This is a genomic window from Vagococcus vulneris (genome assembly GCF_003950515.1).
Lineage (GTDB): Bacteria > Bacillota > Bacilli > Lactobacillales > Vagococcaceae > Vagococcus > Vagococcus vulneris.
This window is the reverse complement of the sequence record NZ_NGJS01000002.1, coordinates 230502-288172: the sequence shown is the minus strand read 5'-3', so window position 1 is coordinate 288172 and position 57671 is coordinate 230502. Positions and strand designations below refer to the sequence as shown.

Genomic DNA, 57671 nt, shown 5'->3' with positions numbered 1-57671 from the left:
ATATCATTAATTATTTCGGAAAGTCCTGGAATATATCCTCCTGGAAAAATATATTTATTAATCCAGGCGTTGTATGCACCGCCTTGTTGACGTGTAATACCGTGAATTAAAGCTGTTCCAGAGGGTGTTAATAGTTTCTTTATGACATTAAAGTATTCTGCTAAATGTTCTTCACCAACATGTTCAAACATACCTACACTTGTAATATGATCAAATTGTTGATTTTCTAATTCACGATAATCCATTAAAAGGACATGACACCTATCCTCTAAATGTTCTTCGATGATTTTATTGGTAATAAAATCATACTGTTCTTCGCTAAGGGTAATACCAGTTACTTTAACGTCATATTCTTTTGCTGCTGTAAACATCAGAGTACCCCAACCACATCCAATATCGAGTAAAGTGTCGTCAGTTTTTAAAAATAACTTGTTTAAAATATGGTGTACTTTATTTATTTGAGCTTGTTCTAAAGAATTTTCAGAAGTTTTAAAGTAACCACAAGAGTATGTCATAGTCGGGTCTAACCATAGCTTAAAAAAATCATTTCCTAAATCATAATGTGAGTGAATATCTGTTTTATTTTGTTTTTTTGAATGTCTTTTTAAGGAAGGCAACCATTGAATATAATCGGTATTATGAAAAAAACTGTCTGCCTGCTTATAGGTATCATTTATTAATTCTTCAATATCGCCATCAATTTCAATTGTATGATCCATATATGCTTCGCCGAGTGTGAGTGAAGCATTCTTAGCTATTTGTTTAATCGGAATTTTATTATTAATGGTGATAATAATCTCTGGTTTGTCAGCCTCTTGACCATATCTTTTACTTGAACCGTCCCAATAATTAACTTCTACTGGTAAAGAGAATGAGCGTGAAAATAATTGATTATAAAATGATTTGTCGATCATTGGTAATCCTCCTTGTTTAATACAGTGTAAAAAAAACTGTCTATCGGTTAAATGATATAACTAGTGTCATGAAATGTCAAAAACATTTATGTAAATTCCTATTATAATTTACATAAATATGGAAAAATTTAAATATAACTTTGCTTTTTTTATATGTTATCGGTTACAATAAAATCGACTTAAGACGATTAAAGGAAATGAGAATAATGACAAAAATAACAATAAGAGATGTTGCAAGAGAGTCTGGCGTTTCAATCTCGACAGTATCTCAGATTTTAAATGGAAGAACCAAACATTTTAACAAAGATACAATTAAAAGGGTTTTGCAAGTGAAAGATGATTTGAATTATGAGGCTGACTATTTTGCGAAGAGAATGATTGATAAAAAGAGCCGTACAGTTGGTGTTTTGGTACCAAGTATCAGTAATCCGTTTTTTTCAAAACTTTTAGAGGGAATTGAGAGTATCTTGTTTACCCATCGTTATGTTCCAATTTTTAGTGTTGTTAATCGAGAAAATCAAAAGGAGATTAATACGCTCGATGAATTAATTCATCGAGGAGTTGACGGATTTATTATCGCCAGTGATGCAATTACAGATAATATAATTACCGATAAACTTTTAAATCAGTACCCGTTTATTGTTTTAGATCAAAAACAATCACTAAATTCTTTGGACACAATTTTGACAAATGACTTTACTGGAGGGCAATTAGCTGCAGAGCATTTAAATCAACTAGGTCACCGAACAGCAGCAATCGTGGCACCTAAACATACTACGGGGAACATAGAACAAAGAATAGCTGGATTTAAGTCAGTTTTTTCTGGAGAAACAATCTTGTTTAATGCGTATTTAACTAAAGAATCTGGTATAACCATTGTTCCCGATATCGTTAGTGTTAAAGCAATCACAAGTATTTTTACAGTTAGCGATGAGATTGCTTTTGGCATATACTTTGGTTTAAAAAATCTACATAAAAGTATTCCAAAAGATTATAGTCTCATCGGATATGATAACACTGATATGTGTGAGTATGTTACTCCAAAATTGACAACGATTAATCAGCCAGCTTTTTTAATCGGTGAAACCGCTGCAAATTTGTTATTAAATAGAATTGTAAGTAAGCAAGCAACAAGGAAAAATGCAGAAATATCAGTTGAATTAATTGTTCGAGAATCAACAGCACACTTGAAATAGAACATCAAATGTGCTATATTTTTCTTGTCTTATTAAAACGTTTTAATAAAAATATTTTATACAAAATTACTATGAGGTGAATTAAGATGAATCGAGTAACAGTTATTGGCAGCATTAATTTAGACACAACATTAAGAGTACCACATATGCCTAAACCAGGTGAAACAATCCATGCGAAAGAACATTTTACTGCTGGTGGGGGTAAGGGAGCTAATCAAGCTGTTGCTGCCAAACGCTCAGATGCAGACACATATTTTATTGGGGCAGTTGGAAATGATGCAGCGGGTGAAATGATGATTGATTTGTTAAGTCAAGAGGAAATTAATGTTAACGCTGTAGCACGATTGGACCGTAAATCAACTGGTCAAGCTTTTATCACGGTTGATGATGAGGGTGAAAATATTATAACAATCTTTGCAGGTGCTAATATGGATATTACACCTAAACATGTAGGCGATTACAAAGAAATTATTAAAAAAAGTGATTTTGTTATTGCACAATTTGAAAGTGCTATCAAAAGTACAATTGAAGCATTTAAAATTGCGAAGGCAGCTGGTGTTAGGACGATTTTAAACCCTGCTCCCGCTTTAAAAGATGTTCCTGAAGAATTATTAGAAGTGACTGATATGATTGCTCCAAATGAAACAGAAACAGAAATTTTAACAGGTATCAAAGTAACAGATGAAGCAAGTTTGATTGAAGCTGCAGAATATTTTCATAACATTGGCATTGAAGCAGTTTTGATTACTCTAGGCAGTAAAGGTGCATTTTATCACGTTAATGGACAAACTGGCATTGTTCCAGCTTTCCGTGTAAAAGCGGTTGATACAACAGCTGCTGGTGATACATTTATTGGTGCTTTAAGTTCTGTCTTGAAAACTGACTTTAGTAATTTAGAAGATGCTATACGTTATGGAAATCGAGCTTCATCATTGACGGTCCAACGTTTTGGCGCACAACCATCTATTCCGTTTAAACAAGAATTAATTTAAAAAAGAAAGAAGTCCTTATTAATGAAAAAAACAAACGTCATCAACTCAGATATTTCTCGTATTATTGCTCAATTAGGTCATTTTGACACGTTAAGCATCGGCGATGCCGGTATGCCAGTTCCAGAAGAGACTGAAAAAGTCGATTTGGCTGTAACAAACGGTGTCCCAAGTTTTATGGATGTTTTAAATAATGTCTTAGAAGAATTAGAGGTTCAAAGAATATTTCTAGCTGAAGAAATAAAAACACATAATCCCGAAGTGTTGACAGAAATTAAAGAAAAATTACCGAACACACCGATTTCTTTTATCCCGCATAGTCAAATGAAGCAAGATTTATCGAATTGTCATGCTTTTATTCGTACTGGAGAAATGACCCCTTATGCTAATATTATTTTAGAAAGTGGAGTTGTTTTTTAACAAAACTTAGGCTAATATGTTATAGGTATTATTTAGGAGGAAAATTTGATGAATATTGTGGCAATTTTAATTGGTTTAGGTCCATTGCTTGGTTGGGGATTATATCCAACTATCGCTTCTAAAATAGGCGGTCGGCCGGTAAACCAAATACTTGGATCAACTATTGGTACGTTAATCTTTGCATTTATTTTATTTATGGTGAAAGACCTGCCCTTCCCAAATGGCAGTAAGTTACTCTTAGCTATTTTATCTGGTGTAGGTTGGGCTGTAGCGCAGATTATAACATTTCAATCATTTAAAATGGTTGGTTCCTCTCGAGCAATGCCTGTAACAACAGCTTTTCAGTTGTTAGGTGCTTCACTGTGGGGAATGATCCATTTAGGCGATTGGCCGACACTAACAGACAAAATAATAGGAATTATTGCTTTAGTTTTGATTATTATTGGTGCAAAGATGACTGTTTGGTCTGAACATAAAAATGAAGAAGATTCAAAAATGATGAAAAAGGCAATTATCTATTTAGCAATCGGAGAAATTGGTTACTGGGCTTATTCGGCTGCTCCTCAAGAAGCTAAATTAGGTGGTATGGAAGCTTTTCTTCCACAAGCAATTGGTATGCTTTTAGTTTCAGTTGCCTATGCATTGTTTTTATCTTTTAAAGAAAAATCTGCATTTACAGAATCTGTTTCCTATAAACATATATTTTCAGGTTTCTTCTTTGCTTTTGCTGCTCTAACTTATTTAATTTCAGCTCAACCAAATATGAATGGTTTAGCAACAGGTTTTATTTTATCCCAAACTTCTGTTGTTCTAGCAACATTAACAGGTATTTGGTTCTTGGGACAAAAGAAATCAAAAAAAGAAATGACGATTACAATCGTTGGGCTTATTTTAATTATTTTAGCGGCAACAGTCACTGTTATTGTTTAATTAAAACACAAAAAAGGCGGCTAGTTGCCGTCTTTTTTGTGTTTATAAATATTTTGAATTCTCATTGATTAAGAAATTAGCTTGTAATAGAATAATGAATGAAGAGTATAGAAGTGTGTTTAATTAACTTTTTATGTTTAAAAAAAAGACATATTTTTTTGTTATAGTAAAAAATATTACTTTATTCAAGGAGGGGATTTAGGTGGTAACAATTTTAAATAGCCGAAATGATCAAGAAATAGCTTCCGCCAATCATAATTCTACTAAGTTGCTATTACTGTATGGAAAATTGATGCTTGAAAGTCATTATGAAATTGCTGAAGTGAGGGAAGAAATGGATCAGCTGATGAAAGCAATGAATGTTGATCACTTTTACTCCTATATTACGCAAACAGGATTAATGTTGATTGATCAGAAAACAAATGATGTTAAAATGATCAGCATTAAAAATTATTCGTATAATTTTGAGAAGATGGGACATATCAAAGAATCAGTAAACGCCTTTTTGAAAAATGAAATTTCTGAAGAAGAATTGTATGACAAATTTAAGAAAATTGAATCTAAAACGTATGCATTCTCATATCCTATTCAGGTGCTAAGCGCTGGTGTAATATGTGGAGCTATGTACGTGTTGATTAACAGTTTAACTGTTACTGCATTATTATCTTTTGTCATTGGTATTGTTGCGTACTCTGTCTACTTAATTCTTGAAAAATATATTAGTATAAAAACGTTCTCTGTTTTTTTATATTCGTCTTTTATCTCAATTATTGCTGTTGTATTGTTCAAAAATAATGTGACGTCGGATTCCTTTTCGTTAGTGTTAAGTTGTATTATGCCCCTTTTACCCGGGGCAACGTTAGTTAACTCAATTCGTGCAAGTATTAACGGAGATTATTTAACCGGTCTATCAATGGCAGCTGATGCAATTAATGTTTCTCTGATGTTAGGCATCCCAGTTGCTTTTATTTTAACAAACTTAATGTAGGTGGTGTAATCAATGGGTTTACAACTGTTTTTTAGTTTTTTAGTAAGTGCGAGTACTGCTATCTTAAATAATGTTGAGAGACGTTTCATTATTTTATGCGGAATATCTGGCGTAATTACTGCAGGGGTCTATGACTATTTAAATATTTATAATAGTGCGGCTATCTCATCTTTAATCTCATGTATTGCTTTATCATTATTCAGTCAATTACTATACCATCTAACTAAAATGCCTAGTATTATTTTTACAATTTCGGGAATTATGCCGATTGTGCCAGGAAGTCTTTTATTTAAAACTTTTAATTCGTTAGCTGAAAATAATTATACACATGCTATAAATTATGGATCACAAGCTATTTTAGTAGGTTTTTCGATTGCGGTCGGATTGATCTTAAATGAGACGTTCACTTCAATTTTAGTTAATTTAAAACGAAAATTTTTACCAAGAAAAAAGAAAGATTATTAAAATTTTTTAATCTTATCTTTGATTTTTTTATGAAAATTATGTTTATTCATTGAATATTTAACCCCCTTTATTTACAATGTAGTGTAGGGAACGTATAGTAAGATTTATAAAAAGTGAAAGTTTAGGTGATCTTATGTGTACAGGAATTAGAATGACTGCAAAAAATGGGGATGTTTTTTGGGGGAGAACAATGGATTTGAATATTCCAATGTTTGATGAAGATCCGGGGTTTGAAGTACCGAGCTGTATTGTGACGATACCATCAAATACAATAATTTCAAGCCAGTTAACTGATTGGAAGAGTAAATATGCAGTATTAGGTGTTGGTTTAGAAGAATCTACCTTACTTTATGACGGTATTAACGAACACGGGTTAGCTGGAGATGGGCAAGTTCTTAAGGAGTGCACATGGCGTAAGAGAGAGGATGCTGGTGAAAAAGAATTAGTTCAAGTATTAGGTGAAGAATTCGTATCATATATTTTAACCAACTATAAAAATACGGCTGAAATACGACAAGATTATAGAAAGTTTTGTTTAATTGATCAAGTGTATGATGTCAATGGAACAACTCTGCAATTTCCAATGCACTTTTCTTTTATTAATCCTGACGGAACAGGGATTGTATTAGAACCGGTAGATGACGGTCAATTTAAAATTTATGATTTTATTGGGGTGATGGCGAATAGTCCAGAATATAACTATCATACAACTAATATTCGTAATTATATCGGTTTGGATAGTTTGGGTAGAAAAGAGGCAAAACAGATTGGTCAAGACGTGTTGTTAAAACCAATTGAAGGCGGAACTGGATATGGACTATTCGGCTTGCCAGGGGACTACACTTCTCCATCCCGTTTTATTCGCAGCTTTTTTATAAAAAATTACATGGATGAATTTGAGAGTCATGATGGTATTTCACAACTTTATGCTGCCTTTCGTCCCGTTATTATTCCGCGAGGATTAGAACATAGCCATGCAGGGGACACCGTCACAGACTATACTCGATACTGGTCAGGTTATGATTTAACCAATAGAACCCTCTATGTTCAATCTTGCCGTGGCTTGTCAGTTACTAAAAAGAGTCTCGATACAACAAACAGTGAGCTGACTTTCAATCGAATTGATAGGAGCAATCACTTTCATACTATATAATTTCAGAAAACATATGGTACACTGAATTTAGTGAAAATTCGGTGTACTTTTTATATATGATGTTGTTCTACTATCATTGTTACTTTAAGGAGAGTTTAAGATGGATGTTGTAAAAAATTTTTGTGATAAATATTATGTAAATCGTAGAGAAACAAATTCAGTAAAATGGGATGGATTGAATGAGAAGTTTGGTGAAACAGACTTGATGCCCTTATGGGTTGCTGATATGGATTTTAAAGTCCCAGAAGTCGTACAAGAAGCACTGATGAAAAGAGTCGACCATGGTGTGTTTGGGTATACATTTGTCCCAAGAAGTTATTATAAGGCATTTAATCATTGGCATGCCAGTCGTCATAATTACACAATTAAAACAAGTTGGTTAAGATTCTGTACTGGTGTTGTTAATGCGTTTAATTACGTCATCCAGGCAACAACTGGGATTAATGATAGTGTGCTAGTTCTATCTCCTGTCTATTATCCTTTTTATGATGCCGTCTTAAACAATCAACGTAACCTAGTAACATGTGATTTAATAAATACGCAGGGGGAGTATTCATTAGATTATGAAAATTTTGAAGAATTAATTAAGAAAAACAAGGTAAAAGTATTTTTACACTGTTCACCTCAAAATCCAGTTGGAAAAATATGGCAAACGGAGGAATTAAATAAGTTGTTTGATATTTGTCATCGATACGGCGTGAAAGTCATTTCGGATGAAATTCATCAAGACTTTGTTGTTGGAGATGAAACATTTATTAGTGCGCTAACGTTGAGTAAGAAGTATCATGAATTGTTGTACGTACTTAATGCACCATCTAAAACATTTAATTTAGCTTCGCTATTACATGCGCATGTGATTATACCTAATGAAAAAAATCGAGAGCAATATGATAGTTATATTAAAAAAATTGTTAATAATCCTGTCAGTGTAATGGGAATGATTGCTACTGAAGCCTGCTATAATCAAGGAGAAGTTTGGCTAGATGATTTGTTAGAGGTGATCAATTACAATGAACAATTGATGATTGATATGCTAAGTAAAGAATTGCCAAAGGTTATAATCAGTCCACGACAAGCAACATATTTAGCTTGGGTAGATTTAAGTGCATATGTTGCAGCGCCTGACTTGATTGATGTCGTACAGAAACAAGCCAAACTTGCAGTTGATTATGGTGATTGGTTTGGTGACAACGGAAAGGGCTTTATTCGAATTAACTTAGCTACCTCACCAAATAATATTGAACAGGCAATCAGTCGATTAATAAAAGCGATTAAATAGTGTATAAAAATGGGAAATTTTTTCTTAAAGACATAGCGAATTTTCTGATTTCAAATAATTAATATGCGTAAGGAGACAACATATGACGACAAAAAGATCTGATTATCAAAAATCTAAAAATAAACAGAAATCACCTCTAAAGAAGGGATTACTTATACTGTTGATTATTCTAGGAATTATGCTGATGTCGGTGGGTGCTTTTTTAGCAAAAAGTTATTTTGATGTAAAAGGTGTTGCTGATAAAATTAGCAGACCTGCCGGTGGTAAAAGGGAATATCCTGTAGGCAAGGCTAGTAAAAGTAATGTTGAAGATGGGCGTCCGTTTTCGGTTTTGCTATTAGGATTAGATACTGGTGATTTTGGACGTAAAGATTTAGGAAGATCTGATACACTTATGGTCGCTGCAGTTAATCCGAAAAAAGAACAGACAACACTTTTAAGTATTCCCCGGGATACTCGGACAGAAATTGTCGGGTACGGTTCCGTAGATAAAATAAATCATGCCTATGCTTTTGGCCAAGAAGCAATGGCAATGAATACCACCGAAAAATTATTAGATATTCCATTAGATCATTATATTTGGCTTAATATGGAAGGATTTGAAGAGTTAGTCAACGCAGTTGATGGTGTTGAAATTAATAATAACTTTGAGTTTAAACAAGATGGTTACACATTTAAAAAAGGTAAAAATAGACTTAATGGGAAGCAAGCATTAGCCTATACACGTATGCGCTATGATGATCCTCGTGGTGACTATGGGCGGCAAGATCGCCAACGTGAAGTCGTATCAGCAGTTGCAGATAAAGGATTGAGCTTAACGGGAGTTAAACAGTATCGAGATATTTTAAAGGCAATTGAAAATAATATGCAGACTGATTTAAGTTGGGATGAGATGATTAAAATCGCCATGAATTATCGGGATTCATTTAAGAAAATAAATGAAGAAACATTACAAGGTGAAGGTGTCATGATTGATGACGTTTCTTATCAGGAAATACCCGAGGATGAATTATTGCGTGTCCAAAACTTATTGAAGGAACAATTAAAATAGTTAAAAAGTCCTCAATTATAATTAATAATTATCCTAAAAATTTGAGTAAATATAAAGGCATTCTTATTGACCACATCTATAGTGAGTTCAATAGGAATGTCTTTTTGGTTTAGTCCCTCTTTTGGGGAAATCAAGGTGTTTATAAATTTAATTCTGAATAATGCTACCATTGCCCAAGGAATCATGAGAAAAAGATTCTCATATGTCTCTGTTGACTTGGATAAATAAATGGTCAAGTAAAACTGATGCTGAATGAAAATTAAAAAAAGCGATTACTCGTTGTTTCCGATAAATTATCGAAGACGAGTAACCGCAAAGATGTGTTATTATTTTGCTAAAGCACCCATTGGATCCCAAGGACTTAATACAGTGACATCATCAGCTTCAACAATTTTCCTCAATTCTTCAGATAAGAAACGTTTGTTGACAACGATTTGGTAGGTATATTCGTCTAACCAGTCATCACTCATAACAAAGTAGCCTTTTGTTCCAACTTTATCGCCCCAGCTGTTTTCGACTTTCCATTTAGTTGGTTTGTCATCAACCAAATTCACACCGGTTAAAACCATAGCATGAGTCATCAGACTTTCACCAAAATCTAACCGTTCAGCCTTGGTCATGTCAAAGTTAATACCCAATGTATCATTAACATTGTAAGTGTTTAAAGCCATGATACCAGTGTCGCGTGTTGATGATTGACCGACATCACAGCCATACCAGACAGCTTCTCCGGTCTTTAATTGAGAAATAGCTAAATCTTTAAATGTTTTAATATCAACGTTTAAGTGTCTTACTTCTTTACCGCCAACAACTGAACCCAACATGTCTACAGTATACATTTGATTGTAAGGTTTATCTGCTGTTGGAGCATTGATAATGCTGACGTAATCAGATAAATCTTGTCCAATAAATTTATCGTAGAAAGAATGCGGTGTTAAATCATGGAAACTATGGAATTCTTTATTGTCATCACGATAAGAAAAGTCAAATGTTTTTGGTGGAGTGCCTAGTGTACTGCATAAAAGACTGTAGATGCTGTTAAGCATATCATTTTTTGCTGCAGCAATATCATTTTCGCTAGTACCTTCAGAGACCATCTTACGTAAAGAAACAGCATCTTTACGTAGTTTCTTATTTAAATATGTGTTTAATTCACGACTCGTTGAACTGTTAAAAGATTCAGGCATAATTTCTTTTGGTACGATACCGTATTTTTGGATAATAGCAACCATCATGTCCCATTGACCACCGTCTTGTTGCGGTGTTTGAAGTAAGAAAGCTACTTTACGACTTGTCAAAGGTTCAGAAGCAGTATTTAAAATATTTTCATAGAAATAGTTGGCTTTCTCAAACTTATCCCAAAAGAATGTGTAATTTTGAGACAACTCGAAAAACTTCATATGGCGATCTTTTTCAATCGGATGACGGAATGTATTTAAAGCAGCAAACATCCAGCAACGTCCGCTTTGTTTTTGGTTAGCAACCTTACCTGTATCTAAATCAATAGAAAAAACTGGAGTATTATCTATTTGCGCTTGTATATCGGCAGATGCCGCAAGAATTCCGTTTTTCATGATAGCTCGTTGTCCATTACGACGGCAGCGTTTTGCTTGAAAGTTTTTATCATAGGTTTGAATCTGATCTAATGTAATTTCTTTACTCATGTAAACACCCTTTCTTAGTTCTTAATTCTATTCTACTCTTTTTACAGAAAAAATATAGGTGTAAAATAAAAAAATAAGGTAAAATCAGAAGCATCTGTCGTGGCGAAAATATGTTCGCTATGGTAAAATGTTAGAGTGTGAGAAAACAGGAAAAGAGGTAACTAGATGATAACAAAAGAGATTAATCATCCGTTTGAATTGGTTTCGAAATATGCTCCGGCTGGGGACCAGCCAAAGGCAATTGATACTTTAGTTACAAACATAGATAATGATGAAAAAGCACAAATTCTGCTTGGAGTAACGGGTTCGGGTAAGACATTTACAGTGTCGAATGTCATCAAAGAAGTGACAAAGCCAACATTAGTTATCGCACATAACAAAACGTTAGCGGGGCAATTGTATAGCGAATTTAAAGAATTCTTTCCAAATAATGCCGTTGAATATTTTGTTAGTTACTATGACTATTACCAACCAGAGGCTTACGTTCCATCTAGTGATACGTACATTGAAAAAGATGCCAGTATCAATGATGAGATTGATCAACTGCGTCACTCCGCGACTAGTGCCTTGCTGGAAAGAAACGATGTGATTGTTGTTGCATCAGTTTCATGTATATATGGTTTGGGTGATCCTAATGAATATCAAAATCAAGTGGTTTCATTGAGGGTTGGATCTGAACTTAGCAGAGATCAGCTTTTAAGAAATTTAGTGGATATACAATTCGATAGGAATGACATTGACTTCCAACGTGGACGCTTTCGTGTTCGAGGTGATGTTGTTGAGATTTTCCCGGCCTCTAGAGATGATCACGCATTGCGAATTGAGTTTTTCGGTGATGAAATTGACCGAATCCGAGAGGTTGATGCGTTGACAGGCGAAGTAATTGCGGACCGGGAACATGTTGCTATATTTCCAGCAACTCACTTTGTTACAAATGAGGAGCATTTAGAGGTAGCAATTAAAAATATTCAGGCGGAATTAGAGGCAAGATTAAAAGAATTGCGAGAAGATAATAAATTGCTAGAAGCACAGCGTCTAGAACAGCGGACTAATTATGATATTGAAATGATGCGGGAAATGGGATATTGCTCTGGCATTGAGAATTATTCGCGTCATATGGATGGACGCAAACCAGGCGAAGCACCTTATACACTGCTTGATTTTTTCCCGGATGATTTTATGATTGTTGTTGATGAATCACACGTAACTATGCCGCAGATTCGCGGAATGTATAACGGCGACCGTGCGAGAAAACAGATGTTGGTTGACTATGGTTTCAGGCTGCCGAGTGCTTTAGATAATCGTCCATTAAAACTTGAAGAATTTGAGGAACATGTCAATCAAATTGTCTACGTGTCGGCAACACCGGGTCCATATGAATTGGAACAAACCGATAAAGTTGTCGAGCAAATAATCAGACCGACTGGTTTACTTGATCCGACGATAGAAGTTCGGCCGATTATGGGGCAGATAGACGATTTAGTGGGAGAAATAAACTTACGAGTTGATCGTGACGAACGAGTTTTTGTGACCACGTTGACGAAAAAAATGTCCGAAGATTTAACGGATTATTTGAAGGAACTAGGTATGAAAGTTAAATATCTGCATAGTGATATTAAAACATTGCAACGAACAGAAATTATTCGCGAATTAAGACTAGGCAAGTTTGATGTATTAATTGGTATTAACTTATTACGTGAAGGATTGGATGTACCGGAAGTCTCTTTAGTTGCGATATTAGATGCTGATAAAGAAGGTTTTCTTCGTAGTGAACGTTCACTTGTCCAAACGATTGGACGTGCTGCAAGAAACTCTGAAGGTAAGGTTATTATGTATGCCAATAACATGACTGATTCGATGAATCGTGCTATTAGTGAAACAGAGAGAAGACGTGCTATTCAAGAATCATATAATAAAGCACATGGCATTGAGCCTAAAACAATTATTAAAGAGGTGCGTGATTTAATCAGTTCAGTTAAAGTGGCTGAAGAAGATGAAACGTATGATTTGAGTAAAACATATCAGGAAATGTCGCGTGAAGAAAAAGAAGCTACGATTTTAACAATGGAGCAGGAAATGAAACAGGCTGCAAAAGAATTAGATTTTGAAAAAGCTGCGACATTGCGGGACACAATACTTGAGTTGAAATCAGGAAAGTAGGTAGTTGAATGGCAAATGATAAAATAATTATTAAAGGCGCACGCGAGAACAATTTAAAAGATATTGATGTGACTATTCCTCGTGATAAATTAGTTGTTGTAACAGGACTATCCGGATCGGGTAAGAGTTCGTTAGCATTTGATACGCTCTATGCTGAAGGTCAAAGAAGATATGTTGAAAGTTTGTCGGCATATGCAAGGCAATTTTTAGGCCAAATGGATAAGCCTGATGTCGATAGTATTGAAGGATTAAGTCCCGCAATCTCCATTGATCAAAAAACAACGAGTAAAAATCCACGTTCAACAGTAGGAACGGTCACGGAAATCAATGATTATTTACGTTTGCTGTTTGCGCGCGTTGGTCACCCGATTTGTCCTAACGATGGGACACCGATTCAAAGCCAATCTCCAGAGCAGATGGTTAATCGTGTATTAGAATTACCCGAAAGAACAAAAATTCAAATTCTTGCGCCTGTTGTCACTGCAAAAAAAGGTCAGCATAAAAAAGTGTTTGATATGATAAAAAAAGAAGGGTTCGTAAGAGTTAGGGTAGATGGCGACATGTATGATATATCCGAATTACCAGAACTTGAGAAAAATAAAAAACATGACATTGCCATTGTCATCGACCGGATAGTTGTCAAAGAGGGCATTCGTTCTCGACTGTTCGATTCTTTTGAAGTTGCGTTGCATTTAGCTGATGGTTACGCTGTTGTTGATGTGGTTGACGGAGATGAAATACTGTTTAGCGAGCATTACGCTTGTCCGTATTGTGGATTTACGGTAGGTGAAATTGAACCGAGATTATTCTCATTTAATACGCCTTTTGGTGCTTGTCCAGATTGTGATGGTTTAAGTATAAAGTTGGAAGTTGATGTTGATTTGGTGATTCCGGATGCGAGTATTACTTTACGCGAAGGCGCACTCATTCCGTGGAATCCAATCAGTTCTAATTATTATCCACAAATGCTGGAACAAGCATGCGGCGCATTCGGGATTGATTTTGATACTCCTTTTGAGCAGTTACCTAAAGAACAGCAAAATTTAGTTTTGTATGGTTCTAAGGGAGAGCTCTTTCATTTCCATTATCAGAATGAATTTGGTGGTGTGCGCGATGTAGACATTCCTTTTGAAGGAGTTGTGACTAATATCAAGCGACGCTATCATGAAACTAATAGTGACTATACACGTGATCAAATGCGTTTGTATATGACTGAATTGACATGTGAAACATGTCATGGTTATCGATTAAATCGGCAGGCACTATCGGTAAAAGTAGATCATCATCATATTGGTGAATTGAGTAATCTGTCTATTAAAGATTCAGTTGCTTATTTTGAAAAGCTGCATTTATCCGAACAGGAGATGACGATTGCAAAGCCAATTCTTAAGGAAATAAACGATCGACTCAGTTTTTTAAATAATGTCGGATTAAGTTATTTGACGTTAAGTCGTTCCTCAGGTACTTTGTCAGGAGGAGAAGCACAAAGAATTCGTTTAGCGACACAAATTGGGTCGAATCTATCTGGAGTTCTTTACATTCTAGATGAACCATCTATTGGTTTGCATCAACGAGATAATAACCGCTTAATTGAATCATTAAAAAAAATGCGTGATTTGGGTAACACGTTGGTTGTCGTAGAGCATGATGAAGATACGATGAAGGCAGCAGATTATCTTATAGACATAGGTCCAGGGGCTGGAGATCACGGCGGTAAAATAATGGCTTGTGGGACACCAAGAGAAGTTGAAGAAAACCCTGATTCTTTGACGGGGCAATATCTTTCTGGTAAGAAATCGATTCCAGTGCCGAAAGAAAGACGTAAAGGAAACGGGGAATCAATTAAGATTAAAGGTGCTAATGAGAATAATCTGAAAAATATTGATGTCGCATTTCCACTAGGAGAATTTATTGCAGTTACTGGTGTCTCTGGTTCTGGAAAAAGTACATTAGTTAATTCAATATTAAAAAGAGCTCTCGCACAAAAAATTAACAAAAATTCACAAAAGCCTGGGAAGTTTAAATCAATTAAAGGTTATGAATCAATTGAAAAAATTATTGATATTGATCAAAGTCCGATTGGACGTACACCTCGCAGTAACCCTGCAACCTATACGAGTGTTTTCGATGATATGCGTGATTTATTCGCTCAGACTAATGAAGCTAAAATTCGTGGGTATAAAAAAGGCCGATTTAGTTTTAACGTAAAAGGCGGACGCTGCGAATCATGTAAGGGTGACGGAATTATTAAAATTGAAATGCACTTCTTGCCGGATGTTTACGTTCCATGTGAAGTTTGTCATGGTAAAAGATATAATTCGGAAACGTTAGAAGTGAAATATAAAGGTAAAAACATCGCTGATATTTTAGAAATGCGAGTAGAAGAAGCGGTTCCTTTTTTTCAAGCTATTCCTAAAATAAATCGAAAATTGCAGACAATTGTTGATGTGGGATTGGGCTATGTTAAGTTAGGACAATCTGCGACAACTTTATCTGGTGGTGAAGCACAACGGATGAAATTAGCTAGCGAATTGCATAAGCGTTCGACCGGGAAAAATTTTTACATACTTGATGAACCAACTACAGGTTTGCATGCGGATGACATTAGTCGGTTACTGCAAGTGTTAAATCGTCTAGTTGATGCCGGTAATACAGTTTTAGTGATTGAGCATAATTTAGATGTGATTAAAACTGCTGATCATATCATTGATCTTGGTCCGGAAGGCGGTGACGGCGGAGGTACAATTGTTACAATTGGTACTCCTGAAGAAGTCTGTCAAGTTCAGGAAAGTTTTACCGGGCAGTATTTAAAAGATGTAATGAAATAAAATCAAAAGGCATAAGCTTAAAACGCTTATGCTTTTTTACTTTAGAAAAAAGATACATGTATTCATGACACGCCGGGTATGTTATAATAATTAAGTTAATGTAGAAGGAGTGATGACAGTGTCAGAAAAAAAAATAGATAGTCTGCAGCTTGTAATTATCACTGGAATGAGCGGTGCTGGAAAAACAGTAGCGATTCAAAGCTTTGAAGATATGGGATTTTTCTGTATTGATAACTTGCCTCCAAGTTTAATACCTAAATTTTGGGAACTTATTAAAGAATCTGGAAAAATCACAAAAATCGCTTTAGTGATTGACTTGCGCTCACGTGCTTTTTTTGAAGAAATTCAGAGCATGCTGATTGAATTAGAAAATACCAAATTAGTTGATACGACGATTATGTTTTTAGATGCTTCAGATAAGGAACTTGTTTCAAGATATAAGGAGACTCGTCGTTCACATCCTCTAGCAATGGATGGATTAGTCACGGAGGGTATTCAAAAAGAACGTGAATTATTAAAAGAATTAAAAGCAGAGTCCCAGCTAGTGATTGATACGACTAATTTAGCACCGAGACAATTGCGTGAAAAAATAATGACAAGTTTTACAGCGACGGTTGAATCGACTTTCCGTGTCCAAATGGTGTCTTTTGGATTTAAATATGGGTTGCCGATAGATGCAGATATTGTTATGGACGTTCGATTTTTACCAAATCCACATTATGTACCTGAATTACGTCCATTAACAGGAAAAGATAAACCAGTATATGATTACGTGATGGCTTCAGATATGACAGAAGATTTTTATCAGAAATATGAAGAGCTTATTTTAAGTATTTTGCCAGGATATATTAATGAAGGAAAAATGAGTTTAACAATTGCGATAGGGTGTACCGGTGGCCAACATCGTTCGGTTGCGTTGACCGAGCGATTAGGTAAACGAATTTCTCAAGATTATGTCACCAATATAACCCATCGAGATATTGGTAAGCGGAAAGAAACGGTCAATCGCTCATGAAGACATATCGAATTCGAAAACCAAAGATTGTTGTTATCGGTGGTGGAACAGGGTTGCCGGTTATCCTTAAAGCACTACGTAATCAAAGTGCTGATATTACAGCAATTGTTACAGTAGCAGATGATGGTGGCAGCAGCGGTCAATTGTTAGAAAGTGTTAAGATGAGTCCGCCAGGTGATCTAAGAAATGTTTTAGTGTCGTTGTCTGATATGCCACAACTTGTGGAAGATATTTTTCAATACCGATTTAAAAAAGAAGATGATTTTCTTGCTAATCATACTATCGGTAATTTAATTATTGCTGCGCTTTCAGAAATGAGAAATAGTACATACGAAGCAATTCAACTTTTAGCAAAATTTATGCATGTGTCCGGTCACATTTATCCGGCCGCAGAACAATCGTTGACGTTGCATGCTAAATTTGATGATGGTACAACAATGTCAGGAGAATCATCGATAGCGAAAGCACGTAAAAATATTGATTATGTTTATGTGACTAATTCTGCAAATAATGAACCAGTTGAACCTTCTCGAAAAGTTGTTTCGGCTATTGAAAATGCAGATATGATAGTACTTGGTCCTGGCAGCTTGTATACGAGCATTCTACCAAATCTGATGATACCTAAACTAGGAGAGGCTATTATTAATAGTCCAGCAGAAGTTGTGTATATATGTAATATAATGACTCAAAAAGGTGAGACCGAACAATTTTCTGATGCTGACCATATCAAAGTTCTTCATCGTCAACTTAAAACAAAATTTGTTGATACTGTTTTAGTCAATACTGAACCGATTCCTGATGGATATATGGATTTTGATATATATGATGAATATCTCGTACAAGTCAGCCATGATTTTCAAGGATTGAGAGAAGAAGGCTGTCGCGTTATTTCTGCGGACTTCTTAGAGTTACGTGATGGCGGAGTTTTTCATGATGGTGATAAAGTTGTTGATGAAATTTTTCGTTTAGTTTTTGGAGCAAAATATTAAAGTAAGGGAGCGAGTCAGTGATGTCTTTTGCATCCGATGTAAAAAAAGAACTGACCACACTTGAAGTTCATAAAGAGCATGCCAAGGCTGAATTAGCCGCCTTAATTCGTATGAATGGTGCAGTGACGCTGGTAAACCGTCAGTTTGTTTTAAATATCCAAACTGAAAATGCCGCAATAGCGAGACGGATTTATACATTGTTGAAAGATCATTATCAAGTAAACAGTGAGCTGTTAGTTCGTCGTAAAATGAAATTAAAAAAGAATAATGTTTATATTGTCCGCTTAAAACAAGAAACGCAGTATGTGTTAACTGATTTGGAGATTATGGATCATTTAATGTTTAATACACGTGTAAGCCCCTCAATTATGGGAAATGAGCAGAAGATGCGTTCTTATTTACGTGGTGCATTTTTAGCAGGCGGTTCAGTCAATAATCCAGAAACAAGTCGTTATCATCTTGAAATTTATTCAATGTATGAAGACCAGTGCCTTGATCTATGCGACATGTTGAAATTCTATGGATTAAACGGTCGGATTTCAGAGAGGCGTAATGGGTTTATCACTTACTTAAAAGGTGCAGAGGAAATTGCTGATTTTTTAGTTTTAATTGGCGCAACCAATGCGATGCTGAAATTTGAAGATGTAAGAATTGTTCGAGACTTAAGGAATTCAGTGAATCGTTTAATGAATTGTGAAAATGCTAATATGAATAAAACAGCAGATGCAGCCAAACGTCAAATAGAAAATATTGAATTAATTGAAAAAACTGCCGGTTTGGATGCTTTACCAGATAAATTAAGAGAAGTTGCCGTGCTGCGTGTGGAACATCCTGAAATTAGTTTGAAAGAGTTAGGTGAAATGCTTCCTTCAGGACCGATTTCAAAATCTGGAATAAATCATCGAATGCGTAAAATTAATGAATTTGCTGAAAATTTAAATGTTTAAAATACTTGAGTAATCTCTCTACTATAAAAAAGTAGAGAGATTATTTAGTTTATTTAAAAACCTGATATAATGAAATTAATAGAAATGGGGGGCTATTATGAGAGTAACAAAGGATACATGGTTAAACTATGTAAATTATAATCAATTAGATAAAATTGATATATCTTTTCAAGTTGCAGATTCATGGAAGTATTGCTTAAATAATAATGTAAACCCGTACGCAGAGGAAGGTATTGAACGAATTTCATTAAATCGTCTTAATAATGTAAGACATGATTTAGCTCATATTATTGAGTTGGTCAAATATGAAGTAAATCGATATCAGGATTATTTTAGAGTGGCAAAACCAATTTTTATTTTAACTGATCAAAATGGTGTTATTGTATGGCGTGACGGTCATCATGAAACGAAAACGTTGGCAAATAATATTCGGTTTTATAATGGCAGTGTTTGGACTGAAAAAGCTGTTGGGACAAATGCTATAGGTATTAGCTTACGGACAGGAGAGTCATCGATTGTTACAGAGTATGAACATTTTTCGCGCGCATCTCATCCGTTTACTTGTCAAGCAGTACCGATTATTGATGAAAAAAATGATATAATTGCATGCTTGAATGTATCTACGCCAGAAAATCAAGAGGATAGTTCACTAACTTTGCTGGCACTAGAAATGACTGCCAAAAATATTCACGACAAATTATTAATAAAGGAACAAAAGAATCAAGAGAGTAAGTTAAAAGATTGTTTAAAAACTGAATATATCAGTGGGATGATTTGTAATGAAAAAAGAGAAATTATCTCAATATCTGATGATTGGGATCAAAAAATCAGCGAGTGGTACATGAAAAAGAGCTCAAGTTTCGAACAAAAGATGAAATTAGTAGGCGACTATTCTGTGACACCTTTAAAAAACGAAGATACTATTGTTGGTTATTTCTATCAGATATTGTTGACAAATCATTTAGCAGCAAAAGAGTATGTATCTTTTGGTATACATTCAAAAAATGTGAAATACCAAAAATATCTTAGTCAATTGTTAAAATCAGCAGAATCAAAATTACCGATTCATATTTATGGCGAAACTGGGAGTGGAAAAGAGGTATCGGCAAAAACGATACATTACAATAGTCTTGTAAAAAATGCCCCACTAATAACCTTAAATTGTGGTGCATTCAATGATTCGCTTCTAGAAAGCGAACTTTTCGGTTATGCTTCCGGGGCATTTACGGGTGCCAGTAAAGCAGGGTATCAAGGTAAAATTAGACAAGCAGATGGTGGCACATTATTTCTTGATGAAATAGACAGTATGTCATCAAGAATGCAAGTAGCTTTACTTCGTGTATTGGAAGAAAAAATAGTGCATCCGGTTGGCTCAACCGATTTTTATACAGTGAATTTTCGACTTGTGACAGCAAGTAATAAAAATCTAAAAGAATTAGTAGCAGCTGGAAAGTTTCGAGAAGATTTATTTTATAGAATTTATGTATTGCCTTTAACACTGCCAGCATTAAGGGAGCGCCCCGAAGATATTGAAGTATTAATAGAGCATTTTTGTAAAAAAAATAAGTGGACGCCTAAGTGGAAATCACTTTTACTTGAAGAAGCCTTAAATTACCATTGGCCGGGCAATATTCGGGAATTCATGAACTTTTTAGAACGTGTGCATTTGTTTTATCCGATAACCGAGCCAAGCAAATTTCAAATACAGCAGCTTATGCTGCAAGGTGCTGTAAGAGAACTCCAAAACGAACAGCTTTTAGATATCGATCGGGCGATAGTTTCTGAGAAAAGCCAAATCGAGTTTGTACTAAAAGAAAATAATTATCATATTACTAAGACTGCTAAACAATTAAATATGGCAAGAAGCACATTGTATCGAAAAATTGATAAATACCATATTGTTTTTTAAACATATCTAAATTTATAAAAACACACTTAACATATTTCTTTACGAATACTATGTTAAGTGTGTTTTTTTTGTGAAAAACCCAAAAATAACTGTTGCAACAAAAATGTCCTAAATTGTCTCGTTTATTATTATCAATAATTTGAAAACCCTTTCATTAAGAGAATTTTTAATTCTGGCATGATAGTTGCTTATAAGAAAGTGACAGAATAAAAAGGAAGGTGAAAAGATGTCATATGATTTAATAATTATCGGTGCAGGTCCTGGCGGTTATGTGGCAGCTGTAGAGGCGGCCAAGCTTGGTAAACATGTTGCAGTTATTGAAAAAAACTTAATCGGTGGGACATGTCTAAATGTTGGATGTATTCCTTCAAAAGCTTATTTAAAACATGCTAGTTGGATAGAGCAGTTTGCAGAAGCTGATTTATTTGGTATCAATTCAACAGTATCATCAATTGATTTTTCTAAACTTGTTTCACGAAAAAATGCAGTTGTCAGTCAATTGCAGCAAGGGATTAATTATTTGTTCAAACAAAATAAAATAGATTTTATTGAAGGAGAGGCTGAGATTATCAGTCCAAAACAAATTAAAGTTAACCAACAGATATATGAAACAGAATTTGTATTATTGGCAACAGGCAGCAGTCCTTTTGTTCCACCAATTGACGGATTGTCAGAACAACATTTTCTCACAACAGATACTTTCTTTTCCTTAGAGTCTTTACCGAAAAAATTGACAATAATCGGTGGGGGAGTAATAGGTATAGAGTTAGCATTTGCAATGGCACCATTAGGAGTGAGTGTAACTATAATTGAAGCAGCCTCAGATATTTTAGCGACAGAGGATCCTAGTGCTAGAGAACTGATTAAACAAAAGCTGACAAAAAAACAAGTAAATGTAATTGAAGCAGCTGTAATAAAAAAAGTTCAAAAGAGCAGTATTGTACTAGCTGATCAGACTATTTCACATGATGAACTTCTTGTAGTGACAGGACGACATGCTGATTTGACTTTACCTAAAGCTTTATCACTTGAACTGACCGAGAATCAACGGTTTGTTGATGTTAACCGTTTTTATCAAACATCAATAGCAACAATTTATGCAGTAGGCGATATTATTGATAGTTATATGTTGGCACATGCAGCTAGTAAAGAAGGAGTTAAGGCAGTACGCCACATGTTTGGCAAAAAAGAAGATTCATTAAAAAATAAAGATATACCAAGATGTGTTTATACTCATCCTGAAATAGCAAGTTTTGGTCTATCAGAAGAAGAAGCAAAGTTACAAGGATATGATGTACTTGTTTCGCAAATTCCTTATTCATCAAACGGACGAGCTATTTCAGGAAATGCAACAGAAGGTTTTATTAAAATTATTTCTGAGCATAAATATCATGAAATACTTGGTGCTGTTATTGTGGGAGAAAATGCGACAGAGTTAATTCATACACTGCTAGCAGTGAAGAACTCAGAGGGCTGCTTAGAAGAAATAGAAAAAATGACGTTTGCACATCCTACATTGTCGGAAATGATGGGTGAGTTAGCTAACGGTATGTTATAAAAATTAAGGAGGAATTACCATGGAAAAGATGACAAAACAAAAAGCAGAGTGGATTTATCAGACAATGCATGACATTCGTAATTTTGAGGATGAGGTACATCGTATTTTTACTCGAGGTGAAATTCCAGGATTTGTTCATTTATATGCAGGAGAAGAAGCTGTTGCAACAGGTGTTTGTGCTCATTTAACAGATAAAGACTATATTACTTCAACGCATAGAGGTCATGGGCATTGCATCGCAAAAGGTTGCGATTTAAATGGTATGATGGCAGAAATTTTTGGTAAAGCAACTGGTTTAAATAAAGGTAAGGGGGGTTCTATGCATATTGCAGATGTTGGCAAAGGAATGTTAGGGGCTAATGGTATGGTTGGTGGCGGCTTTCCGATTGCAGTTGGTGCGGGTTTAAGAAATAAATATTTAAAAACGGATGATGTTGCGATTTGTTTCTTTGGTGACGGTGCTGCGAATGAGGGGACTTTCCATGAAGGTATAAATATGGCAGCTATATGGGATTTACCAGTTGTCTTTGTTTGTGAGAATAACCATTTTGCAGAAGCTACACCTCAATGGTATTCATCAGGATCAAAAACAATTGCGGAACGCAGTGCAGCATACGGAATTCCAGGAGAACGTGTTGATGGTAAAGATTTAGTAGCAGTGTATGAAGCAGCGGGCAAAGCAATTGATCGTGCTCGTAACGGTGAAGGACCAACATTGATTGAATGTGTAACGTATCGTAATTATGGACATTTCGAAGGTGACGAACAAAAATATAAAGGTGATCATGGTGATTTTGAAAAAGAATTACGGGAATTTGATAATATCTCTCATTTTAGAGATGAAGCTATTAAGAATAAATGGCTGAGTGTTAAAAAAGCAGATGAGATTGAAAATCAATCGATTGCTGATGTGGAAGCAGCTGTGAAGTTTGCTCAAGAAAGCCCACAACCAAATCCAGAAGCACTTTACGAAGATGTATCATATTAAAAAAGAAACAGAAAAGGAGTGATTTAGAATGACTAGAACAGCAACATTTATGCAGGCAATTAATGAAGGTTTAGATATAGCAATGGAACGTGATGATCGTGTCATTTTACTTGGAGAAGATATTGCAGGTGGCGCTTTAGTTGATCATCTTGACGGTGAAGGAGCATGGGGCGGAGTATTTGGTGTTACTAAAGGATTAGTAGAAAAACACGGTCGGGAACGAGTGATTGATACCCCGATTTCTGAGATGGGATATATGGGAGCGTCTGTTGGAGCGGCTGCAACAGGTCTGCGTCCTGTTCCCGAATTAATGTTTAATGATTTCATTGGATTTTGTTTTGATACTTTGCTGACGCAAGGATCTAAAATGCAGTATATGTTTGGCGGGAAAGCATCTATTCCGATGACAGTAAGAACAACACACGGTGCAGGGGCTTCAGCGGCAGCACAGCACTCTGGTTCTTATTATGGAATTTTTGGTTCTATTCCAGGAATGAAAGTTGTTGTACCATCTAATCCTTATGATGCTAAAGGTTTATTACTTTCTGCTATTGAAGATGATAATGTTGTGATTTTTTCAGAAGATAAGACACTTTATGGTATTAAAGGTGAAGTACCAGAAGAATACTATAAAGTTGAAATCGGTAAAGCAAAAGTAAAACGTGAGGGATCTGATTTAACAATCGTGACAATCGGCAAAATGCTTTACGTTGCATTAGATGTCGCAGAAGAGCTAGCTAAGTCTAATGTGTCAGTAGAAGTGATTGATTTAATCACAGTAGCTCCTTGGGATCAAGAAACGATTATTGAATCTGTTAAGAAAACAGGACGATTAATCGTTATCGATGAGGCTAATCCGCATAACAATACTGCAACGGATATTGCATCAGTTGTCGGAAATAAAGCATTTGATTACTTGGATGGTCCAATTAAAACTGTTTGTGCACCAAACACACCAGTTCCGTTTGCAAGTAATTTAGAAGCTTTGTATTTACCGAATAAAGATAAAGTACTCGCAGAAGCTGCAGAATTAATAGATGACTTAAAATAAAGGTAGGTGAATAATAATGGCAGAAGAATTAATCATGCCGACACTTGGATTGACCATGACAGAGGGAACAGTTGATCAATGGTATAAACAAGTAGGCGATAAGGTAGCAAAGGGTGAAGCAGTTGTATCAATCAGTTCTGAAAAATTAACACATGATGTTGAATCACCGATTAACGGAGTTTTATTAAAAATTTCTGTTGAGGCTGGCGGTGAAGCAGCCTGTAAAGCGCCAATCGGATACGTTGGCGAGGCTGGAGAAATTGTTTCTGACACAAACAGCAGTCAACCAGTTGCTGAAGTTGTATCCACTCCTGCTTCAACGGTTGCAGAAAAAAAAGAAAAGGCACCAGTTATTCCTAATGAGAACTCAAATAATAGAATTTTTGCAACACCATTAGCCAGAAAAATTGCAAAGGAAAAAGGATATGATTTAGCTGATATTGTTGGGACAGGTGGAAATGGACGAATCACTCGCTTGGATGTCAATCGATTTGTACCGGCAGCAGTAAAGGAAATAACCGCAGCCGTATCATCAGGTGACGGATTAACTGGTATGCGTAAAGTGATAGCTCAACGCATGCATCAGAGTTTACAACAAACGGCTCAGTTAACAATTCAACGTAAAGCAGATATTACAGATTTATTATTATTCAAAAAAGAATTAAAAGAAAAGGCTGGAGATTCAGTTAAGCGCCAAGCGCTAAGTATCAACACACTAATTATTAAAGCTGCAGCATTAGCATTGGTTGACCACCCAGAGATGAATGCTTGGTATGATGGAAAAGAATTAACAGTTGTTGATAAGGTGAATATTGGTGTAGCTGTATCTGTAGATGATGGGTTAGTAGTTCCGGTTCTTAATGACGTGCATTATAAATCATTAACTCAAATTGGCAATGATTTCAGTGATGTTACAGCAAAAGCTGTTGATGGAACATTACCAAGTGATTTATATACTGGCTCAACATTTACAATAACAAATCTTGGTAATTTGGGTGTCGAGTACTTTACACCAATTTTAAATACACCTGAAATTGGCATTTTGGGTATCGGATCATCAAATAATAAATTGACAATGACAAACGATGGAGAATTGACTGAGATTACGGAATTGCCATTAAGTCTGACGTTTGACCATCAAGTGATTGATGGAACACCTGCGGCAGAATTCTTAGCAAATATTGTTTATTATTTAGAAAATCCATATGCCTTAATAGTTTAAAAATTAGTATATGGAAAAAATATAGAAAAAGGTCGCAAAAGATGATAGCTTTTGCGACCTTTTTAAATATAGTAAACTATTTTTTTTCTAACAAAGAGACTAAGTCTTCATCAGAGATTTTTTGATCAAAAACATGATCATTAATAACCATTGTCGGAATGAAAAACACTCCGTTTTCTTTACACTCTTCAGCAATTTTTTTTGTCATACTTTCAGTTTCAGGTTGTCTATCAAGCCCTAATTTGTTTACTGCAAATTCAGCGACACCATCTAAACTTAAATCTCCCCATTGGTCTTGTGTATCATAGATTTTAGCGATAGCTTCTTTAGCTGTCATATTGTTTGGAACATACTGGTGCATGACATTACCACGTTGTAAGGATTCTTTTTCCTTATCAAAGAGTTTGATTACTTGTTTAACCTTACCCTCTGCCACGTATTTATCAATTAACGGACTTCTTTCATCCCACCATTGTTTGCAATACGGACAACGTAAATTGATATATTCAATTATAGTAACAGGCGCGCTGTCACTTCCATAAATAATACCTAGATTGTTATCTACTTTGGTTGTATCTACTTCAGTCATTCCCATATTCATACGCCTCTTTCATTTAATTATTTGCTTAGGCTTGTACTATTTTCCATAACATCGTCGATTAGACCATATTTTTTAGCATCTTCAGCTGACATATAGTTATCTCTGTCTGTATCTTTTTCGATAACTTCGATTGGTTGTCCAGTATTTTTAGCCAATATATTATTTAATTTTTCACGAGTTTTTAAAATGTGACGAGCAGCAATTTCAATTTCAGTGGCCTGTCCTTGAGCTCCTCCTAAAGGCTGATGAATCATAATTTCTGAATTTGGTAAAGCAAATCGTTTGCCTTTTGTACCAGAAGATAATAAGAAACTACCCATTGAAGCAGCCATTCCAAGTACAATTGTTTGAACATCAGATTTTATGAAATTCATCGTATCATAAATAGCTAGACCCGCTGATACACTCCCCCCAGGAGAATTAATGTAGAGATAAATATCTTTTTCAGGATCTTGAGCATCTAGAAATAGTAATTGTGCGATAACAGAATTTGCCACATTATCATCGATTGGTCCGCTTAACATAATGATTCGATCTTTTAATAGTCTTGAGTAAATGTCATAAGCACGTTCGCCACGAGACGATTGCTCAATAACTGTAGGTATAAGGTTCATGTAACATTCCTCCTAAAATAATTGGTACATAATATAATTAATTTTAACATAAAAAAAAACTAGCACCTAATAAAGAGTTTACTCTATTGGTCAATAAAGGTCAATTAAATTGAATTAAAAATAAAAAGACAAGAACACAGAGTGAATGTCTTGTCTTTTGATATGTTATAATGGCTTATGACGCGTCCTAAGGGAATCGAACCCCTGTCTCAAGAACCGGAATCTTGTGTGATATCCACTACACTAAGGACGCAATACTCTATTATTTTATCAGACTATAAAAAAATAGCAAGACAATATTGAAAGGATGGCCACGATGCGATTTGAACAACATATTTCTCAGCAGCAGAAACAATCTCAAAAACTGATGATGAGCCAACAAATGCAACAGTCGATAAAAATGCTGCAATTAAATACGCCAGACTTGCTTTCTTTCTTAGAAAATAAAGCTTTGGAAAATCCTTTAATTGAAGTTACGGCACAAACAGATGACTATTCGGAAAGCAATGCGGCAACAAGTTATAATGGTGAAAATAAACATCAAGAATGGATGAATCAGCTTCCTAATGAAACAGGTTCTTTGTTTGAACATGTTATTAACCAGATTCATTTAAATTACCGCGACACTTATCTGCGCCAATTAACGTTGTATCTTGTAGAGTATATTGATAGTAATGGGTATTTAACTATCACTATGGAGGAAGCAATGGATCAAAGTGGTGCAAATTATATTGAAATGCTTGATGCATTGAGGCTTTTACAGATGCTGGAACCTGCGGGAGTAGGAGCAAGAAATTTACAAGAATGTTTAATGTTGCAAACAGAAAGGGACAATACAGCACCTGAATTAGCTTACTTTATTCTTGAAGAGTTCTTTGAGGAATTGGCTTCGCGTAAATGGTCTATTATTGAAAAAGAGCTTGTGATTCCTGCGTATGAGGTACAAAAAGTCTTTGACTATATCCAGCGGTTAAATCCATTCCCTGGAGCAGTATTTGGTTCGATAAATGATGCATATATCATTCCTGATGTTGTTGTGAATGAAATAGATGGTGACTTAGTTATTCGGTCGACTAAAAGAGGAACGCCTTCAATTGAATTTCAGCAGACATATTTCAATCGAATGATTGCAAAGGGAGATAGTGAAGTAACTTCGTATCTGAATGATCGAAAAAGAGAATTTGAGTGGATCAAGAAGGGTGTTGTTTATCGAGGCGATACAATCTTGCGTATTGCGCAGACTATTGTTAAATATCAGACACAATTTTTTACTGATCAAACTAGACCAATCAAACCATTGCTTATGAAAGATATTGCAAAAGAATTAGATATCCATGAATCAACTGTCAGCCGAAGTGTTAATGGTAAATATATGCAGACAGCTTTTGGTACGTTTGAACTAAAAACATTTTTTACGACAAGACTGGCGACAAAGTCTGGTGATGACAATATTTCAACAGATACTGCTAAACAAAGAGTACAGGCAGTAGTGGAACAAGAAGATAAAACAAAACCGTTATCTGACCAAAAAATTGTAGAATTATTAAAAAGCCAAGATATTCTACTATCAAGACGAACCGTTGCAAAATATCGAGATGAATTAGGAATACCAAGTTCATCAAAAAGAAAGCGATATGAAAAAAATAATTAATAGATATATGGTTTTTTTCAGTAAAATTACTTGAATTTATTATATTTTACTGCTATTATGTACATGTAGAGTTGATTTGAAACATTTTATTTAAATTTGTTTTGTTTCACTCTTTTCTTTTTAAAATGCTTGGGTCGTAGAAAGTCTACGTTGGACGCAAAACGACCATGGATAGGGGATTGTGATGGATCGTGATATAGAAATGATAGAGCGCATTGCACCTGATATTATCCAAGTCGTTGAAGAAAGATTCCGTATATTAAGGAATATTTATTGGATGCAGCCCGTTGGAAGGCGGACGTTGTCAATGAAAATCAATGTCACTGAACGAAGTTTACGTACAGAGACCGAGTTTTTAAAGCAACAAAATTTGATAGATGTGTCTAAAAGCGGAATGGCTTTAACAGACGATGGGCTGAGTGTTTATCGAGGACTTGAATCGTTTATGGAAAGTCATTCAGGAATGCGAAAAAAAGAAAGAAAATTAGCTGAATTATTAAATATAGAACATTGCTTGATTATTCCGGGCGATAGTGATAAAGAAATAAAAGTTCTTGAACATTTCGGTTCGGTCTTAACTGATGTTTTAGGAAGCCAATTACCAAATGGTGACAATGTTATTGCTGTAATGGGTGGTACAACAATGGAGACTGTTGCGAAAAACATGCAAGAGTTGGAGACGCCTAGACGTCATAATCTATTTGTTCCAGCACGAGGCGGTGTTGGTGAAACGATTAATATTCAAGCTAATTCAATTAGTGGCATGATGGCTGAAAAAACCGGTGGAGATTTTAAGGTTCTCTATGTTCCGGAACAAGTTAGTCATGAAACTTATGAGATATTGCTTCAAGAGCCAACGGTTCAACGTGTGCTGCATTTGATTGAAAAAGCCAATTGTGTAGTTCATAGTATTGGGCAAGCATTACGAATGGCTAAAAGAAGAGGAATGGCAGCCGAAGAATTAAGCATGTTGAAAAATAAAAATGCGGTGGCTGAATCATTTGGTTATTTCTTTAATGAAGACGGGGATGTCGTTTATAAAATTCCTCGCATTGGTCTGCAATTAAAAGACCTCAAACATATTCCGTATGTTGTTGCAGTGGCTGGCGGTAAGCACAAAGCTAAAGCAATTCAAGCATACATCAAAAATGCTCCTGCACAGACTTGGTTGTTAACTGACGAAGGAGCGGCTAATCAGATTTTAAAAGGGGAAACCCTTTAAAATAAAATAAATTTTTTCGATTTTCTAAAGGAGGAAATCTCACATGACAGTTAAAGTAGGTATTAATGGTTTTGGACGTATCGGACGTTTAGCATTCCGCCGTATTCAAGATGTTGAAGGATTAGAAGTAGTAGCAATTAATGACTTAACAGATGCAAAAATGTTAGCTCATTTACTAAAATATGATACAACTCAAGGACGTTTCGACGGTGAAGTTGAAGTTCACGACGGATACTTCAAAGTAAATGGTAAAGATGTTAAAGTTACGGCTAACTCAAATCCAGCTGAATTACCTTGGAAAGAATTAGGAGTAGATATCGTATTAGAATGTACTGGTTTCTTCACTTCTAAAGAAAAAGCAGAATTACACTTAAAAGGTGGCGCAAAACGTGTTGTTATTTCTGCTCCTGGTGGTAATGATGTACCAACTATCGTGTATAACACAAACCATGAAACATTAACTGGTAAAGAAACAGTTATTTCTGGTGCTTCATGTACAACTAACTGTCTTGCACCAATGGCAGATGCATTAAACAAAAACTTTGGTATCGTTGAAGGTTTAATGACTACTATCCATGCTTATACTGGAGATCAAATGACTTTAGATGGACCACATCCTAAAGGCGACTTCCGTCGTGCCCGTGCAGCTGCTGCAAACATCGTACCTAACACAACTGGTGCTGCAAAAGCTATCGGTTTAGTAATTCCTGAATTAAATGGAAAATTAGATGGTGCTGCTCAACGTGTTCCAGTTCCAACTGGATCATTAACTGAATTAGTAACTGTTTTAGACAAAAAAGTTGACGTTGCAGAAGTTAATGCTGTTATGGCTAAAGCTGCTAATGAATCATACGGATATACTGAAGACGAAATCGTTTCTTCTGATATCGTAGGAATTAACTTTGGATCATTATTTGATGCAACTCAAACAAAAGTAATGACTGTTGGTGACAAACAATTAGTTAAAACTGTTGCTTGGTATGATAATGAAATGTCATACACTTCTCAATTAGTTCGTACTTTAGAATATTTTGCAAAATTAGCTTAATCAACTAACCACTTGTTAATTGATGAAAACTAATCGAAGCGGGGAAGCAGTCACGCTTCCTCGCTTTTTTATGTTATTTTTTAAATTTTAGGAGGTCATGGAACATGGCAAAAAGAACTGTAGAAGATTTAGATGTAAGAGATAAAAAAGTCTTAGTACGTGTTGACTTTAATGTGCCAGTTAAAGATGGCGTAATTACAAATGATAACCGTATCGTAGCGGCATTACCTACTATCAAATACATTATCGATAATGGCGGAAAAGCTATTTTATTCTCTCACTTAGGTCGCGTAAAGACTGAAGAAGATAAAGAAGGAAAATCTTTAAAACCAGTTGCTGAACGTCTATCTGAACTATTAAACAAACCAGTAACATTTGTTCCTGAAACTCGTGGTAAACAATTAGAAGATTCAATCGACAATATGAAAGACGGCGATGTGTTAGTTGTTGAAAATACTCGTTTTGAAGATATTGATGGTAAAAAAGAAAGTGGAAATGATCCAGAGTTAGGTAAATATTGGGCATCATTAGGTGATGTATTTGTCAATGATGCATTTGGTACAGCTCACCGTGCGCATGCTTCTAACGTAGGTATTGCTTCACAGCTACCATCTGCAGCAGGATATTTGATGGAAAAAGAAATTAAGTTTATTGGCGGTGTGGTTGAGCATCCACAACGTCCGTTTGTTGCTATTTTAGGTGGTGCTAAAGTTTCAGATAAGATTGGTGTAATCGAAAACTTAATCGATAAAGCGGATAAAATCCTTATCGGTGGTGGGATGACTTATACTTTCTACGCAGCACAAGGACGTAACATCGGTAAATCAATTTGTGAAAAAGACAAAGTTGATTTAGCTAAAGAATTATTAATTAAAGCAAACGGTAAAATTGTTTTACCAATTGATACAGTTTGTGCGCCTGATTTTGATAACGATGCACCAACTTCAATTCATGAAATGGACATTCCAGCTGATTTAGAAGGACTAGATATTGGTCCTAAATCCGTGAAATTATTTACTGAAGAGTTACAAGGTGCTAAAACAGTCGTATGGAACGGACCAATGGGCGTTTTTGAATTACCAACATTCGCTAAAGGAACAATTGGCGTCTGTGAAGCTATCGCTAACTTAAAAGATGCAACAACTATTATTGGCGGCGGCGACTCAGCAGCAGCAGCTATCCAATTAGGCTTTGCTGATAAATTCACTCATATTTCAACAGGTGGCGGCGCTTCTCTAGAATACTTAGAAGGTAAGAAATTACCAGGCGTTGAAGCTATTTCTGATAAATAAAAACGAAACACAAATTAAAGGAGATAATAATATGCGTAAACCAATTATTGCAGGTAACTGGAAAATGAATAAAACTGCTTCAGAAGCAACAGCTTTTGCTAAAGCAGTTGCAAATAAAATCCCATCTAAAGAGGTTGTAGATTCAGTTATCGGATCACCAGCTTTATTCCTAGCTGACTTGACATCAATTGCAAAAGGATCTGATTTACAAATTGCAGCACAAAACTGCTACTTTGAAAACTCAGGTGCTTTTACAGGTGAAACTTCACCAGCAGCATTAGCGGACTTAGGTGTTGATTATGTAATCATCGGACATTCAGAACGTCGCGAATATTTCCATGAAACTGATGCTGATGTTAACAAAAAAGCTAAAGCAATCATCGCTAACGGTATGACACCAATTATTTGTTGCGGCGAAACTTTAGAAACTTACGAAGCTGGCAAGACTGCTTCTTGGATTGAAAACCAAATTAAAGGTGCTTTAGCTGGCCTTTCAGATGAACAAGTATCAAATCTAGTTATAGCTTACGAACCAATTTGGGCGATCGGAACTGGTAAATCTGCTGATGCGACAATCGCTGATAATATCTGCGGTGTAGTACGTGAAACTGTTGCTAAATTATATAACCAAAATGTGGCTGATAAAGTACGTATCCAATACGGCGGATCAGTTAAACCAAATAACATTGCTGAATATATGGCTAAAGAAAATGTTGATGGAGCTTTAGTCGGCGGAGCAAGTCTAGAAGCTGATTCATTCTTAGAATTATTGGAGGCTGTAAAATAGTATGAGTAAATCACCAGTTGCAATCATCATTTTAGACGGTTTTGGTCAACGTGATGAAGTTGTGGGTAACGCGGTTGCTCAAGCTCATAAACCAAACTTTGACCGCTTTTGGGGAGAATTCCCGCATAGTACTCTAAAAGCTTCAGGTTTAGACGTTGGTCTGCCTGAGGGGCAAATGGGTAACTCAGAAGTTGGTCACACAAATATTGGTGCTGGACGTATTGTATATCAAAGTTTAACTCGTATTGATAAATCAATCCAAGACGGTGAATTTGAAACGAATGAAGCCCTTAATCACGCAGTCCAATACGCATTAGACAACGATTCTAATTTACATTTATTTGGTTTATTATCAGATGGCGGTGTTCATAGTCATCAAAACCATCTATATGCCTTATTAGAATTAGCTAAAGCCCAAGGTGTAAAAAACACTTATATTCATGCCTTTTTAGATGGACGTGACGTAGCACCAACTTCTGCTGTTGACTACATGACTGATTTAGTTAATTTTATCAAAAAAATCGGTTATGGCGAAATTGCGACTGTTTCAGGTCGTTTCTACGCGATGGACCGTGATAAACGCTGGGAACGTGTTGAAAAAGCTTATGATGCAATTGCTGAAGGCAAAGGTGTTATGGCAACTAACCCAATCGAAGCCATCAAAGCATCTTATGCCAATGATGTAACTGATGAATTTGTTTTACCAATTGTTATTGAGAAAAGTGGTCAGCCAGTTGGAACAGTTAAAGAGAATGACGCTGTTATCTTCTTTAACTTCCGTCCTGACCGCGCTATTCAATTATCAAATGCATTTACAGATATCGAATGGGATCATTTCAAACGCAGTAATCACCCAAAAAATGTTAAATTTGTAACAATGACCTTATTTAACCCAAGTATTGTCGCTGAGGTTGCATTCCCGCCAATCGAAATGAAAAATGTGATTGGGGAAGTGTTATCAAATGAAGGCTTAGCGCAATTGCGTATTGCTGAAACTGAAAAATATCCTCACGTTACTTTCTTCATGAATGGCGGACGTAACGAAGAATTTCCTGGTGAAAACCGTATTCTTATCAACTCGCCAAAAGTTGAAACATATGACTTGAAACCAGAAATGAGTGTTTACGAAGTAACTGACGCTTTAGTAGCTGATATTGAAGCAGACAAACATGACGCGATTATATTAAATTTTGCTAATCCGGATATGGTTGGACACTCTGGTAAATTAGATGCTACAATTAAAGCGATTGAAGCAGTTGATGAAAACCTAGGTCGTGTGGTTGATTCAATCTTAGCTAAAGACGGATATGCAATTATTTTTGCTGACCACGGCAACTCTGAGACAATGACAACACCTGAGGGTAACCCACATACGGCACACACAACTGTGCCAGTACCTGTGATTGTTACTAAAAAAGGTGCTGAACTAAGAACGGATGGACGCTTAGCTGACGTTGCACCAACTATGTTAGACTTATTAAGTGTTAAAAAACCTGCTGAAATGACTGGAGAGTCATTATTAAAATAAACTTGCGAATGTTGCTTAATTCGTATTGAAAGTTTCAATGAAAATAGTTAAAATGATACTATGGAATGGATAATTCCTTAGCTATAAAACAATATCCTAAAGGAGAGAAAAAAAACAATGTCAATTATTACTGATATTTATGCTCGCGAAGTCCTTGACTCACGTGGTAACCCAACAATCGAAGTAGAAGTTTATACAGAAAGCGGTGCGTTTGGTCGCGGTATCGTTCCTTCTGGAGCTTCAACCGGTGAACATGAAGCCGTTGAATTACGTGACGGTGACAAATCTCGTTATTTAGGTAAAGGTGTTTTAAAAGCTGTTGATAATGTAAATAACATCATCGCTGATGAAATTATTGGATTTGACGTTAGAGATCAAATGGCTATTGATAAAGCTATGATCAAATTAGATGGTACTCCAAATAAAGGTAAATTAGGAGCTAATGCTATCTTAGGTGTATCTATTGCATGTGCTCGCGCTGCTGCAGATTACTTAGAAGTTCCTTTATACCACTATTTAGGCGGATTCAATACTAAAGTTCTTCCAACTCCAATGATGAATATCATCAATGGTGGATCTCATGCTGACAATAGCGTTGACTTCCAAGAATTTATGATTATGCCTGTTGGTGCTCCAACATTTAAAGAAGCTATCCGTATGGGTGCTGAAGTATTCCACAACTTACAAAAAGTATTAAAATCTAAAGGTTTAAATACTGGTGTTGGTGATGAAGGTGGATTCGCTCCTGATTTATCTTCAAACGAAGAAGCTTTCGAAATTATTATCGAAGCTATTGAAGCTGCTGGTTATGTTCCAGGTAAAGATGTGCGTTTAGCAATGGACGTAGCATCATCAGAATTCTACAACAAAGAAACTGGTATGTACGACTTAACTTCTGAAGGACGTTCTTTAACTTCTCAAGAAATGGTTGCTTTATATGAAGAATTAATCGCTAAATACCCAATCATCTCAATCGAAGACGGTTTAGACGAAAACGACTGGGAAGGTTTCAAACACTTAACAGAAAAATTAGGACAAAAAGTTCAATTAGTTGGTGACGATTTATTCGTAACAAACACTGAAAAATTAACTCGTGGTATCGAAGAAGGTATCGCTAACTCAATCCTAATCAAAGTTAACCAAATTGGTACTTTAACTGAAACTTTTGAAGCTATCGAAATGGCTAAAGAAGCTGGATACACAGCTGTAGTTTCTCACCGTTCTGGTGAAACTGAAGATGCAACAATTGCTGACATCGCAGTTGCAACTAACGCTGGTCAAATCAAAACTGGTTCTGCTAGCCGTACTGACCGTATTGCTAAATACAACCAATTATTAAGAATTGAAGACCAATTAGGTGATGTAGCTGAATACAAAGGTTTAGCTTCATTCTACAACTTAAAAGATAAATAATCTTCGCTTAGTATAAAGCTTATTCCACTGGAATTAAAAATGTTCGGACGCAAAAGACTCTTCTTTTTGAAGGGTCTTTTTTTGTCTTTTGAGATTATTTGTTAAGGTATACCAATTTTAATTGATTGTAGATATTATCTGTATTGCTAATTGCAGAATGTTCCTAGTTAGTAATACCTTACTTTTTATTTCTTTTATTAATTTTTAGGTAAAGGAAGTATATATTGTGGAAATTAAAGAAGTTTTGGAAGAGTATTTATTAGATTGCAGGATTAGAAATTTATCAAAGAAGACAATCAATTCTTATAATTATCAAATTGGTATTTTTGTAAAATATATGGAAGCAGAGTTTAATGAAAAAGATATTAGTAAAATTAAAAGAGTTTATGTGAAAAAATATGTGTTAGACTTGCAGGAAACAAAAAAATCTAATTATGTAAATCAATTATTAAAAACTTTAAAGTTACTATTTAAGTATGCAGTTGAAGAGGAATACCTAGATAAAAGTGTTATGGAAAACATTTCATACCTAAAGACAGATACAGTATTATTAAATACATTTAATGATAGAGAAGTAGCTAGTATGATAGATTTTTATGGCAAAAGTAATGATTTTTTATCCAAGAGAAATCAATTGATTATTGAGATATTTGCTGATTGTGGATTAAGAGCTCAGGAAGTAAGGGAGCTTAAAAATGAAAATATCTTTGATAATTATATAAAATTTTTAGGTAAAGGAAGAAAAGAAAGGATAGTTCCATTGAGTCCCTATTTATCTTATTCTTTAAAAAAGTATAATCGAGTAAAGCAGGGTTATTTCAATAACTTAAGAAATTATAGGGAAATTGAAGATTATTTATTTGTTTCTAAAAGTGGGAATCAACTTAAAAACAATGTATTACTTGAAAAAATAGTAAAAGATGCTTGTAATGAAATAGGTGTCCGTGAAGAAATTCAAAGAAGGTCTTGTCATTCATTAAGGCATTACTATGCACAAAAACTATTGAAGAGTGGTGTTAATCTTTATACGATTAGTAGGTTATTAGGGCATTCGAATATTAAAACTACTCAAACATATCTTAATAGTTTAACGAATGATGAAATTTTAAATGACGTAAAAGGTATTACACCGTTAACTATGTTATTATCTGACAATAAAATATAGTTTATTAAACAACAGTGTGAAACTGTTCCTTAAAAAAACATGATTTGACTTAAGTCTGAAAGGAAGCTAGATTAAGACCATCAATTAATGAAAGGGTTTTAATTATGACTGAAATAGTTGGAAAAGTTAGCGATACACAAATGTTGAGACAAGCAATTCCTTTAATTTTAAAAGAAAAATTTAAAGAAGGTGCAACCTTTGAAGAGTTATGGGCAGAATTATTTAAGGATAAAAAGTTAGCAAAAGTTATGATAAATACGGACAAAAAACCAAGATTGGGACTTTTACAAGGGTTGTCCAACAGAATTAAAGATGGTAAAGAAGAAAATTTGATGTTAGTTAAAAAAGAAGATGGTAAGAATTACTTTATGTATTTTGACAACTCTTTAGAAAAACAAGTTAAGCTAACTCAAAATTATCTATCTTCATTTAGAAATATTAATTTTGACAAAGAAACAAAGCTAGATAAAAATAAAGAAGACTTGCTGAAAGAACAGATAGAATTATTAAAAAAATTGGAAGAGATTAATAAAAAATTAGTAATTTAATTATTGCAGGAATAACGCAACGGTCTGAAACTTTAATGAGTATTTGATTTGGATGTTTATTCTGAATCAGATACTTTTTTAATCTCTAGTAGATAGTTTAATATACGCAATGGTGTGAAACAAATAGAAATATTAAGAATTATCATTAACTTTAAAATAATATAAAAATAACACATGAAAAGGGTTGAAATTCCCCATGAAATCAAAAAAATTTCCCGATATCCATATAGACATATTTTCTAATAGTATATATATCCTATCTAGAAAATTCATCTTGAATCAGATTTAGGATTATATAGAAGTAGATACATGAATTAGGATATAGAGAAGATTAATGAATGAGATTATCCGTAAAATTAGTCATCTTTATTCTTAATTTATTTTTTATTAATTTTAGATATAAAAAGGAAAGATAAAAAATGCTAGAAAAATAGTGATTCATTTTTAATAGTTTCTAATCTAATTGTCTTTAAATCTTGTTTTTATTATGTAGATATTATTGTGATGTCATAGCCCAAGTAATTGTGTGTCCAGATTCCTCAGTCGTCCATGTATCAAATGAGAAGTTTCCGTCACTATATGTATAAGGGATATAGTAGTCTTTAAGATTTATAGTATCATTGGAGACAGTGTACGTTTCATCATAATCAGGTCGATAAGTACCAGCTAATTCTATATGAACGCTGTTTTCACTAGTAAAAGTAATAGGTTGCATCCCATCATGGATTAAATTTTGAGGTGCTTTATTATCATTCATTGCTTGTTCAGCATCCATATCGTCGTAAAGAATTGGTTTGATAACATATTTTTTTCCAACGAGTTGTTTTTTTACATTATTCAATGAATCATTGGCTGACGTTTGTTTTTTCTTCTGTTCGTCAAAATATTCTTTTGCTAAAGATGTGTCCATATATTTTTCTGATATCACAGTCCAATCATTTCCAGAAAATTGTCCCATATAAGGCATAAACTCTAGCTGTCCTTTTACATTAACTCTAAAAGTACCAAAACCATCCATTTGGTCAATTCCCGCACTAATATAGGCTAGTTTATCTTTATCATCAATTCGTACATTTAAAACATATTTTGATGGAGGTGCTGGAGCAAGTTCTAAAATAGCCATTACCCATTTTTTTAATTGATTTTCTGATAAATTTGTTTCAGAAATGGTTGAACTGGTGCTAGTTGATTTAGAAGATGCTGATTGACTATTAGTAGTGTGGGACACTTTAGCTAAATTTTTATTGACATGATTTTTTGTAGAATTAGTACCTAAATAAAAAAGAATAAACGATATAATAATCAAACCACTAAAAAGTGAAATCCATTTAGTTATTTTCTTCCTTTTTTCTTTTTTTTCTACATCTAATAGCATTTTTGTTAGTTCCAATCTAACATTTGGGTCAGTAGCATTATTTAATTCAGTCCTTAATAAATCTTTCTTATTTCTATCGTTTTTTAAACTTCTAGTTAATTGTCTTTTTTCACTACTCATTCTTTATACCTCCATTTTATTCTCTTTAATTGTATCAAAATTAAAGAAAGAATGTGGATAAAATATTTATGGATTTTGAGCAATAAAATACGCAATAGTCTGAAACGATATAACTTCTTAGTATCTGGAAAAACTGCAACGGTGTGAAACGTCTTTGCCTGATTTTTCCATTCTTTTGAACGAACTAACTTTCGTTTTAAAGTTTATTTAAATCCCTGTATAACTTAGTTTAAGGTGTTTAGAATAGCCAGCTCTATTAATTATACAAATAATTAGAAAATGCGACAGAAGGGCATGCAAGCGACGACACGGCGAGCAGTTAAGATAGCTCATTAAATCAAAAAGAATAAATTTTAATTCTGAAGGAATAGAACTCGAATTAGGAGGAATACCGCTGTTACGCACTTTTTAGTTTTTATGGGAAAAATGATATCTTAATAAACTCTTGCTATAACTGAGTTTTAACGTTTAACTGAAGATGATAACGAACGTGTTGAAGAAGCCCAAAAAGATGCTATACTTTATTTAAGAGGTTTTTAAAAAATCTATTTAAACCTAATTAAAGTAAATATAAATATGCGAAATCTTCTATCTATCTATCTATCTATCTATCTATCTAAGGATGGAATCAATATGAGTTAAGATAATGAATGGTTAAGAAAGAATAGAATGATATTAATTGAATAAGATGAGGCATCTGAATTAAGAATTTAATTTCTTGATTCAGATGCCTTTTTTTGTTCCAAGTTCTCTCTCTTAAGATTAAATATATAAGTTGAAAATACTTTTTAATGAAAATGAGAATAAACGATATAGGAGGTAGATAAGATGGAGAAAGAATTTGATTATGAAGATGAAGAATTATTAGAGGAATACATCATTTTAGATTATGAAGATTATCAAGAATTTAATGAGGAACAAGATGATGTCTATAAAAATTTGTTTGTAAATAAGCTCATAAAAAATGATAGTATTAAATTTTATTAGAAAAAGGGGGATGATATTAATGGAAGAGGTTAAAAGGGTTATTAAAATTGGGTATGGAAGAGTTTCGACAATGGATAAGCAAGACAATTCTTTAGAAAATCAACAACAACTGTTAAAAGAATACGGTTGTGAAGAGGTATTTTTTGAAAAGTCAAGCGGAAGGAATGATAAAAGGATAGAGTTTAATAAATGTATTAGAAGATGTAAGAAACTGGCTAAAAACAATCAAGTAATGTTAATAGTTGTGAAATCAGATAGATTAAGTAGGAAGTTCTCAACATTAGTCAACACGATAAACTCTTTGGAGGAAGATGGGATTGCCTTTAAATCACTAACAGAAAGCTTTGATACTTCTAGCATTGAGGGAAAACTAATGTTTAATATTTTAGCAACTTTCGCCGAATATGAGGTCAATCAGACAAGAGAGCGTATCCTACTAGGGTTAGAAAAAGCTAAAGCTGACGGAAAAATTTTAGGGCGGAAACGGAATATTAAGTTGGAAGAAAAAGTAATAGAAATGTATAAGAATCGGAGCAATACAATAGAGTTTATAGCTAAAAGTAATAATATATCTGCAAAGACGGTGTACAACATCGCAAAGAGATACAATCTTAGCCGAAAAATTAGTTAAATAAAGAAACACTTGAATAACATAAAAATAGAAGGTATAATTAAAAAAGAAATTGGGGTAACAGATGAATTTAAAGGAATTAAATAGATGTTTCTTACAGGTTAATAATAAAATAAATAACAGAATATGAAGTAGTTGTTAACATTGGATTTTAAAAATGTTAATGACTACTTTTTTAGTGTTGTCATAGACATCTGATTGTTACACCCAATATTGATTACTAAGAATAAGGAGAAATTGATTAATGGCAAAGAAATATGGAAAGATGTATCAAGAAGTTTTTGAAACAGAGGATGATGAAGAATCCGTTGGATGCTTGACAAAAATTGGTATCTTCGTTGTTTTAGCAATTGTTTGTTCAATCATTGGTGCATTTAGTATTTTGTGGGGTTGGATTATCTTTATTTTAGGAGCAGTTATTACTTATTTTTTATAAAATATAGAGCAGGTGATAAAAAAATTAATGAAGATATTTAAATTATGTAAATGCTTATCTCAATATTTAAAACAATCAATTGACCTTAAAACGAAACAAATGTATAATAAAATAGTTAAAGTGTTGCTTTAAACTCTTTTATAATAAATATGTTTAAAAACTATTTTAAATGATGTTTTTTGAGTAATACAAAATTTTATTTTAAAAAGGAGAACGAAATGAAAAGAAGAGATTATAGAAAAATGATGAATGTTAAAAAAAGAAATAGAATCTACGCAAAGGCTACAGTTTTAGGCGTTTTAGGGTTGAGCTTTTTCGGGATGACGACGCAAGTTCATGCTGAATCTTGGAAGGCTAATTCAGTCGACCAAATTAAAGAAGCTGTTAAGGAAGCAAAAGACGGTGTTTATATTATTAAAACCGGAGATACTTTGAGCGGAATCAGTGAAGCCACAGGAATTACCATAGAAACCTTAGCAAAAGTTAATAACATCCAAAACGTAGATTTAATATATGCTGGTGACAAGCTAATCATTAAAACAGAAGATGGTAAAGTAGCACTCGTAGATTCAAATAATACCGTAAAAAATGAAGTTCCGTTGACTAAAGAAGATAAACAGGGTATTACAGAAGTCCAAAAGAAAGATACTAACAATGTTTATTCAAATACTGGAAATTCTTCTAAAAAAGATGGTTCAGTTAATTCGAATACAAGCACATCAGATTCAAACACAGCTACTACTGCTAACCCTGTAAAACCAACTGAATCAACAAGTACAACCGATTCAGGTACAAGTACAAAATCGACTGAATCAACAAGTACAACGGATACAAGCACAGCAACAAAACCAACTGAATCAACAAGTACAACGGATACAAGCACATCTACAACAGATACTTCAAAACCTGAACAAACAACTTACAAAAAAGATGTTGATGTTACTTTTGTAGGAAAAGATGGTAAAGAAATTGGTAGTTTAGGTTATGTTGCTAAGGATGTTGAATTTAACAAAAAATCTGATGAAGGAACTGTAAAAGTTGACTTACCAAAAGGTTACAAATTAGTAGATAATGAAAAAGATACTAAAACTGTAAATGGTAAAGATGCTAAGGTATCATTCACTATTGAAAAAATTGAAGATGCAGTTAAAACCGTTGATGCAAAAGTAACTTATGTTGATGCAGATACATTTGCAGTGGTTAAAGAAGATACTGTAAAAGTTGAATTAGGTAAAGACGGCACTGGTAAAGTAGTCGCAGTAACACCTAATGGTTATGAATTAGTAGGTCAAACTGAAGCAACAGTAACAGAATCATTAACAGCAGTAACATTTGATGTTAAGAAAGCTAAAGAACAAACTAAAGTAAATGTACAAGTAGCAAATAATGAAGTGGATAAAGATGGAAAATTAATTAAAGTATTGAGTACTTCAAATCATGAAGTATTAGGTGGAACAAATATTGAATGGTCAGCAGAAATATTAGACGGTTATGAGGTATATGGTTCAGATAAACAAGTATTACAAAATGCTAAAGAGGGTGATGTTGTAACATTTAACTATGTTAAAAGAGCACCTCAAAATACAGATGAATATGTATATGTAAATCTTGATGAAGATGGTAATGTTTTAGAATCAACAGATGGTTATACTGAAGTAAGTACATCAAGAGATAACGGAGTAGTAGTAACAAATGCTGATGGAAGTACAACAACAACTTACACAACAACAACAATTTGGAAAAAAGAGTATGTACCAGTTCATACTGAAGAAACTGTAGTTGTAAATATTGATGAACAAGGTAATCCATTACAATCAACAGATGGCTACACAAAGATTGATGAATATAAAGACAAAGGTGTCACAACAACCGCACCAAATGGTGATACACATACTAAATATACATTAACACGAGTTTGGAAAAAAGATTCAGTAACACCAACTGATGATTATGGAGCACGACCAACAACAGATTCAGAATTAAACTTAGACTTTAACACTGGAGATGGCGTTGGTAACAGTGGGATGACATTTGATAGTCAAGAAAACGCAAACTTATATGGTGGAACACATCATCCAAATGGAAGTGGAACATGGTTCGTTTGGGAAGTACAAATGAAAGATGGAACAATCCGTTATACAGTAGACTTTAACTAATAGTTATAATGAAAGACATACTCTTAAAAGGGTATGTCTTTTTTTGATAATTTTTTTAAAAGATAGACCTTATTTTTAATTCAAAATATATTTTAAAGGTTCTGGAAGCCATTTTAAAGCAAATGAACATCCATTTAGTATAAATATACCATTTAAGGTTAAAAGCCGACAGAATGGCAGACAAGTACCCTTGAAAACAGAGGTTAAGAAACCTTTTACATATCAATTTTTTTAATATCAGAAATTAAAAAGTGTCAAGAATGGCTATTTAACTACATTTTTTTGAAAACAATCGCTATTATTTGAAAGATGATAACAGAAGCGAATAAACTCTTTTAGAAAGAGTTAAGATAGACTTACTATCAGCCAGAGAAGTAAAAAATATAGGGAAAGAAGTTGATAAAATAGGAGGAATAAAAAGATGACACAATATAAAAAAGAGGTATTGGAGAAGGAAGCAAGAGTATTAAAAGGGAGTATTTGGGAATTAAACCAAGATATTAAATGTCTTGAGGAAGAATTAATTTTAAAGAAAAAACAAAAGGTGAAGTATATGCAATTATTAAACAATAAGCAATTAGATTTAGAAGAGTTAGAATAACCACTTTAATCGAATTTTACGCAAATAACGCAATGGTGTGAAACATAAAAATAAATCATAAAAAAGTAAAAAATTCATTGAAACTTATATCAAAATCTAGAGTTTAAGGATAGACATAGTCTTCTAATAGTATATATATCTTATCAAGAGAAATCAGATTCTAAGAAAAAGAATCCATCCACAAGAAGGCATTCATCCACACGATTAAGATTCAATATTAAGCATCACGGTTAAAAAATATGGAGGAAAGGAGAATGAATCAAGAAGAATTAGCACAAGTTAGTGAATTATTAAAAAAATTAATAGGGGATATAGATTATGGTACTATCCGTTTATTAAGCATTAGAAATACAGAAGAAGAAGTATTATCAATAGAAAAAGATACTTTTAAAAACAATTATGGAAAGCCCATTTTCATTAAAAAGCCCAAAGAGGAATTGGAAAGTCTTCGATTGGATTTAAAAAAGGATATACCTTCCCAGTTAGAAGAGTATCAATCTTTTTTTAAAGATAATGCTAATCTATACTTCACACCAAATATCTTTAAATATCGGGGGAAAGAATCTCAAGATAACGTTAATTACTTAACAACTCTATTCGTAGATATAGATAATGGTTCCGCAGAGGAGGGGTTGGCAAGGCTTAAAAATAGTCAACTGCCCAAGCCAAGTTATGCAATATCTAGCGGACATGGTGTCCATTTCTATTGGATATTGAATTATAAGCTTCCCGCAGAAGAATCATATATCAAAAGTTGGCTGAAGGTACAGAAGTTTATTTCGAGCCAATTAAATAGTGATACTGCGGTAAATGAGATAAGCAGGTATCTGCGAGTACCTTTATCAACAAATAATAAAAAAGGTAAACCAATCAAAACTAAAATACTAATAAATAATCTAGCTAAAAGTTACGATTTTAGAGACGATTTTTATAATAAATTTTGTAAAAGTAAAAAGAAATATGACCCCAATAAATATACTAAAAAATCTTCTGAAGGAAGTAAAAATGCTACTAAAGATAAGAAGAAACACCATAATAATTATGCACAGTTTTTAAGACAAGATATTGAAAAAGTAATTAATAATAGAAAAGAATCAGGATATAAGTGGGAAGGGTTAAGAAACAATACATTATATACCTTAAAATGTTTGAAATATTCTAAAGAATATCTTGAATATGTTAATAATGAAATTTTTAATGAACCGTTATCTTCCACAGAATTTAGTCATATAGTTAATTCTAAACAAAGCTATCACTATATCAAACGAGAAAAGATATTCAATAATTTAAAAATCACTAGTGAAGAAGAAAAAGACTTGAAAGTATTAATTAATGAAGCAGATGCTGTTTGTAGGAAGAGACTAAAAGAATTAGAAGTAAAATATAATCAGCTAATTAAAGAGAGTCTTCAGTATATCAAAATAAATTATGTAATTACTGCGAATAAGACAAATAAGGAGGTAGCTAAGAACATGAAAATATCAGAAAGAGAGGTGGGTCGTTCCAAAAATAAAGAATATGGTATTGAGTTAAAAAATTCTATTATTAAAACTCAACTAGAAGATATCTCGTTAAGTTTAGAAATAATTGAAAGCCTGATAGATAGTGACATCAGTTTGGAAAATAAAATAAAAATGGACGAATTAAGTAAAAAGATATTAAGGACAAAACAATTAATGTTGAAAGATAATGAATTGACTAAAAAGAATAAATTCAAAATTACCATATTGTATAATCAATACCACAATTTATTAGAATTAAAGAAACAAACATAAAAAGATTTAAATAGTTAAAAAATAAAATAGCAAAAATAATATGAGAGGAGGCACTAATTAGTTAGGGGCTTCTTTTTTTATGGAAATAGGTAGATTTACGCAACACTTTGAAGACCATAAATCAAATTATCTGAAAATAGAAACTAACTACTTAATTTTAATGAAGAATATTTAAAGGAAGCAAACGGGAATCATGAAAATTTAAAACGGAATTATAATAAAACTAAAACGGAATTATTAGTGATTTAAAATGGAAGTTAAAAGTGAGGCAAACTGGAATGGAAAAATAGAAAATGATTCTTAGACTTATTCCAAATAATTAATCTCGTGAATCGCTATAGGTTTAGTAGTTATGACAGTTTTTTTTATGGTTCCTATAATATTAAATAGAAATATAATTAAGCTTATTGGTAATAGATAAATGTCATGAATTTGTAATATAAAACATGATGTACTAGTTTTAAATAAAAGGAAGATATAAACAAACTTTATTAAATGAGAAAGTTGCTAAAAATAACAAAACGTGGTAGTGGTCGGAATGAAAAAATATGATTTTTTAAGACTTGATTTACTTATTAAATCGAGCTATAGTCTTGATACAACGACAAACAAGTTAAGTAAAGTACTATTTTAAAAATAAAGGAAAAGCTAATTTATAATCGTTAAAAAACAAGGAGGATTGATACATAGAAAATAAAAGTATAAGGGTTTGGCAAGAAGTAATAAGAAAATAAGGATGATAATAAAAAATAGGGGGAAATAAATATGGAAACAATAATAGATGGAAAGACATACAGTACGGATACTGCTAAATATATTTGTGGTACGACTTATGAAGGAACTAGAGGATATTCAACTTTTTACAGAAAGCAATTATATAGAACTAGGAAAGGACAATTCTTTTTAGATTATGAAGGTGGTAATATGACAGAATTTGCCATTGATGAGTTTGGAAATGATGAGGGAAGTAGCGGTATAATGTTATATGACGATGACGAAGCTAAAGAATTTATAGAAAAATATGGCACAGTAGATATGTATAATGATTTGTTTGGTTACATAGAGGGATAAATTCGTGAGAGAGTGTTTTGACTAGACAGTTAAATTAGTAATACCAAATTTTTTAAGAAGATAGCTAGTTTTTTCTGAGCAAACTAGCTATCTTTTATTTTAGTTTTCAAGTCTACGCAACAGTATGAAACGGAAAACTTTGTTGAAAACGAAACGATATGAAACAAAAAGTCAGTTGAAAATAAGAATAGAGTATGTACGAGATACAAGAAATATACAATCATTAAGATTTAATGCTGGTTTTAATCGATTAAATAATCTAAGAAGAGAATATACTAATTTGAAACAAATAGAGTACATTCAGTCTACATGTCAAATACGTCATCTTTAAAAATAAGATTACCCAAAAGTGTTAATTCTATTGATTAATAAATTTTAAAAACCAGCAGAAACTAGGTATTTAAACAAACTGAAAAGGAGGGATAGAAAATGGGAATGAGTAAAGAAGGAGAATTTGATTTTAAGATAAAAGGAAAGCCAATATATTTAAAAAGACCAGGGTCGATTGAGAATATGTATGAATCCAGTCACAGAACGGAGATATTTAGCGATAGGTGGAAGAAGACTTACCGTAAAACAACACCGAACGAATTAGCTAATATTATTAAAGATACGACGATAACACAAAATAGCTTGATACGATTGACAGGAAGCTATTCAACCAAGATGTTAGCAAACTTAAAACTAAACAATGAGCTGATGAGCGGGATAGAACATAGACCGTCTAAGACATTCTATAACAAGAGAACAGATATTAGCCAAGCAATTAATAATGATATGTTGAGTTACATTCCTTACTCATTTAATTACATAAATAGTTTAATGGAAGATGAGGAAGACAAGTTATATCTTGATAATTTTACTATTTTAAATAATAATCTATATTTTAATATGTTTTTAAATAAAAACACTTTAATTAATACAGAATGCATATGTTTGGAACAAAAAGACATTCTTACAAACAAAATACAAACGTTAAATAATTCAAAGCATTTAAAAATATTTATAACAGACGTCTACAATTCAAAGAGCGGATTAAATATGATAATCAACAATTTAAATGAAGATTTTGTTTATTTAACCATTAACAAGTATTTTAAAGTCATATATTTAAGCATATACAGGGATGATACAATTGTTCAATTTAAAAAAGAAAATTTACTATTAATGAAAGATAAACATGACAGACAAAATAACGAAGATTTATATAAAAACGTAAAAGAAAAATACGAATTTGAAAGAAAAATAATTGGAGGAAAGGATGATGAAGAAAAAGAATAATCTAATAAAAGTAGAGATTGACGGAGAAGAATTAAAGGATACAGCTAAAAGTCTATTAATTAAAACAAAAAAATGGATGATACAACAAGTACACAAAACTAAAGCTAAACTAACGTTTTTTAAGCGATTAAATGATATCAGGGAAGATAGTACAGCCAATATACAATTGTATGGATTATTGGGTATATTTTGTTTAATAGAATTAGCATTATTAATAAAATTAAAACCAATACTGTTTTTAACATTACTAATATTTTTAATGATAGTTGTAGCAATTTTATACAGAAGAAAGTTACCAAAAACATACTATAAGAAGATACAACAAACATACAAAGAACAAGTAAAAAATGAGTTTAAGCAACTAAGTGTAGAAGAGATATTTATAGATGTGGTATTCACGATGATGAGAACAGAAAAGTTAGGAGAAGGCTATAGATATCAAGCGATATATCCTCAAAAATTAAAGAAATGTTGGAAATACTTGTTAAATCAAAATTCGAGTAAGAATGAGCAACTAGAAAGATTAGATAGCTATTGCCAAGCTTATAATATTTCCCCAAAAACGTTTAAGGTCTTGCGATATATCCTAGAAAATAAAAGTAGTTTAGGATTCATATATCACGAAGAAAACCAGTTATTTATAGTTGAAAATGTTAATAGTTGTGAAATTACTTGCCGGTTATTCGAAGGGAAAACAATTAAAGATATTAGGAACGATTTACACATATTGCAACAAAAAACGAGTTTTAAAAATATGAAAATAATTGAAGACAGTGTGGATGCAAGGTATTTTATACTAAAGGTGATTTTTAACACCAATATTGAAGTAGACAACGTATCAATAAAAGAGAGAATAAATCAAGCAGAAAAAGGAAAAATCATGATGGGGAACACAGAAAATGGTCTGGCGAAAATGACTTCTGATTCTTTGAATAAAACAGTCAGTCATTGGTTGATAAGTGCATTAAGTGGAAGCGGAAAAAGCGTTCTTGTATTAAATCTATTAACCAGCTTACTTAATTTAAAATATAAAGGGAACTACATGTACGAAGATTGTTTAATAGTAAGTTTAAAAAGTCAGGATTATTTAGAAGCACGATTAGATGAACGAGGTATAGTAGTAAGGGATACCGTGGAAGACATGGAGAAAATGATTGATTATATATCCAGCATTAATACTAAACGAATAAACATCCTTAAAAAACACAGATTGGATAACGCAAATAATTTAAATCAACAAATAGAAAGTAAAGATATCGTAGAAAGACCTATGGGAAACATACTTCTAGTTTTAGACGAATTCCAAAATTTGTTAGAAAATACTGATAATGAAACTAAAAAAAGGATATTAAGTAAAGTAGCCATACTATTAAGGACAAGTCGCTCTCAAAACATCAACATAATGATGATACAGCAGAGTGCCAAGAAAGAAGATTTAAAGAATATCCGTCAAAATGTAAATATTATGATATTGGGAAGACAAGTGGATGACTATGAGTTGATGAGTTTGGATAAAAGCTGTGAAATAACAAAATATTATAAGGATTTAGATACTAGAGGAATAGGAGCACAAGGTAAATTCTTTATAAATTCTGAGATAAAAATAGATGGTGTAGGTTCAGACTATGCAAGCGGATTCAGTGTGTTGCATACACCAAATATTTTAAAAAACGAGTTGGCAACAAATTTTACAAGGAAATTTGAGACAAATGATAAGTATAGTAAGGATTGTGAACAAGCAATTACAAAGAAAGAGATTGATATTTTTTGATATATCGACTATAAATACGTAAAAATATCCGACTTTAATCACGGTAATAATGCCGACTTTTAAAAAGTAAGTAAAAATAAAAAAATTAGGTGAATAAAAAGAGAGAAGGTAAACTTAACTAAGTTCACAGAGGGTATACCTAAAAAGGACAAAATGGTTTTATTGAGATATAAAGGATTAGAGCAGTTCATTTTAAGTGTTCATTAGATGAAAAATCAGGAGGGAGGAATTTTGACAAAAATAGGTTATATAAGAGTATCAACAGATGAGCAAAATTTAGAAAGACAGAGGGAAAATTTAGAAGCAGTAGGAGTTAAAGAGTTTTTTGAGGATAAATTAAGTGGCAAGGATGTTAACCGACCACAGCTACAAGAAATGTTAAATTTTATAAGAAAAGATGATATTGTAGTTGTGGCTGAATTGGATAGGCTAGGTAGGAACAACAAAGAAATTACAGAGATAATTAACAAGATTAACGAAAAAGGGGCTACTTTAGAAATACAGAACTTACCTTCTCTATCAGGAATTCAAGACGATAACCTAAGACGATTACTAAATAATTTAATCTTAGAATTATTTAAATATACTGCTGAAAATGAGCGTAAACAGTTATTAGATAGGCAAAAACAAGGTATAGAATTAGCAAAAAAAGAAGGAAAGTATAAAGGAAGACCAGTAAAATATCATAAAGATGCAACAGGAGCTGACAAGCTGGTTTATGATGGAATTGTCAACGGGCTAAAAGAAGGTGTTCCAGTCAAAAAAATAGCTAATAATTTAGGGATTAGTAGAAATACTGTCTATAAAATAAAGAAAATTATGATTTAAAAGACTTCATTTCTTGTCAAAAGGAAGGTATCATGTGACCACCAATGAGAAAGAGGATGATTATAATGGAAAAAATTTATGAAATTCATAGAAAATATAAGGAATTAAGCGAAGAATTATCAACTAAATCTTATAAACAAGAATTATTTAGATTGATGGATGAGTTAAAAGAAAACTATGACATAACAGATTTAAAAGCTTGTAAGGGAATGGCTAAAACTTTTTATGAAAATCTAGAAAATGAATACAACTCGCTATAAATAATTTTTCCTTTTATACTATTGTGATATAATTAATTTGTATTTTAAAGGAGGATATTATTTTGAATAAAAAAGAATACACTGAGGTACTCAATAATTTATTAGACAATGGAATAGAGGGTCTTTCGCAAAGTGATACTGTAAGATATACAAAAGAGATATTAATAAAATATGAAAAAAAGAAAGCAGACTTATTATGGGAAAAAGAAAACTATAAAAAATCTTGGACAGATGATGAGTTAAAAGTTGTTCTATCTACAGCTCCAACAGAGGAAAACATTTTATTGATGGCTAAAGGTTTCAAACGTGGAACTGGTTCTATTGAATTAATATATAGATGGGCTTCCACTCCACAATATGTAATTAAAGATAGGAATAAGGATGATGTAAACTTTATTAAACAAATAAAACGCGTCGCCAAGGAAATAGGTTGGCGAGGGTTTTAGTCTAAATTAAAAAGGTAATAATAGAGATTCATTAAATGGAGGTTAATTTATGGATAATATGGTAATTGTTTCAGGTAAACCAACGGGTGTAAATAGTTTTGTTATAAATAACGAGTGGAACCGAGTAAAAATAGCTGAATGGAGAAAGTCAGGAATTGAATACATAGGTATCTATGAAGTTGCTCCCATATCTGCTATTACTAGATGGGCTGAGGTTTCACAAGTTATAGATTCACCAAATACAAATGATGGAAAACAGATAATAGAAATAGTTGGAAATATTAATACGTTTAATCCACCTAAACCATATACAGTTGTTCAGGGAAGACATTATGTGGATTCACAATTATTTGGTATTCCGAGAAAAAATTCTGCAGGAAGTAAGCCTTAATTAGGGGCTTACTTCTTTTCTTTACCTAAGATATAATAATAAGGACTATAAAAATGGAGGTTTATCATGGCTGAAACAGTTTTATTAACAGAAATTAGGCAAGTATTATCTCAATTTCCTGAATACTGGGATAATGAAATATTACTAAAAAATAGAGTATCAGAGGATTTAAGAAGCTATGAACCTAAACTAATTACAGCTTTATTATCTAAGGATAAGATAAAAGAACAATTTGAAATAACTATAAACGGAACAAGCATTTTTAAAATTGAAGAGTTCATTCAACTATTTACTTATAAGGATTTTTGGGAAGATAGCTACACAAAATATTCTAATAAAATTGGATTGACAGCGAACGGAAAATATCTAGATTATAATTCAGACGTAGTTTTAGATTTTCCTTTTAAAGATTGTGTATTAGAAGGTGGTATGACTAAAGAAGTGGTAGGAAAAAAAGAAGTTTATTACAACAAGGTAATTGCACGTGATGAAGTAGATACCTTGTTAGCTCCTAAAGTCTTTACCAATACTAAGAAATATAATGCGGATAATGAAGAATCAGTATTGGAGATAACAAATACTGATAATTTAGTTATTCAAGGCAATAACCTTCTAGCTTTACATTCTTTAAAAGAAAAATACGCTGGAAAAGTTAAATGTATCTATATTGACCCACCATATAATACTGGTGGAGATTCGTTTAAGTATAATGATAGATTCAATCACTCAACATGGCTAACATTTATGAAAAACAGACTAGAGATAGCTAGGGATTTATTAAGTGAAGATGGAAGTATTTGGATAAATATTGATGATGACGAACAAGCTTATTTAAAAGTTTTATCTGACAGTGTATTTGGAAGAACTAATTTTATTTCAAATTTTATTTGGGAAAAAAAGTATGCACCACAAAATTCAGCCAAATATGTTTCTGATATGCATGACCATATTTTACTTTATGCAAAAAATATTGAGAAACTTGATATTAATGGACTTCCAAGAAGTCAAGAAATGAATGCTAGATATAAAAATTTAGATAATGATGAAAGAGGAATTTGGCAGTCTGACAACTTATTAAGAAAAGACGTACAAAAATCAGGAGTATATGAAATAATTACTCCTGTAGGAAGAGAAGTATTACCACCTTCAGGAACAAGTTGGAGAGTTTCAAAAAGTAGATATAAGGAACTATTAGCAGATAATCGAATATGGTTTGGTTCCGATGGGAAAGGGGTACCAAGATTAAAAAGATTTCTTCACGAAGTGTCATCAAGTGTTGTTGCTGGTACGATATGGGGGTATACAGAAGTTTCTCACAATCAAGAAGCAAAAAGAGAATTACTTTCTCTATTCAATGAATCTCCATTTGGGACTCCAAAGCCTGAAAAACTACTTCAAAGAATTATTCATATTGCTTCTAATGAAAATGACTTAGTGTTAGATTTTTTCATGGGCTCAGCCACTACTCAAGCTGTAGCAATGAAAATGAATCGTCAATTTATTGGAATTGAACAAATGGACTATATTAAGTCTGTCTCCGTTCCTCGCCTTCAAAAAGTGATGGAAGGAGAACAAGGTGGTATTTCTAAAAATGTCAATTGGCATGGTGGGGGAAGTTTTATCTACACTGAATTAATGGATTTAAATAATCAATTTGTTAAACAAATTCAAGAAGCTAAAACCTCTTCTGAATTATTAGAATTGCTTGAAACTATTAAGAAGTATGCTGATTTAAACTATTTAGTGGAATTAGAAAAACTAACTAATGAACCAATAGTAATTGATGAAGATACTAAAGAAACCTTGTCTTTTGAAGAATTATCTCTAGACAAACAAAAAGAATTACTTATTGATGTGATGGATATTAATCAATTGTATGTGAATTATTCAGAAATAGATGATGATATGTATCATGTTTCAGAACAAGATAAAGCCTTTAACCGTAGTTTTTATGGGGTAGGTGATAATTAATGGCACAAGATAAACTTTTTGAATGGTTATTTGGTAAGAAATCAGAGAAAAAAAGAAAAGCAACAGATGGTATGTTGAATAGTATATTTTATAAAAGGAAAGACTTACCTTCTTATATCCAAGATAATTTGGCAGATACATTAAGACCTTATCAAAATAGAGGCTTAGAAGCCTTAGAATTTATGTTAGACGAAGAACATGCAAGTGGTATTGTTGAATCAGGCTATCAAAATAAACATTTACTCTTTAACATGGCGACTGGTTCAGGAAAGACAATGGTTATGTCTAGTATCATTTTATACATGTATAAAGAATTTGGTTATCAAAATTTTCTTTTCTTTGTTAATACAGATGCTATTATCGCTAAAACAAAGGAAAATCTCTTAAACCCTGAGTCTTCAAAATATCTCTTCTCAAAAGAAGGTATTATGATAGATGGGGAAAATATAATTATTGAGGCAGTAAATGATTTTCCAGTCAATCCTAGTGATAATACAATTTATCTAAAGCTAACTACTATACAAGGACTACATGAAGAACTGAATAATCCTAAAGAAAATGCGATTACATATGATAGTTTGAAACAAAATAAGATAGTTATGTTAGGTGATGAAGCTCATCATTTTAATGCTGATACAAAGAAAAAGAAAAAAACGAAGGCAGAAGTAGAGGCTTTATCATGGGAAAGAACGATTAATAATATTCTTTTTCTAAAGAATGATAATGGACAATTAATCAATAATAAACTGTTTGAATTTACAGCCACATTAGATATGGAAAATAGAAGCTTATTTGAGAAATATGTTGATAAAGTAGTTTATTCCTATGACTTGAAGCAATTTATGGAAGATAAATACTCTAAAAATGTAGTGAGGCTACAAGCAACAGAGACAGATGATATTAAGATGATGGATGCTTTATTAATGAGTCAATACCGTAAACTAGTAGGGAAAGACCATGATATTTATATCAAACCTATTGTCATGTTTAAATCCAATACAATTAAAGTATCAAATAATAAAGAAGAAGAATTTAAAATATTAGTAGATAATTTATCTATTGATAATATGTTAGAGCATATGGAAAGAAGATTATTATCTGTATCAGATGGTTCCATTCTAAATACCATGTATAGTTATTACTTAGGGAAAGAAAATAGTGAGATTAATAAAATTATTCTTGAAATAAAAGAAGATTTTCATTATTTAAATATCTTAAATGCCAACGGAAAAGAATTATTAAGTGTGGATAATGCAACACTGCTTAATACCTTAGAAGAGCCTAACAACCCTATTCGTGTGATTTTTGCAGTAGCCAAACTAAATGAAGGTTGGGACGTGCTAAATCTTTACGATATTGTTCGTGTTGGAGAAGGAGCATCCACTACTAAAACAGCAACAGATAGTGAAGCACAGCTTATAGGACGTGGGGCAAGGTATTATCCGTTTGTTTACGAAGGGGAAAAGTCTTATCAGAGACGCTTTGACAAACAAGCAACAGATTTAAGTATTTTAGAAACACTTCATTATCATACAACGAATGAATCTGCTTATCTTAAAAATCTGGAGAAATCACTAGATGCGATTAATTTAGATACGGATGTTGATGGGACTCAAAAAGTATTAGAGGCTAAGCTAAAACCATCGTTTACAAGAACAGATGTTTTTAAGTTTGGTAAATTATATGAGAATGAAACAAAAGAAACCACAGCTGAGGATTATAATTCTTTAGCTACTTATGGCATTGAAGGAACGTGGGAAATAGATTATATCTCACGTGTCGCTGAAAAGAACCTGTTAACGAATCAAACAGACCAACTAGCAAGTAATAAAACAAGCTATCTATTACCGTTAGAAGAAACAATTGTTAGAAAGTCTATGCAACGTAATAAATTTTTCCACTTTGATAAATTAAAAGAATATGCACCTATCTTAAAAAGCAAAAAAGAATTTATAGAAAATGATGATTTCTTAGGAAATAAATCAATCAGAGTTCATTTGCCGAATCATATGTCTCCTAATCAATTGACTAGAAAAGATAAACTTATCATGACAGAAAAATATTTGTCTTATGTGGAAGATAAAATGAGACGAAATTATCATAAAGTTCATGGATTAAAAACATTTAGACCTATTCCAATTAAAGAAAGAATTAAAGATTATACGATTCTAGCAACAGACAAAGATTATCAGCATGAACAAGTGAGTCAACGCATAATCAATGAACCAACGAGTAATTTTAAATGGTATATCTATGATAGAGCTGTGATGAATAACTTAGAATATTCACTACTAAAACTATTAGATAGTTTCTATGACACAATACAAGAAAAATATCCAACTGTCTTCTTAATTAGAAATGATGAAAGAAGTACTCGACTAACCATTAGGGAATTTGACAGTGTGAGAGGATTTATGCCTGACTTTATACTCTATCTTAAAAATGACGACCATATTTTACAAGTATATATAGAGCCAAAAGGGAACCACCTAGTCGCAACTGATATGTGGAAACAAAACTTACTTGAAGAAATACAAGTAGGTGACGGTATTACAATTATTGGTGAAGATGAAAATGTCAGATTATCAGGTGTTAAATTCTTTAATGATAAGCAACGTGATGATTTCATAGAAGATTTATCCAATGTGGTAAATGGTGGGGAAAATCTAGAAAAGTTAATGAAGTGAAAAAGGTTGTTTTCATATGACTCCCAAAAAGAGTATGAAAAATATCGAAATAATGGCGTAAGCAAAGATATTCCTGAAATAATGATGCTAAATTTAAGAGTTCGTATAGAATTCGAGACTTATTTTTCATTTCATAAATTGGTAAACTTTTTTCACAAAAATTATATAAGGTGTGGATTAAAAAAATAAATATGATATCATTGCTTGTGATTTTTGAAGTGTGTAGAGAAAATACTTTTTACCTGCTGAAGTAGTAGGAGGAAATATAGTTTAAAATGTAAGCTAACGCTTCCATTTCAAATAAAGCTTATTTATAATAGATATTAAAGTTTTAAGCAGGTAAACAATTAGACTTGGAGAAAAGTCGAAGGAAAGGAAGGGAGCAAATGAGTATTGAGCAAGCGCAAAGAATAGTAAATCAGCAAAATAAAGATATTGCGTCATTGGAGAAAAAGATGGCAGATTTAGTAAAAAAAGAGGCTGATAAAACAAAAAAAATTGGCACAACACAAAAAAGTATTACCAAAAATACTTCTGCATCGATGTTAAAAACAAAATCTCGTCAAATTGAGGGGTATCAAAAAGACCTTGCAAAAATCCTTTCAGATAAGGCTGATGTTAATAAAAAAATGGCTGATAAGAGAAAAAAGTTAGCAGATGCAACATTAAAATTACAAAAGGAAGAATCATTAGAGGCTAAGTCGTTGGCCAAACAACAAGAGAAAGTTTATGCAACTTACGAGAAGCAGATTTCAGATTTAACTAAGCAAGTAATCGAACAATCTGCTATTTCTAATTCATCAAATAATATATTTAATTCTGATGGAACCGAGGAGTTTGATGTTTTTATATCTCATGCATCGGAAGACAAAGAAAGTTTTTGTGATGAATTTTCGAATATTTTACAAGAAAAATATGGATTAAGGATTTGGTATGATAGTATCTCAATAAGTTGGGGTGATAGTATTAGAGTCGAAATTGATAAAGGGTTAAGAAAATCAAAATTTGGAGTAGTAATCTTATCGAGACATTATATTGGTAAATATTGGACAAATTATGAATTAGAGGCTCTTTTTCAAATTGAATCTAATGGTGGAAAAGTTATTTTGCCAATTTGGCATGATATTACAAAGAAAGAAATTCAAAACTTTAGCCCTGCGTTAGCAGGCAAACTTGCTATGAATACAGGTATGATGACACCAGATGAAATTGCAGAAAAAATGATTGAACTTTTTCATTCTTTGAATGGTGTAAACTAGCGTAGTAGTAGTTTAAATATGATTGAGATTAGGTTTATGT

Annotated in this window: 49 protein-coding genes and 1 tRNA gene (1 of these 50 only partly in view); 44 read left to right on the top strand and 6 right to left on the bottom strand. The window is 33.0% G+C overall.

Features of this window, described 5'->3' with window-relative positions; genetic code table 11:
* Positions 1-914: the 5' portion of an SAM-dependent methyltransferase gene (locus tag CBF37_RS02975; RefSeq protein ID WP_125983227.1), read on the bottom strand. It extends 259 nt beyond the left edge of the window; only the first 914 of its 1173 coding nucleotides appear in the window; its start codon is at positions 912-914; its stop codon lies off the left edge, out of view.
* Between the two features lie 140 nt (positions 915-1054).
* Here CBF37_RS02975 and rbsR point away from each other — a divergent pair, with 140 nt between their 5' ends.
* The 9 genes from rbsR to CBF37_RS02930 all read left to right on the top strand — a co-directional run bounded on the left by rbsR (position 1055) and on the right by CBF37_RS02930 (position 9385).
* Complete coding sequence (gene rbsR / locus CBF37_RS02970) at positions 1055-2110, top strand: ribose utilization transcriptional repressor RbsR (protein WP_338067337.1); 1056 nt, start codon at positions 1055-1057, stop codon at positions 2108-2110.
* Positions 2111-2196: 86 nt separating this feature from the next.
* On the top strand, positions 2197-3102 hold the full coding sequence (gene rbsK / locus CBF37_RS02965; RefSeq protein WP_125983225.1) for a ribokinase: 906 nt from the start codon (positions 2197-2199) through the stop codon (positions 3100-3102).
* A gap of 21 nt (positions 3103-3123) precedes the next feature.
* Positions 3124-3519 (top strand): D-ribose pyranase, encoded by a 396-nt coding sequence (rbsD, locus tag CBF37_RS02960; RefSeq protein ID WP_125983224.1) that lies wholly within the window; start codon positions 3124-3126, stop codon positions 3517-3519.
* A gap of 48 nt (positions 3520-3567) precedes the next feature.
* Complete coding sequence (gene rbsU, locus CBF37_RS02955; RefSeq protein WP_125983223.1) at positions 3568-4449, top strand: ribose/proton symporter RbsU; 882 nt, start codon at positions 3568-3570, stop codon at positions 4447-4449.
* 202 nt (positions 4450-4651) lie between these two features.
* The gene (locus CBF37_RS02950; RefSeq protein WP_240626644.1) at positions 4652-5437 is read left to right on the top strand and encodes a threonine/serine exporter family protein; all 786 of its coding nucleotides are present in this window, start codon (positions 4652-4654) and stop codon (positions 5435-5437) included.
* Between the two features lie 12 nt (positions 5438-5449).
* A complete protein-coding gene (locus CBF37_RS02945; protein ID WP_125983222.1) occupies positions 5450-5902 on the top strand; it encodes a threonine/serine exporter family protein in 453 nt (150 codons plus the stop codon).
* A 133-nt stretch (positions 5903-6035) separates the two neighbouring features.
* The gene (locus CBF37_RS02940; protein ID WP_125983221.1) at positions 6036-7055 is read left to right on the top strand and encodes a linear amide C-N hydrolase; all 1020 of its coding nucleotides are present in this window, start codon (positions 6036-6038) and stop codon (positions 7053-7055) included.
* Between the two features lie 100 nt (positions 7056-7155).
* Positions 7156-8334, top strand: coding sequence for a MalY/PatB family protein (locus CBF37_RS02935; protein WP_125983220.1), 1179 nt, complete (start codon positions 7156-7158; stop codon positions 8332-8334).
* A gap of 82 nt (positions 8335-8416) precedes the next feature.
* Positions 8417-9385 carry an LCP family glycopolymer transferase gene (locus CBF37_RS02930; RefSeq protein ID WP_125983219.1) on the top strand — a complete coding sequence of 323 codons (969 nt, stop codon included), beginning with the start codon at positions 8417-8419 and terminating at the stop codon, positions 9383-9385.
* A 326-nt stretch (positions 9386-9711) separates the two neighbouring features.
* On the opposite strand, the gene CBF37_RS02925 is transcribed toward CBF37_RS02930, so the two are convergent.
* Positions 9712-11049, bottom strand: coding sequence for a C1 family peptidase (locus CBF37_RS02925; protein ID WP_125983218.1), 1338 nt, complete (start codon positions 11047-11049; stop codon positions 9712-9714).
* Between the two features lie 165 nt (positions 11050-11214).
* Between CBF37_RS02925 and uvrB the strand changes: the two genes are divergently transcribed.
* From uvrB to CBF37_RS02875, 10 genes are all read left to right on the top strand, one after another.
* On the top strand, positions 11215-13209 hold the full coding sequence (uvrB, locus tag CBF37_RS02920; RefSeq protein ID WP_125983217.1) for an excinuclease ABC subunit UvrB: 1995 nt from the start codon (positions 11215-11217) through the stop codon (positions 13207-13209).
* A gap of 8 nt (positions 13210-13217) precedes the next feature.
* Positions 13218-16037, top strand: coding sequence for an excinuclease ABC subunit UvrA (uvrA, locus tag CBF37_RS02915; protein ID WP_125983216.1), 2820 nt, complete (start codon positions 13218-13220; stop codon positions 16035-16037).
* Between the two features lie 118 nt (positions 16038-16155).
* Complete coding sequence (gene rapZ / locus CBF37_RS02910) at positions 16156-17052, top strand: RNase adapter RapZ (RefSeq protein WP_276309126.1); 897 nt, start codon at positions 16156-16158, stop codon at positions 17050-17052.
* Complete coding sequence (locus CBF37_RS02905) at positions 17049-18041, top strand: gluconeogenesis factor YvcK family protein (protein WP_125983214.1); 993 nt, start codon at positions 17049-17051, stop codon at positions 18039-18041. The genes rapZ and CBF37_RS02905 overlap by 4 nt, the downstream gene beginning before the upstream one ends.
* Before the next feature lie 20 nt (positions 18042-18061).
* Positions 18062-18988 carry a DNA-binding protein WhiA gene (gene whiA / locus CBF37_RS02900; RefSeq protein WP_125983213.1) on the top strand — a complete coding sequence of 309 codons (927 nt, stop codon included), beginning with the start codon at positions 18062-18064 and terminating at the stop codon, positions 18986-18988.
* Between the two features lie 97 nt (positions 18989-19085).
* Positions 19086-20897, top strand: a complete 1812-nt coding sequence (locus tag CBF37_RS02895) for a sigma-54-dependent Fis family transcriptional regulator (protein WP_125983212.1) — start codon at positions 19086-19088, stop codon at positions 20895-20897.
* A gap of 226 nt (positions 20898-21123) precedes the next feature.
* A complete protein-coding gene (lpdA, locus tag CBF37_RS02890) occupies positions 21124-22455 on the top strand; it encodes a dihydrolipoyl dehydrogenase (RefSeq protein WP_125983211.1) in 1332 nt (443 codons plus the stop codon).
* 19 nt (positions 22456-22474) lie between these two features.
* A complete protein-coding gene (locus tag CBF37_RS02885; protein WP_125983210.1) occupies positions 22475-23443 on the top strand; it encodes a thiamine pyrophosphate-dependent dehydrogenase E1 component subunit alpha in 969 nt (322 codons plus the stop codon).
* A gap of 28 nt (positions 23444-23471) precedes the next feature.
* Positions 23472-24494: an alpha-ketoacid dehydrogenase subunit beta gene (locus CBF37_RS02880; protein WP_125983209.1), complete on the top strand. Its 1023-nt coding sequence runs from the start codon at positions 23472-23474 to the stop codon at positions 24492-24494.
* 16 nt (positions 24495-24510) lie between these two features.
* Positions 24511-25716 carry a dihydrolipoamide acetyltransferase family protein gene (locus CBF37_RS02875; RefSeq protein ID WP_125983208.1) on the top strand — a complete coding sequence of 402 codons (1206 nt, stop codon included), beginning with the start codon at positions 24511-24513 and terminating at the stop codon, positions 25714-25716.
* A gap of 76 nt (positions 25717-25792) precedes the next feature.
* Here the strand turns inward: CBF37_RS02875 and CBF37_RS02870 are convergent, their stop codons facing one another.
* From CBF37_RS02870 to CBF37_RS02860, 3 genes are all read right to left on the bottom strand, one after another.
* Positions 25793-26311: a thioredoxin domain-containing protein gene (locus CBF37_RS02870; protein ID WP_165866613.1), complete on the bottom strand. Its 519-nt coding sequence runs from the start codon at positions 26309-26311 to the stop codon at positions 25793-25795.
* A gap of 23 nt (positions 26312-26334) precedes the next feature.
* A complete protein-coding gene (gene clpP / locus CBF37_RS02865; protein WP_125983206.1) occupies positions 26335-26931 on the bottom strand; it encodes an ATP-dependent Clp endopeptidase proteolytic subunit ClpP in 597 nt (198 codons plus the stop codon).
* 181 nt (positions 26932-27112) lie between these two features.
* Positions 27113-27184: transfer RNA gene (locus tag CBF37_RS02860), tRNA-Arg, on the bottom strand.
* Between the two features lie 63 nt (positions 27185-27247).
* On the opposite strand from CBF37_RS02860, the gene rpoN reads away from it, so the two are divergent.
* The 9 genes from rpoN (at position 27248) to CBF37_RS02815 (ending at position 37585) form a co-directional block, all read left to right on the top strand.
* Positions 27248-28582 carry an RNA polymerase factor sigma-54 gene (gene rpoN, locus CBF37_RS02855; RefSeq protein WP_125983205.1) on the top strand — a complete coding sequence of 445 codons (1335 nt, stop codon included), beginning with the start codon at positions 27248-27250 and terminating at the stop codon, positions 28580-28582.
* A gap of 184 nt (positions 28583-28766) precedes the next feature.
* Complete coding sequence (locus CBF37_RS02850) at positions 28767-29804, top strand: sugar-binding transcriptional regulator (protein WP_125983204.1); 1038 nt, start codon at positions 28767-28769, stop codon at positions 29802-29804.
* Positions 29805-29847: 43 nt separating this feature from the next.
* A complete protein-coding gene (gene gap / locus CBF37_RS02845) occupies positions 29848-30852 on the top strand; it encodes a type I glyceraldehyde-3-phosphate dehydrogenase (protein WP_125983203.1) in 1005 nt (334 codons plus the stop codon).
* Between the two features lie 104 nt (positions 30853-30956).
* On the top strand, positions 30957-32144 hold the full coding sequence (locus tag CBF37_RS02840) for a phosphoglycerate kinase (protein ID WP_125983202.1): 1188 nt from the start codon (positions 30957-30959) through the stop codon (positions 32142-32144).
* A 31-nt stretch (positions 32145-32175) separates the two neighbouring features.
* Positions 32176-32931 carry a triose-phosphate isomerase gene (tpiA, locus tag CBF37_RS02835; RefSeq protein ID WP_125983201.1) on the top strand — a complete coding sequence of 252 codons (756 nt, stop codon included), beginning with the start codon at positions 32176-32178 and terminating at the stop codon, positions 32929-32931.
* Position 32932: 1 nt separating this feature from the next.
* Positions 32933-34459: a 2,3-bisphosphoglycerate-independent phosphoglycerate mutase gene (gpmI, locus tag CBF37_RS02830; RefSeq protein WP_125983200.1), complete on the top strand. Its 1527-nt coding sequence runs from the start codon at positions 32933-32935 to the stop codon at positions 34457-34459.
* Between the two features lie 117 nt (positions 34460-34576).
* A complete protein-coding gene (gene eno, locus CBF37_RS02825) occupies positions 34577-35872 on the top strand; it encodes a phosphopyruvate hydratase (protein WP_125983199.1) in 1296 nt (431 codons plus the stop codon).
* A 226-nt stretch (positions 35873-36098) separates the two neighbouring features.
* A complete protein-coding gene (locus CBF37_RS02820; RefSeq protein WP_125983198.1) occupies positions 36099-37037 on the top strand; it encodes a tyrosine-type recombinase/integrase in 939 nt (312 codons plus the stop codon).
* A 104-nt stretch (positions 37038-37141) separates the two neighbouring features.
* A complete protein-coding gene (locus CBF37_RS02815) occupies positions 37142-37585 on the top strand; it encodes a hypothetical protein (protein ID WP_125983197.1) in 444 nt (147 codons plus the stop codon).
* A 496-nt stretch (positions 37586-38081) separates the two neighbouring features.
* Here CBF37_RS02815 and CBF37_RS02810 read toward each other — a convergent pair whose 3' ends face one another.
* Entirely contained in the window at positions 38082-39080 is a 999-nt protein-coding gene (locus tag CBF37_RS02810) for a hypothetical protein (RefSeq protein WP_125983196.1), read from the bottom strand.
* An 828-nt stretch (positions 39081-39908) separates the two neighbouring features.
* On the opposite strand from CBF37_RS02810, the gene CBF37_RS11585 reads away from it, so the two are divergent.
* From CBF37_RS11585 to CBF37_RS02735, 16 genes are all read left to right on the top strand, one after another.
* Positions 39909-40067 carry a hypothetical protein gene (locus CBF37_RS11585; RefSeq protein ID WP_165866612.1) on the top strand — a complete coding sequence of 53 codons (159 nt, stop codon included), beginning with the start codon at positions 39909-39911 and terminating at the stop codon, positions 40065-40067.
* Positions 40068-40086: 19 nt separating this feature from the next.
* Positions 40087-40698 carry a recombinase family protein gene (locus tag CBF37_RS02805; RefSeq protein ID WP_165866611.1) on the top strand — a complete coding sequence of 204 codons (612 nt, stop codon included), beginning with the start codon at positions 40087-40089 and terminating at the stop codon, positions 40696-40698.
* 244 nt (positions 40699-40942) lie between these two features.
* A complete protein-coding gene (locus CBF37_RS02800; RefSeq protein ID WP_125983194.1) occupies positions 40943-41134 on the top strand; it encodes a hypothetical protein in 192 nt (63 codons plus the stop codon).
* A gap of 218 nt (positions 41135-41352) precedes the next feature.
* On the top strand, positions 41353-43290 hold the full coding sequence (locus tag CBF37_RS02795) for a LysM peptidoglycan-binding domain-containing protein (protein ID WP_125983193.1): 1938 nt from the start codon (positions 41353-41355) through the stop codon (positions 43288-43290).
* 421 nt (positions 43291-43711) lie between these two features.
* On the top strand, positions 43712-43891 hold the full coding sequence (locus tag CBF37_RS02790) for a hypothetical protein (RefSeq protein ID WP_125983192.1): 180 nt from the start codon (positions 43712-43714) through the stop codon (positions 43889-43891).
* A gap of 254 nt (positions 43892-44145) precedes the next feature.
* Positions 44146-45666: a hypothetical protein gene (locus CBF37_RS02785; protein WP_125983191.1), complete on the top strand. Its 1521-nt coding sequence runs from the start codon at positions 44146-44148 to the stop codon at positions 45664-45666.
* A gap of 765 nt (positions 45667-46431) precedes the next feature.
* Positions 46432-46737 (top strand): hypothetical protein, encoded by a 306-nt coding sequence (locus CBF37_RS02780; protein WP_125983190.1) that lies wholly within the window; start codon positions 46432-46434, stop codon positions 46735-46737.
* Positions 46738-47166: 429 nt separating this feature from the next.
* Positions 47167-48018: a hypothetical protein gene (locus CBF37_RS02775; RefSeq protein ID WP_125983189.1), complete on the top strand. Its 852-nt coding sequence runs from the start codon at positions 47167-47169 to the stop codon at positions 48016-48018.
* On the top strand, positions 48002-49789 hold the full coding sequence (locus CBF37_RS02770; RefSeq protein WP_125983188.1) for a hypothetical protein: 1788 nt from the start codon (positions 48002-48004) through the stop codon (positions 49787-49789). The genes CBF37_RS02775 and CBF37_RS02770 overlap by 17 nt, the downstream gene beginning before the upstream one ends.
* A gap of 231 nt (positions 49790-50020) precedes the next feature.
* The gene (locus tag CBF37_RS02765) at positions 50021-50617 is read left to right on the top strand and encodes a recombinase family protein (RefSeq protein ID WP_125983187.1); all 597 of its coding nucleotides are present in this window, start codon (positions 50021-50023) and stop codon (positions 50615-50617) included.
* Between the two features lie 65 nt (positions 50618-50682).
* Positions 50683-50877, top strand: coding sequence for a hypothetical protein (locus CBF37_RS02760; protein WP_125983186.1), 195 nt, complete (start codon positions 50683-50685; stop codon positions 50875-50877).
* Between the two features lie 62 nt (positions 50878-50939).
* Positions 50940-51323 (top strand): GHKL domain-containing protein, encoded by a 384-nt coding sequence (locus CBF37_RS02755; protein ID WP_125983185.1) that lies wholly within the window; start codon positions 50940-50942, stop codon positions 51321-51323.
* 49 nt (positions 51324-51372) lie between these two features.
* On the top strand, positions 51373-51714 hold the full coding sequence (locus CBF37_RS02750; RefSeq protein ID WP_125983184.1) for a hypothetical protein: 342 nt from the start codon (positions 51373-51375) through the stop codon (positions 51712-51714).
* Between the two features lie 66 nt (positions 51715-51780).
* Positions 51781-53685 (top strand): DNA methyltransferase, encoded by a 1905-nt coding sequence (locus tag CBF37_RS02745; protein ID WP_125983183.1) that lies wholly within the window; start codon positions 51781-51783, stop codon positions 53683-53685.
* Positions 53685-56372: a DEAD/DEAH box helicase family protein gene (locus tag CBF37_RS02740; RefSeq protein ID WP_125983182.1), complete on the top strand. Its 2688-nt coding sequence runs from the start codon at positions 53685-53687 to the stop codon at positions 56370-56372. The genes CBF37_RS02745 and CBF37_RS02740 overlap by 1 nt, the downstream gene beginning before the upstream one ends.
* 386 nt (positions 56373-56758) lie before the next feature.
* The gene (locus CBF37_RS02735) at positions 56759-57631 is read left to right on the top strand and encodes a toll/interleukin-1 receptor domain-containing protein (protein WP_125983181.1); all 873 of its coding nucleotides are present in this window, start codon (positions 56759-56761) and stop codon (positions 57629-57631) included.
* Positions 57632-57671 lie beyond the last annotated feature (40 nt).

Excerpts from the sequence above, each read along its gene's own strand:
- rbsK (WP_125983225.1), top strand. The coding sequence starts at position 2,197 with ATGAATCGAGTAACAGTTATTGGCAGCATTAATTTAGACACAACATTA.
- rbsD (WP_125983224.1), top strand. The coding sequence starts at position 3,124 with ATGAAAAAAACAAACGTCATCAACTCAGATATTTCTCGTATTATTGCT.
- rbsU (WP_125983223.1), top strand. The coding sequence starts at position 3,568 with ATGAATATTGTGGCAATTTTAATTGGTTTAGGTCCATTGCTTGGTTGG.
- CBF37_RS02945 (WP_125983222.1), top strand. The coding sequence starts at position 5,450 with ATGGGTTTACAACTGTTTTTTAGTTTTTTAGTAAGTGCGAGTACTGCT.
- CBF37_RS02940 (WP_125983221.1), top strand. The coding sequence starts at position 6,036 with ATGTGTACAGGAATTAGAATGACTGCAAAAAATGGGGATGTTTTTTGG.
- CBF37_RS02935 (WP_125983220.1), top strand. The coding sequence starts at position 7,156 with ATGGATGTTGTAAAAAATTTTTGTGATAAATATTATGTAAATCGTAGA.
- CBF37_RS02930 (WP_125983219.1), top strand. The coding sequence starts at position 8,417 with ATGACGACAAAAAGATCTGATTATCAAAAATCTAAAAATAAACAGAAA.
- CBF37_RS02925 (WP_125983218.1), bottom strand. The coding sequence starts at position 11,049 with ATGAGTAAAGAAATTACATTAGATCAGATTCAAACCTATGATAAAAAC.
- uvrB (WP_125983217.1), top strand. The coding sequence starts at position 11,215 with ATGATAACAAAAGAGATTAATCATCCGTTTGAATTGGTTTCGAAATAT.
- uvrA (WP_125983216.1), top strand. The coding sequence starts at position 13,218 with ATGGCAAATGATAAAATAATTATTAAAGGCGCACGCGAGAACAATTTA.
- CBF37_RS02905 (WP_125983214.1), top strand. The coding sequence starts at position 17,049 with ATGAAGACATATCGAATTCGAAAACCAAAGATTGTTGTTATCGGTGGT.
- whiA (WP_125983213.1), top strand. The coding sequence starts at position 18,062 with ATGTCTTTTGCATCCGATGTAAAAAAAGAACTGACCACACTTGAAGTT.
- CBF37_RS02895 (WP_125983212.1), top strand. The coding sequence starts at position 19,086 with ATGAGAGTAACAAAGGATACATGGTTAAACTATGTAAATTATAATCAA.
- lpdA (WP_125983211.1), top strand. The coding sequence starts at position 21,124 with ATGTCATATGATTTAATAATTATCGGTGCAGGTCCTGGCGGTTATGTG.
- CBF37_RS02885 (WP_125983210.1), top strand. The coding sequence starts at position 22,475 with ATGGAAAAGATGACAAAACAAAAAGCAGAGTGGATTTATCAGACAATG.
- CBF37_RS02880 (WP_125983209.1), top strand. The coding sequence starts at position 23,472 with ATGACTAGAACAGCAACATTTATGCAGGCAATTAATGAAGGTTTAGAT.
- CBF37_RS02875 (WP_125983208.1), top strand. The coding sequence starts at position 24,511 with ATGGCAGAAGAATTAATCATGCCGACACTTGGATTGACCATGACAGAG.
- CBF37_RS02870 (WP_165866613.1), bottom strand. The coding sequence starts at position 26,311 with ATGGGAATGACTGAAGTAGATACAACCAAAGTAGATAACAATCTAGGT.
- clpP (WP_125983206.1), bottom strand. The coding sequence starts at position 26,931 with ATGAACCTTATACCTACAGTTATTGAGCAATCGTCTCGTGGCGAACGT.
- rpoN (WP_125983205.1), top strand. The coding sequence starts at position 27,248 with ATGCGATTTGAACAACATATTTCTCAGCAGCAGAAACAATCTCAAAAA.
- CBF37_RS02850 (WP_125983204.1), top strand. The coding sequence starts at position 28,767 with ATGGATCGTGATATAGAAATGATAGAGCGCATTGCACCTGATATTATC.
- gap (WP_125983203.1), top strand. The coding sequence starts at position 29,848 with ATGACAGTTAAAGTAGGTATTAATGGTTTTGGACGTATCGGACGTTTA.
- CBF37_RS02840 (WP_125983202.1), top strand. The coding sequence starts at position 30,957 with ATGGCAAAAAGAACTGTAGAAGATTTAGATGTAAGAGATAAAAAAGTC.
- tpiA (WP_125983201.1), top strand. The coding sequence starts at position 32,176 with ATGCGTAAACCAATTATTGCAGGTAACTGGAAAATGAATAAAACTGCT.
- gpmI (WP_125983200.1), top strand. The coding sequence starts at position 32,933 with ATGAGTAAATCACCAGTTGCAATCATCATTTTAGACGGTTTTGGTCAA.
- eno (WP_125983199.1), top strand. The coding sequence starts at position 34,577 with ATGTCAATTATTACTGATATTTATGCTCGCGAAGTCCTTGACTCACGT.
- CBF37_RS02815 (WP_125983197.1), top strand. The coding sequence starts at position 37,142 with ATGACTGAAATAGTTGGAAAAGTTAGCGATACACAAATGTTGAGACAA.
- CBF37_RS02810 (WP_125983196.1), bottom strand. The coding sequence starts at position 39,080 with ATGAGTAGTGAAAAAAGACAATTAACTAGAAGTTTAAAAAACGATAGA.
- CBF37_RS11585 (WP_165866612.1), top strand. The coding sequence starts at position 39,909 with ATGGAGAAAGAATTTGATTATGAAGATGAAGAATTATTAGAGGAATAC.
- CBF37_RS02805 (WP_165866611.1), top strand. The coding sequence starts at position 40,087 with ATGGAAGAGGTTAAAAGGGTTATTAAAATTGGGTATGGAAGAGTTTCG.
- CBF37_RS02800 (WP_125983194.1), top strand. The coding sequence starts at position 40,943 with ATGGCAAAGAAATATGGAAAGATGTATCAAGAAGTTTTTGAAACAGAG.
- CBF37_RS02795 (WP_125983193.1), top strand. The coding sequence starts at position 41,353 with ATGAAAAGAAGAGATTATAGAAAAATGATGAATGTTAAAAAAAGAAAT.
- CBF37_RS02790 (WP_125983192.1), top strand. The coding sequence starts at position 43,712 with ATGACACAATATAAAAAAGAGGTATTGGAGAAGGAAGCAAGAGTATTA.
- CBF37_RS02785 (WP_125983191.1), top strand. The coding sequence starts at position 44,146 with ATGAATCAAGAAGAATTAGCACAAGTTAGTGAATTATTAAAAAAATTA.
- CBF37_RS02780 (WP_125983190.1), top strand. The coding sequence starts at position 46,432 with ATGGAAACAATAATAGATGGAAAGACATACAGTACGGATACTGCTAAA.
- CBF37_RS02775 (WP_125983189.1), top strand. The coding sequence starts at position 47,167 with ATGGGAATGAGTAAAGAAGGAGAATTTGATTTTAAGATAAAAGGAAAG.
- CBF37_RS02770 (WP_125983188.1), top strand. The coding sequence starts at position 48,002 with ATGAAGAAAAAGAATAATCTAATAAAAGTAGAGATTGACGGAGAAGAA.
- CBF37_RS02760 (WP_125983186.1), top strand. The coding sequence starts at position 50,683 with ATGGAAAAAATTTATGAAATTCATAGAAAATATAAGGAATTAAGCGAA.
- CBF37_RS02750 (WP_125983184.1), top strand. The coding sequence starts at position 51,373 with ATGGATAATATGGTAATTGTTTCAGGTAAACCAACGGGTGTAAATAGT.
- CBF37_RS02745 (WP_125983183.1), top strand. The coding sequence starts at position 51,781 with ATGGCTGAAACAGTTTTATTAACAGAAATTAGGCAAGTATTATCTCAA.
- CBF37_RS02740 (WP_125983182.1), top strand. The coding sequence starts at position 53,685 with ATGGCACAAGATAAACTTTTTGAATGGTTATTTGGTAAGAAATCAGAG.
- CBF37_RS02735 (WP_125983181.1), top strand. The coding sequence starts at position 56,759 with ATGAGTATTGAGCAAGCGCAAAGAATAGTAAATCAGCAAAATAAAGAT.